The organism is Microbacterium sp. ISL-59 (assembly GCF_018613945.1).
Taxonomy (GTDB): Bacteria; Actinomycetota; Actinomycetes; order Actinomycetales; family Microbacteriaceae; genus Microbacterium; species Microbacterium oxydans_B.
In genome coordinates, this window is sequence record NZ_JAGGPG010000004.1 from 516,454 (window position 1) to 557,647 (window position 41,194).

The following is a 41,194-nucleotide window of genomic DNA, read 5'->3' on the forward strand; positions in this document are numbered from 1 at the left end:
ACCTTCTCGACGAGAAGCAGCTGCGTGCAGAGCTGAGCACCGCAGGGTTGCGCGTGCGCGATGCCTTGCCGGTCCGTCTCGCAGACGGGTCGCAGAGCCTGTCCATGCTCGAGTGCGTCCGATGACGAGCGAGCTTCCGACGACGGTGTTCCCGGCTTCGGCTCGACCGGAGCTCGGGGTGCGCGTCTCCGTCGATGCGCCGGCAGACGCGGAGGGCGCCTGGATCATCGCGCGTGACCGAGTGCCCAAGGCCCGGATCTCCGAGTCGGTTGCCACCGTCGCACGGCACTTCACCGGGGTGCGGACGGTGTCGCAGATCGCTCAGGAGCTCGGCGAACCGTGGACGTCTGACGATGTCGGGGGAGTTGCGCGTCGCCTCGCCGACGCCGGTCTCCTGCGCACAGACGCGCAGCGGGGAGAGGGCGACCGTCAGCTCGACCGAGGTTCCCGTTGGCGGTTCCAGCCCCCGCTCACCGTGCAGTTCAGCATCGGAGACCCGGCCCGTCTCTTCGCCGCGCTCCGCCCGATCACCCGAGTCGCCGTCGAGGCTCCCGGCGCGGTCGTGTTCCTGGCCATCGTGCTCGCAGGGTTCGTCGTCGGTCTCCTCAGCACCGACGACATCGTCGGGGTTCTCGATCATCCCGTGCCGCTGCCCGTCGTGATCGGGCTGAGCGTGGCGATCGTCCTCACCACGGTCGTGCACGAGCTCGGGCACGGTGCCGTCCTCAGCCATTTCGGCGGGTCGCCCCGGCGCATCGGAGCCATGCTGTTCTACCTCGCCCCCGCCTTCTTCTGCGACGTCACCGACGGCTGGCGGTTGGGACGGCGCGGACGGCGTGTGGCCGTCGCGCTCGCCGGGCCCGCGGTGCACCTGCTCTGCGCAGCGGCGAGCATCGTCCTCGCGCGCTTCTTCACAGATCCGATGCTGCACGCCGCGCTCGTGTTGTACGGGCTCTCGTGCCTCATGATCACCGTGCTCAACCTGCTGCCCTTCGTGCAGCTCGACGGCTATCTGGCGCTGATGTCGGCGCTGGACCATCCGCATCTGCGGCGCCACGCCATGAACGCGGCGGGGGAGACACTCGCCGCGATGCTGTTCGGGACCATGAAGGCTGACCGGACGGCTGTCGGCGGGTCAGGTTCGACGCGGCGAGGCTGGCTGGTCGCGTACGGCGTCACCTGTCGGCTCTTCCCGGTCGTGCTGGTCGGACTGGTGCTCTATCGCTCCTCGTCGATGGTCGCCGGCCTCGGGGTCGTGCCCGCCATCGCCTATCTGCTCACCGTGGCACTCGTGATCGCCGTGGCCGCCGCCGCGCTCATCCGGGGTGTCCGTGCGGTCCACGACCGTCGGCCGGATGCGGGGCGTGCAGCCGTCTCCCTCGGTGCGATCATCGCGGTGGCAGGAGCGATCCTGTTCCTCGTCCCGATCCAGCCCGCTCATCAGGTCGGGTTCGCGGCCGATGGCGAGGGCGTCCGTCTGGTGGCGAGTACCTCAGCGGAACTGCCGGCGGTGGGCACGGCGGTGACGCTGGAGAGCAACGGCATCGTCCTGCGCCATCCACTGGGCAGCGCGACCGTCGGCAGCGGATCCGCCGAGCATGACGACGGGGTCGACCTCGCCGCACTCGTGCCCGTGAGCGCCTCCGGCCTGACCACGCCCGCCTGGACGAGGGGCCTGACAGAAGTCGAAACGGCGGAGACCTTGCCCCCGTACGGGAGGGCGACGTTCTCTGACTCGCGTGCGACGAACATCGCCGTCTGGCTCTGGCAAGCCTTCCTGGCCCGACCGGTGGCCGCGCTCGGATCGGAGCACCGATGAATGCCGGTATCCCGCCGAGCGCACCGGAGAATGATGTGCGCCGGATGCTGCGCCAGGCACTGGCGCGCATGGCGACCGAGCTGGAGGTACGGGCGATCGGTGAACCCGTCCACGGTTGGCATGACCGTTCGATCGGCTCGGCGGTGCACCGCGGAGGCGATGTGCTCTGGCTCCGCATCGTGTGGGCGCGCGCCGAGTGGGCTCGAGGACCGTGGTGGACGGGGAACCAGGATGCCGGAGCGATCCACATCGGCGTCAAACCCCTGTTCCTGGATGTGCGAGAGCAGACCGAAGGAGCGCTCCTGCTTCGGGCGGAGCTGATGACTGCGGTGCCGGGCACCCCTGCTGCGGCGACGCCGGAACTGCGCGACGGCCCGGCTGTGGATGCGGGGTGGTGGTCTGATCTGGAGCAGGCACTGGCCGGAGTCGCCGCCACTCCGACGACGCGCATGTCCCTCGACCCCGTCGGCATCCGCCGACGCATCGCCGTCTTCTTCGGCTGTGAGATCGACACCGACCCGGGGCGTTGGGTGTCGTGTCACGGCGATCTCCACTGGAACAACATCCACACGACCCCGCTCGCGATCGTGGACTGGGAAGCGTGGGGCCTGGCGCCGCGGGGATACGACGCCGCTTTCCTCCTGGCCCATTCGCTCGGAGTGCCCGCTGTCGCCGACGAGATCGCGCGACGGTTCCGCGACGACCTCGAGACCGACGACGGCGTCGTCGCCCAGCTGTACGCGCTCACCAAGCTCCTCACCCGCGCCGACGGAGGCGCGCATCCCGAGCTGATCGCCCCCATCCACCGCCACGCGGATCGACTGATCGGTCGTGTCCCCGTCTCCCGTCCTCTCACGCAAGGAGTGAACCCATGACCGCAGTCGTGACCTTCGACGGCTTCACCAAGTCCTACGGCGGCGATACCGTCGTGCAAAACCTGACCTTCACGGTGGAGGCCGGATCCGTGGTCGGACTGCTCGGCCCGAATGGGGCCGGGAAGAGCACCGCGATGCGGGGGCTGGTCGGACTGCTCCATCCCACAGCGGGGTCGGCGCGAGTGTTCGGGGAGCCCTTCGCGGCGCTCCCCAATCCCGCCAGGCGAGTCGGTGTGCACATGGACGGGCTGGGCTTCGAGACGGGGATCACCGCCGCGCGGCACCTCGACATCTACCGGCTCGCTCTGGGCGCGCCGCGTTCGAGGGTCGACGAGGTGCTGGAGCAGGTCGACCTCACGGCGCACGCCGGCAAGCGGGTGAAGAAGTACTCGACCGGGATGCTCCAGCGACTGGGACTCGCGACTGCCCTGCTCGGCGATCCCGAGCTGCTGGTGCTCGACGAGCCGGCGAACGGCCTCGACCCCGGCGGGATCCGCTGGCTCCGTGGATTCCTCCGGAACTTCGCGGCGCGTGGAGGCAGCGTCCTCGTCTCCAGCCATCAGTTGGCCGAACTCGAGCAGAGCGTCGACGAGGTCGTCGTGATGCGTCGCACCGTGCTGTTCCGGGGGCCACTGGACTCGTTGACCCGCGGAGGGGATTCCTCGCTCGAGGAGGGGTACTTCGATCTGATCGACACCGCCGCAGGGGGTCGTCGCAATGCCTGACGTGCTCAGAAGCGAACTGCTCCGCAGCATCAGCGGCCTCGCGATGCTCGGCGTCGGCTCCTTCGTGATCCTCATCCCGGTCCTCCTGCTGACCATGGGGCCGTCGCTCGACGGAGTGCGTGCACTCGACGACGGCATGGCGACCAGGATGGTCTTCGGACTCATCGCCTCGATCGGGATCACCGCGATGTACCTCGGGAGCTACTCCGTCTCGCGGGAGTTCTACTACCGTTCGATGTCACGCACGATCGTGATCGGCTCGCTGCGTCGTGTCTTCCTCGCGAAGCTCCTGTCGAGCGTGGCCACGAGCATCGTCTTCTGCGTGGTCGGTACGGCGATCTGGGCCGGTGTCACGAGCCTCGCGCTCGCCGCATACGGTCGACACCTGCAGCTCGACAGCGCGTTCTGGGGCATCGTGGGCGGTTCGATCTTCGTGGCAGCCACCGGGGCCGTGATCGGTGGGTCGCTGGGGTGGATCTTCCGGAACTACTACGTCGTCTCCGCCGTGGTGCTGCTGCTGCCGACGATGATCGAGCTGCCGCTGCTGTTCACCGTGCCGGCGGTCGAGAGGTTCCTCCCGGTCGGGGCGTTCGCGGGAGCGACGGGCGCCCCGATCGACGGTCTCCTGCCCACGGGCGCGAGCTGCGCCGTGCTGCTCGGGTGGGCAGCTGTCGTGACCGCACTCGCCGTGGTGGTCGTGCGAAGGCGCGCGCGATGACGTCGGCGCCGGCCGTGCCGCCGGTCGGTCGCGGTCCGATCGTCCGCACGATCGCTGCGGAGCTCCGACGGGTGCGAGGCGACCCTCTGCCGTGGGCGTTCCTGCCCGCGATGCTCTTCCTCATCGTCTCCCTGCTCGCATCGCTTCCTGCCGAGCTGGGCATCGCGCCCGCGCCCGCCATCGCCGAGGTCGCCGTGGGACTGAGCGCGTCCGTGTTCAGCAGTCTCATCCTCGTCGTCGCCGTGCTCGGCGCGCTCGGAGTGACGCTCGCCGACAAGGCGGGTGTGCTGGCCAGGGCGCAGCTCTACGGCGGCCCCGTCGCCGTCTTCGGCGTCCGAGCCGCGACGACTCTGCTCACGAGCCTGCTGCTCGGCGGGGTCGGCGCCGTCGCTCTCGAGACCGCCTTCCTGGTCGCATCGGGCCAAGAGCTGCTCCCTCCCGCGACGGCCGGGCGGACTCTGGCGGCGATCGGGGCTGCGGGGCTGTGGGGATACCTCGTCGGTGTGCTGATCCGCAGCCCGATCCTCGTGCTGTTCGTCGTCCCGGCGACGCTCGTGCCCGCCGCCCTTCTCGCCGACATCGCACCCTCCCTGGCCGACGTGCTGCCCCTGCAGACGCTCCTGTCGTCAGCCGGTCTCGCGCACGAGGGGCTCGGTGGCGCGGCGTCTGCGGCGATCGCGTGCGCGTGGCTCCTCGTGCTCGGCGCCGCCGCCGTGCTCGTCGTGCGTCGCAGGGACCGGCTCTGAGCGGGTTCCGCCCACCACCCGCACCCGACGTAGGATTCCTGGGTGGCAACCCCCAAGATCGTCCTCTTCTACGCGTTCACGCCCCTCACCGATCCCGACGCCGTGCGCGTCTGGCAGCGCGACATCGGCGAGGCGCTCGGGCTGCGCGGACGACTGCTCATCTCGAAGGACGGGATCAACGGCACGCTCGGTGGTGACATCACGGCCCTGAAGAAATGGCTCCGTTCCTTTCGCTCGTATGCGCCGTTCGCCGACGCCGACATCAAATGGAGCGAGGGGACGGGGCTCGATGCCGAGGGCCGCAGCCTCGACTTCCCCAAGCTCAGCGTCAAGGTGCGTGACGAGATCGTGTCGTTCGGAGCCCCGGGGGAGCTGCGGGTCGACGAGCACGGCGTCGTCGGTGGTGGCACGCGGCTGAGCCCCGAAGAACTTCACGGCCTGATCGAGGAACGTGGCGACGACGTGGTGTTCTTCGACGGCCGGAACGCCCTCGAGGCGCAGATCGGGCGGTTCCGCGGCGCGGTCGTGCCCGACACCGAGACGACCCGGGATTTCGTGCAGCTCCTCGACTCCGGCGCCTACGACGACCTGAAGGGCAAGCCCGTCGTGACCTACTGCACCGGCGGGATCCGTTGCGAGGTGCTGTCGAGCCTGATGACGGCGCGCGGCTTCGGCGAGGTCTACCAGCTCGAGGGCGGTATCGTCCGCTACGGCGAGAAGTACGGCGATGATGGCCTCTGGGACGGCTCGCTGTACGTGTTCGACGGCCGTGGCTCCGTCGATTTCTCCGACCACGCGCGGGTCATCGGCGAGTGCGTCGGCTGCGGGACGCCCACCAAGCGCACCGCCAACTGCCCCGATCTCTCCTGCCGCTCGCAGTTCGTGGTGTGCGAGGCGTGCGTCGCCGTGCCCTGCACGGCTCACGCCGCCTGAACGCGGGTTCGACCGACCCGAGCCGAGCGTCCCGGAGTCCTGCCGTCAGACCGCCGCTCCCGGCTCGGCGGCTCGCGGAGCGTACAGGGACCGCGGCAGCAGTGCGGCGCGCACCCGCGTCGGTCGGTCGACACTGCCGCGCAACTGTCCCAGGACCTGGCTCAGCGGCTCGGAGAGATCTGCCGATGCCTCGCCGGACCGGGCGTAGTTGGACCGCTCGACGGCATCCGTGAGTCGACGCATCGCCTCCGGGTCCACCTGGCTCTCCCGCACCAGTCCCGCCGCACGCACGCGCGGGGTCTCGGCATCGGACACCTCCAACTGCAGGTCGATCAGCGTGTCGCGGAGCTCGGCCCAGGCCGCCGCGGGGTCCCCGCTTCGCGCCCGGTTCATACGGCCGCGGCGCTCGACGACGCGGATGAGCGCCGGCAACAGGAGCAGCACGACGACTCCGAATGCGGTGAGCGCGACCGGCATCGGGTCGAGGGTGCGCCGTGCGCCGCCGTCCGCGGAGTCGCCGCCGTCGGGGTCACGGTCCACTTCCGGAGCCGAGGTCTCCTCGCTCTGCGGGGCCGTGGTGGGGACGGGGACGGCGGGGTCTCCGGGTCCACCGCCCTGCGTCACTCCTGCACGGAAGGCGGTCGGTACGCCCAGCGAGGCCGTCGGCTCGAAGGGAACCCAGCCGACTCCGGGGAAGAGCACTTCCGGCCAGGAGTGCAGCTGGTCGCTGGTCACGGAGAAGACCGATTCCGTGCCGCGCTTCTCGTCGGTGAGCGAGCCGGGCAGGTACCCGACGACGATGCGCACCTGCATCCCCAGGCTCTCGGCCATCAGCGCGAAGGCACCGGCGAAGTGCACGCAGTACCCCTGACGTTCTTCGAGGAACTGCGCCACGGCCTCGGCTCCGGTGCCGTCGAAGCCTTCCTGCACCGGTGTCTCGAGGGAGTACGCGAACTGCGAGCGGAACCAGTTCTGCAGCGCCACGAGGCGGTCGTAGTCGGTGCTCGCGGCCGCGGTCACGTCGGTGGCCAGCTCGGCGATGATGCCCGGCAGCTCCACAGGCTCCGCCTCGGGATCGACGACGGGGGGTGCGGCGTCGATCGCGCGGATCTGCTCGAGCGTCGGGATGAGTCGTGACGAGGTGACGGTGTAGTCGTTGCCGACGGCATCGGCGCTGCGGGAGAAGAGCGTGCGATTGTCGGGGGAGACCCGCCACGATCCGCTGAGTCCCTGCACGTCGGTGGCCGGATACGGCACCGGAAGCCACGAGCTGGACATCCGCAGCACCCGGATGGAGGTGTTCTCCTCCTCCGTCGCGATGCCCTCACCCCACTCCGGGGCGCCGAAGCCGTCGTCCTGCGACTGCAGGTCGCCTCGGTCGGGCTGCCAGACGCGTCCGTCGAATCGGGACAGCGTCGTCAGCCGCAGGTAGGGGGCGGTCTCGCCGTCCGCCGCCACGGTCAGCACCTCGACCGGGTTCGGTTGGCGCAGGTCGTCACCGAGGCGCAGCGATGCGTCGACCGTGACGCCGACGCCGGTGCCGGCCATGCTCGTCGCGACGGGCAGCGCGGGGGCGATGGCCACGGTCGTGACCAGCGCGGCGGCCCCGAGCGCGACGGCGAGCGAGGTCGACGATCGGCGAGGCGATTCCGGATGCCGTCGCGCGGTGTAACGGAAGAGGAGCAGGGCCATCACGCCGTAGAGCACGAACCAGATCACGTTCGTCTCACCCAGGGTGACGATCATCGGCACCGCGCCGATGGCGCCGGTCAGCAGCGCGGCCAGCACGGCCGACCGGTGTGCCACGAGCTGATCGAGGAGGATCGCGACGACCGCGAAGCCGGCGCCCATCGAGGCGGCGAGCCCGGGCGAGGCATCGAGCGGCGCGGAACCGAAGGCGACCTCCTCGAAGGCCGCGGCCCCGAGGGCTCCGAACACCGCGAGGGTGGTCGTCGTCGGGACCACCCCGAAGAGCGCGGTGTCACCCGCGACCAGCAGCGTCACGGCGCCGATGGCCACGACGATCTGGGCGAGGAGGGTGCCGGTGTCCCGGAGCCATGCCGCCCGTCGGCGCAGCAGGTGCCGCAGCAGCATGCCCGTCCCGGCCACGACGATGACCACGACGAGGACCGTGCCCGACCAGGTGCCCGGAGAGATGACCGACGTGTACGGCCACGTCGCCACCAGCGTCGCCGCAGCCGCCATCGCACCGGGGCCGACGACGCCGGACGTCTCCTCACGGTCGCGATGCCACCGTGGCGCGGTCGGCGCGGGGGCGGCCGCGGTCGGGGGTGACTGCTCAGCGCGGAACATCGCCGACCCCGATCCGCGCCGAGACGGCATCCTCCCAGGCCTCGGCGATATCCTCGCCGATCTCCACGACCGTCCAGCCGTGCGGGGCGGAGGCTTCGGCGGCACCGGGCAGCAGCTCGGTGCTGAACAGCATCGGGGCGGTGGCTCCCGCCGGACGCAGCAGGGCGGCGTCCTCCTCATCGAGGCGCCCGGTGATGAAGACCAGCGGGCCGGGAGGCGTGCCGCCGATGAGCGACGCCAGATCCCGACTCTCGCCGCGGGGGGTCACCATCGCCAGCGCCACGAGCAGGCCGTCGCGGTCGTCTTCGTGCCCGCGCAGGGCACCGAGCAGAGTTCCCGCGCCGTCGATCACGTCGACGCTGTAGCCCTCGGACGCCAGATGGATGGCGGCGGATGCGCACAGGGAAACGGCGGTCTCGAAGGCCGGATCGGCGTGGACGCCCGGCGCATCCCAGTGGCGGCTGCTGCGGTCGAGCACGACGACCGCGTCAGGGCTCGACTCCTCCTCTTCCTGACGCACCATGAGCTGCCCACGGTGTGCGGTCGCCCGCCAGTGGATGCGACGCATCGAGTCGCCGGGGATGTAGCCCCGCGGCGACAGGTTGTCGCTGCCCTGCCCCAGCCTCGTCGATGAGGTGTGGGCGGTTCCGCCGGCAGCTCCGACCCGCACGGCGAGCGGGGCGAGGGCGAAGACCTCGGGAACGACGGTGACGCTGCGGGTGTCGCCGAACGACTGCTCGCGCTGCGCCAACCCGAACGGATCCACGGTGCGCAGCATGAGCGGGCCGAGGGGCCAGACGCCGCGTCGGACGCCCGTGATCAGGTAGCTGAGCTGCCCGGTCTCGGGCGGGTACTCGCCGCCGGAGTCTCCGGTGACGGCATCGGGCAGCACGTCGTGCCACAGCCCTCGCGGCACGCGGAGGGCGCGCAACGTGAAGCGCACCGTGACCCGCGAGGTCTCCGACACGGTCAGCAGGTCGGTGGAGATCCGACGGGTGACCGTCCCGGAGCGGCGGGGGAGGCGCACGGCGAGGAGCGAGAAGAGGGTGAGGGCGGCGAGCAGCACCCCGATGTAGAGCAGGATGCGGGCGCCGAGGACGTTGGCGGCGATCATGCAGCCCAGCGCGGCGATGAGCGCACCGGCGCCGCGGCTGGTGAGGGATCGGCGTCGTCGCATGAGGGTCTCGGTCAGGAACGGGTCGCGACGGGAACGCGCACCCGCTCGACGATCTGGGTGAGCGCGGCTTCGACGGGCTGGGCGCCGGCACGGTGGGCGCCGCGTGCGGGAAGCAGCCGGTGCGCCAGCACGGGGATCAGCAGCGCGGTGATGTCGTCGGGGATGACGTAGTCGCGTCCGTCGAGGGCGGCCCACACCTTCGCCGCCCTGATCAGCTGCAGCGTGGCCCGGGGGCTCGCGCCGAGGTGGAGGTTCGGGTCGGAGCGGGTCGACTGCGCGAGGGCGACCGTGTACTCCTCCAGCGCGGGGGCCACGTGCACGGAGCGCGCCCACGCGATGAGCTGCGAGATGGACGCCGCATCGGCGACGGGCGTCACCGCGGCGAGCGGGCTCACCACGTCGCGCTGACGGAGCATGAGCGCTTCGGCTGCGGCATCCGGGTATCCCATCGAGATACGCATCATGAAGCGGTCGCGCTGCGCCTCGGGCAGGGCGTACGTGCCCTCCATCTCGAGCGGGTTCTGGGTCGCGACGACCAGGAACGGCTTCGGGAGCATGTGCGTGGCGCCGTCGACCGTGACCTGTCCCTCCTCCATCGCCTCGAGCAGCGCGGACTGCGTCTTCGGGGAGGAGCGGTTGATCTCGTCGGCGATCACGATGTGGGCGAAGACCGCGCCGCGCTTGAACTCGAACTCCCGATCGACCGGGTTGTAGACCGAGACGCCGGTGACGTCGCCGGGAAGCAGGTCCGGGGTGAACTGGATGCGTCGCACCGTCGCATCGACACTCGCGGCGAGTGCCCGGGCGAGCATGGTCTTGCCGACGCCGGGCACGTCTTCGATGAGCAGGTGCCCCTCGGCGAGAAGGCAGACGAGAGCGCTGCGCACGGCATCGGGCTTGCCGTCGATGACCTGGCCGATGGAGCCGAGGATCGCGGAGGTCTGCGCGGCGAACCGCTCGGCGTCGATCGTCACCGGGACCAGGGGGGCGTTCTCGGGCATGCGTTCCCTCTCACATCGGCGCTGCGGTGCGCGTTACTCGATCGTAACCCTGTGGAGGGGGTAACGCTCTGGCAGGTTCCCCTGAGCTCTCCGCCATCCGCGGTGACGGTTCGAACCACCCGGCGCATCGGGTTAGGATGGTTGACGGCTCTCCGCGTGGCGGCATCCAGGCCAATTCCCCCAGGGCGGAAACGCAGCAAGGGTAACCGGGCTCTGCTGGGTGCGCGGAGGGTCACTTTCTTTTTCTGCGGGTGATCCGCCGGATGCTCAGTCGTCTCCTGGCTGCACCTGCGACAATCATCCGGTGACCGTCACTCAGCCACCGAAGGCGCAGCATCCGCTCGGCCGTTTCGCCTCGCCGGTGCTCCTGCTCGTCGCGATGTGGGTCGTGCAGTTCGCCGATGCGATCCTGCCGGGATCGTTCACCGGTTTCGGACTGCGTTCGTGGGATGCGTCCGGTCTCGGTGGCATCGTGCTGGGTCCGCTCCTGCATGCGAACTGGCAGCATCTCATCGGCAACTCGGTGCCGTTCCTCGTGCTCGGCTGCCTCGTCGCGGTCGAAGGCACCCGCCGATTCTGGGCCGTCACGGCGATCGTCGCGGTCGTCGGCGGCATCGGCACGTGGCTCTTCAATGCTCCCGGCACGCTGACGGTCGGCGCCTCCGGGCTCGTGTTCGGCTACTTCGGCTACGTCGTGATGCGGGTGTTCGCGCCGGGCCGCGTCGCCCACCGGATCCTCTACGCCGTCATCGCGCTGATCGTGCTCGCCCTGTACGGCGCCACGATGCTGGCGGGAGTGCTCGGCGTCGCCGACGGGATCTCCTGGCAGGGGCACCTCTTCGGCGCGATCGGCGGCGGACTCGCCGCGCTCATCGGCCGTCGTCCGCGAACAGAGCGCGGAACCCTCGCGGCATGAGTCCCCGACGCGCGGCGTCGCCGGCGAAGCGCAGGCGGGCGACGACGAAGCCGAGATCGAAGCGGAAGAGCACGGCGCGGCGGCGCAAGCCCGGCACGCGACGGCAGGCGGCGATCCGGCTCCGCCGCCGGAAGATCCTGCAGCGGGTGCTCGTGTCGACCACGGCCGTCCTGGTGCTCGGCGGGCTGCTGGCCCTCATCCCGCTCGGGCTCGCGCGCGACCCCGCGCCGATCTGCATCGACGAGCCGCAGACGTTCCCGGCGGCGGGCATCGAGGGGTGGAGCGGGGAGCAGCTCGAGAACGCGGCGACCATCGTGAAGACGGCGGCCGGGCTCGGCTTCCCGCGTGAGGGGCAGATCCTCGGGGTGATGACGGCGATGGGCGAGAGCAGCCTCCGCAACATCGACTACGGCGACTGGGAGACCAGCGGGTTCACGAACCCCGACGGCTCTCGCACGACGAGCATCGGACTGTTCCAGCAGCAGGACTGGTGGGGGAGTGCCGAGCAGCGGATGGATCCGGCGACCGCCACGACCCTGTTCTTCGACCGCCTCGGCCGGCTTCCCGACTGGCAGAGCATGCAGCCGTCGCACGCGATCCACCGGGTGCAGATCAACATGGATCGCGACTACTACTCCCGATTCCAGGCGGATGCCACGGCGGTCGTCGATGCGCTGTCGGGGCACTGCGAGTGACGCCGGCGCAATAGTTCCGGTGGCATGCCCGGTGGGTTCACGGATGCCGCGCCTAAGCTGAAGCTGTGGCGCAGAGCATCTACATCACCTCGGCCGAAGGCCATACCGGAAAGTCGACGATCGCCCTCGGGGCGCTCGACGCGTTGATGCGCGTCTCGCCGCGGGTGGGGGTGTTCCGCCCGATCGCGCGGTCCGTCACCGAACGCGACGACATCCTCGAGCTGATGCTCGCGCACGACGGTGTGCAGCTCGACTACGAGGACTGCATCGGCGTCACCTACGACGACGTGCGCAGCGACCCGGAAGCGGCGCTGTCGACGATCGTCGCGCGGTTCAAGGCGGTCGAGGCGCAGTGCGACTCCGTCGTGATCATCGGCAGCGACTACACGGATGTCGCCAGCCCCGCAGAGCTGGGCTTCAACGCGCGGATCGCCGCCAACCTGGGGGCGCCGGTCATGCTCGTGCTCAGCGGCCGGGATCAGCAGCGCCAGGCGGAGCAGCTCGGCACGACGACCGCTCGCGCGGCGGCGGCCGTCGGGCAGATCGCAGAACTGGCGCTGTCGGAGCTCGCGGCGGAGCGCGCCGAGCTGTTCGCGGTCGCCGTGAACCGCGCAGACCCCGACGGCCTCGAAGTCATCATCGACGCCGTGCGCGGTGTGCTCCGCGACGAGCGCACACCGGTGTGGGCGATCCCCGAGGACCGCGCGCTGGTCGCGCCCTCGATCCGCGGCATCCTCGCCGCCGTCGACGGCACCCTGCTCAAGGGCGACGACGACCGACTGGCGGCAGAGGCACTGACGATCGTGGTCGCGGGGATGTCGATGGTCAACGTGCTACCGCGGCTCACCGAAGAGGCGGTCGTGGTGATCCCCGCCGACCGCACCGAGGTCCTCCTCGCGGCGCTGCTGGCCGATTCTTCCGGCACGTTCCCGCGCATCGCCGGCATCATCCTGAACGGCCCGTTCCCGTTGCCGGAGCCGATCCTCCAGCTGCTCGACGGATTCGCCTCGACGGTTCCGATCATCACCACCGACCTCGGCACGTACGACACCGCGGTGCGGGTGATGGGCGCCCGTGGCCGGATCTCGGCTGATTCCCGAAGCCGGTACGACCGTGCGCTCGGCCTGTTCCAGGCGCATGTCGACATCGCCGAGCTGACCGAGAAGCTCGGGCTCGCGGAGTCGCGCGTCGTGACGCCGTTGATGTTCCAGTACGGGCTCATCGAACGTGCCAGGGCCGACCGACGCCGCATCGTGCTGCCCGAAGGGGAAGACGACCGCATCCTGCGCGCCGCCGCCACGCTGCTGGCCAGGGAGGTCGCCGACCTCACGATCCTCGGAGACGAGGCCGCGGTGCGGGCGCGTGCCGTCGAGCTGGGCGTCGACATCGCGGCGGCCCAGGTGCTCAGCCCCACCGACCCCGAACTGGTCGAGCGCTTCGCCACGGAATACGCGCGACTGCGCGCTCACAAGGGCATCACGCTCGCCCAGGCGGCCGACACCGTGACCGACGTGTCGTACTTCGGCACGATGATGGTGCACCTCGGCCTCGCCGACGGCATGGTCTCCGGCGCCGCGCACACGACGGCGCACACGATCCGTCCGTCGTTCGAGATCATCAAGACGAAGCCCGGCGTGAACGTCGTCTCCAGCGTGTTCCTGATGGCGCTCGCCGACCGTGTGCTCGTCTACGGCGACTGCGCCGTGATCCCCGACCCGACGAGTGAGCAGCTCGCCGACATCGCGATCTCGTCGGCGACGACCGCCCGCCAGTTCGGGATCGACCCGCGCGTCGCGATGCTGTCGTACTCGACCGGAGAGTCCGGCACCGGCGCCGACGTCGACAAGGTGCGCGCGGCGACCGCCCTCGTGCGCGAGCGCGCGCCGGAGCTGCCGGTGGAGGGCCCCATCCAGTACGACGCAGCGGCGGATGCGGCGGTCGCCAAGGCCAAGCTCCCGGACTCTGCTGTTGCCGGGCGGGCGACGGTGTTCGTGTTCCCCGACCTCAACACCGGTAACAACACCTACAAGGCGGTGCAGCGCTCGGCCGGCGCCGTCGCCATCGGACCGGTGCTGCAGGGACTCAACAAGCCCATCAACGACCTGTCCCGCGGCGCGCTGGTCGACGACATCGTCAACACCGTCGCGATCACCGCGATCCAGGCACAGGGAGAGCAGGCGTGAGCGCGATCCTGGTCATCAACAGCGGCTCGTCGTCGCTGAAGTACAGCCTGATCGACATCGAGCAGGAGAACCTGCTCGCGAGCGGGCTCATCGAGCGCATCGGCCAGGACGCCAGCCCGGTCGCGCACACCGTGCGTCCCGAGACCGACGGCGGCGCCGTGCCGACGATGCTCGACGCGACGTATCGCGACGAGCGCCCGATCGCCGATCACGCCGCCGCCTTCGAGATCATGCGCGAGCAGTTCGCCGCGCATGGGCCGTCGCTCGAGAAGCATCGCCCGGTCGCCGTCGGGCACCGCGTGGTCCACGGCGGCGCCCGCTTCTACGCGCCGACGCTGATCGACGCCGATGTGGAGCGGCAGATCGACGAGCTCGCGGTGCTCGCACCGCTGCACAACCCCGCGAACCTGGCCGGCATCCGCGCCGCCCGTGCCGTGTTCGATCAGGTTCCGCACGTCGCCGTCTTCGACACGGCCTTCCACCAGACGCTCCCGCCCGCCGCATACACCTACGCGATCGACGCCGCGCTCGCCGCGGAGCATCGGGTGCGCCGCTACGGCTTCCACGGCACGAGTCATCAGTACGTGAGCGAGGCGGCGGCGACGTTCCTCGGTCGCGACCTCGGCAGCCTCCGACAGCTCGTGTTCCACCTCGGCAACGGAGCGTCGGTGACGGCGATCGACGGCGGTCGCTCGGTCGAGACCTCGATGGGGCTCACCCCGCTCGAGGGCCTGGTCATGGGCACCCGCTCCGGCGACCTCGACCCCGCCGCGCTCGTGCACCTGTCGCGGCGTGCCGGCCTCTCGATCGACGACCTCGACTCGCTGCTCAATACCCGCAGCGGGCTCGCGGGGCTCGCCGGGCGCAGCGACATGCGCGACATCCTCGCCGGCGTGGAGGAGGGAGAGGATGCGGCGATGCTGGCGTTCGACGTGTACGTGCACCGCCTGCGCGCCTACGCCGGTGCGTACATCGCGCAACTCGGGGGAGTGGACGTCATCTCCTTCACCGCCGGCGTCGGCGAGAACGCGGCGGCGGTGCGGGCGGCGGCGACGGCGACTCTCGGATTCGCGGGTGTGGAGATCGATGCCGCCCGGAACGAGGCGAGGGAGCGCGGCATCCGTCGCATCTCCACGAACGCGTCGCCGGTGACGGTGCTCGTGGTGCCGACCGATGAAGAGCTGCAGATCGCCCGGCAGACGGCCGAACTGCTCTGATCCGCCCGCCGGGGTTACCTCCTGGCGCGCCGCAGCATTACGCTTGCACAGTGGCACGGAGCGGTGCCGGCCCGACGATCGCCCTTCTCCTGGAGGCTCTGTGCCAGAAGCACTGCCCGACCTGTTCCACGCCGAAGGCGTACTGTTCGACCTCGACGGCGTGCTCACTCCGACCGCCGAGGTGCACATGCGGGCCTGGAAGGTCGTGTTCGACGACGTGTTCGCCCGCTGGGGCCTCACCCCGCCCTACACCGACGCCGACTACTACGACTACGTCGACGGCAAGAAGCGCTACGACGGAGTGTCGAGTCTGCTGCGCAGCCGCAACGTCGAGGTGCCCTGGGGAGACGTCGACGACGACCCCTCGGCCGAGACCATCTGCGGGATCGGCAATCGCAAGAACGCCGCCTTCGCGGAGTCGCTGCGCGGGCAGGGGATCGCACCGTACCCGGGCTCGCTCGCACTCGTCGAGGCTCTGCACGCCGCCGGCATCCCGCTCGGCGTGGTGTCGAGCTCCAAGAACGCCGAGGAGGTGCTGGGCGCCGCCGGCATCCGCTCCTTCTTCCGGATCGTGGTCGACGGCGTCGTGGCCGAGCGTGACGGTCTCGCGTCGAAGCCGGCCGCCGACATGTTCGCCGCGGGCGCGGTGGCGCTCGGCGTCGACCCGGCCCGCTCCGTCGCCGTGGAGGATGCCACCTCCGGTGCCGCTTCCGCCGCCGCAGCCGGCTATGCGGATGTGATCGGCGTCGACCGCGGCGCCGGAGCCGACGCGCTCCGTGCCGCCGGCGCGACGGTCGTCGTCGACGACCTGGCCGTGTTCGTCCCCGCTACCCGCACCGACATCCCGGAGACCGCATGATCGACCGCGACCGCTTCCCCGTCGACCCGTGGCGTCTGATCGACACGCACTACTCGGAGGAGGGCGTCGGCGAGACGCTGTTCTCCGTCGGCAACGGCTACCTGGGGCTGCGCGGCAACCACATCGAGGGTCGCGGCGCGCAGGAGCACGGCACGTTCATCAACGGGCTTCACGAGACCTGGCCCATCCGGCACGCCGAGCAGGCCTACGGCTTCGCAGAGGTCGGGCAGACGATCGTCAACGCTCCCGACGCCAAGGTCATGCGCGTCTACGTCGACGACGAGCCGATCTCGCTCGACGACGCCGACGTGCGCGAGTACCGCCGCACGCTCGACCTGCGCACCGGGGTGCTGGAGCGCCACGTGGTCTGGGAGACTCCGTCGGGCAAGCGGGTGCGCATGCGCGACGAGCGCATCGTGAGCTTCGAGGAACGGCACCTCGCGGTGCTGCGGCTCGAGGTCGTCGTCGAGAACGCCGACGCCCCGGTCACCATCAGCTGCCAGCTGCTGAACCGTCAGGACGGCGCGGGCGTCTACGCCGGCACGCCGATCGGCACGAAGGCCGCCGCGTTCGATCCTCGCAAGGCCGAGAAGATCGCCGACCGCGTGCTGGAGCCCGCCGAGCACTGGCAGGACGGGATGCGCTCCGCGCTGTCGTACCGCGTCGCCGATTCGGGGATGACGGTCGCCGTCGTCGCCGACCACGTGGTCGAGACCGAGAACGAGTACAACGCCCGCACGCTCGTCGAGCCCGACATCGCGAAGAACGTGTTCCGCGTGCAGGCCAAAGCCGGCGTCCCCATCACGGTCACCAAGCTCGTCAGCTACCACACCTCGCGGGGGGTGCCGCCGCGTGAGCTCGTCGATCGCTGCCGTCGTTCGCTCGACCGGGCAGCGGATGAGGGCGTCGAGACGGTCTTCCAGCGTCAGCGGGCGTGGCTCGATGCGTTCTGGGAGCGCAGTGACGTGCAGATCGGCGGACGCGACGACCTGCAGCAGGCCACGCGCTGGTGCCTCTTCCAGCTGGCCCAAGCCTCCGCCCGCGCAGACGGCGCCGGCGTCCCCGCCAAGGGCGTCTCCGGTTCGGGCTACAGCGGACACTACTTCTGGGACACCGAGATCTACGTGCTCCCGTTCCTCACCTACACGTCGCCGCGGTGGGCGTACAACGCACTGCGGGCACGGGCGCGGATGCTCCCGGCTGCGCGTCGCCGGGCAGCCCAGCTCAACGAGGCGGGGGCGCTCTTCCCCTGGCGCACCATCAACGGCGAAGAGGCCTCCGCCTACTATGCCGCCGGCACCGCGCAGTACCACATCAACGCCGACATCAGCTTCGCGCTCGGCAAGTACGTGCGTGCGACCGGCGACGAGGAGTTCCTCCGGCGTGAGGGAGCGGACATCGCGATCGAGACCGCACGCCTGTGGGCGACCCTCGGCTTCTGGCGCGCCTCGCGGCTGGTGGAGGAGACGGATGCCGGCGACGGGATCGAGACCTTCCACATCCACGGCGTCACGGGGCCGGACGAGTACACGACGGTCGTCAACGACAACCTGTACACGAACGTCATGGCCCGCTACAACCTCCGCTACGCGGCGAAGATCGTGCGCGAGATCCAGGAGAACCACCCCGAGGACTATGTGAAGCTCGTCGACCGGACGGGGCTCGGTGTCGGCGAGGCCGAGGCGTGGGACCGCGCGGCGGAGGCGATGTACATCCCGTACAGTGAGGGCCTCGGCATCCATCCGCAGGACTCGCTGTTCCTCGAGCGCGAGGTCTGGGATCTCGCCAACACGCCCGCCGAGCAGCGACCGCTGCTGCTGCACTTCCACCCGTTGGTCATCTACCGGTTCCAGGTGCTGAAGCAGGCGGATGTCGTGCTGGCGCTGTTCCTGCAGGGAAACCACTTCTCGCCCGAGGAGAAGAAGGCCGACTTCGACTACTACGACCCGCTGACCACGGGCGACTCGACGCTCTCGGCGGTCGTGCAGTCGATCCTCGCCGCTGAGGTGGGGTACCAGGACCTCGCGCAGAACTACTTCGAGCAGTCGCTGTTCGTCGACCTGCACGACCTGCACCACAACGCGTCCGACGGCGTTCACGTGGCGTCGGCCGGTGGGGTGTGGACGGCACTGGTGTGCGGTTTCGGGGGCATGCGCGACTACGCCGGCGACCTGAGCTTCGACCCGCGGCTTCCCGCCGACTGGCCGTCGCTGTCGTTCCCGCTGCAGTGGCAGGGATCCGCGCTGCACGTGACGGTCACCAAGGACGAGCTGCGCGTGCAGGTGCGCAGCGGCCCCCCGGTGCCGTTCAGCGTGCGGGACACCGCCTATTTCGCGACGGTCGAGGACGAGGTCGTCGTGCCGCTGGCGGATCAGGGTCCGCGGATCCCGGGGCGTCCGACGCTTCGGCAGTTCGCCGATGCCCGCCGCGACGACGGCACCCGGATGTCGGCGTCCGTCCCCGTCATCACCACGGCCATCCCGGTGATCGAGTCGACCGATTGATGCGTGGGGGTGCCGGGGAGTCGCCGACCAGCCGAAGGTCGGTGGCACGCCGTAGGCTGTTGAGGTGACCACAGCCCTCTACCGCCGCTACCGACCCGAGACGTTCGGCGAGATGATCGGGCAGTCCCAGGTGACCGATCCGCTCATGACGGCGCTGCGCGGCGATCGGGTCGGCCACGCGTACCTGTTCTCCGGCCCTCGCGGCTGCGGCAAGACCACCTCGGCGCGCATCCTGGCGCGCTGCCTGAACTGCGCCGAAGGTCCGACCGACGTGCCCTGCGGTGTCTGCCCGAGCTGCGTCGAGCTGTCGCGCGCCGGCGGCGGATCGCTCGACGTCGTCGAGATCGACGCGGCCAGCCACAACGGCGTCGACGACGCTCGCGACCTGCGCGAGCGGGCGACGTTCGCGCCCAGCCGCGACCGGTACAAGATCTTCATCCTCGACGAGGCGCACATGGTCACCCCGCAGGGGTTCAACGCGCTGCTCAAGCTCGTCGAAGAGCCGCCGGAGCACGTCAAGTTCATCTTCGCGACGACCGAGCCCGAGAAGGTCCTCGGCACGATCCGCTCCCGCACGCACCACTACCCGTTCCGTCTCGTGCCGCCCGCGGCCATGCTCGAGTACGTCGAGAAGCTCTGCGCCGAAGAGGGCGTGATCGTCGAGCAGGGCGTGCTCGCGCTCGTCGTGCGCGCCGGCGGCGGTTCCCCGCGAGACACGCTCTCGCTGCTCGACCAGCTCATCGCCGGATCCGACGCACCCGCCGGCTCCGAGACCGTGACGGTCGGCTACGCGCGTGCCGTCTCTCTGCTCGGGTACACGCACGGTGCCCTCCTCGACGAGATCGTCGACGCACTCGCCGCCGGCGATGCCGCTGCCGCGTTCCCCGCGATCGACCGTGTCGTGCAGACCGGTCAAGACCCGCGGCGCTTCGTCGACGACCTGCTCGAACGACTGCGCGACCTGATCGTCATCGCGGCCGTCGGTGCCGGCGCTTCGGCCGTCCTGCGCGGGATCGCCGAAGACGACCTGCAGCGCATGCGCGGCCAGGCCGAGACCTTCGGCGCCGCGCGTCTCTCGCGTACCGCCGACGTGGTGAGCGCGGCCCTCGACGACATGTCGGGGGCGACGTCGCCACGCCTGCATCTCGAGCTCATGGTGGCGCGGGTCCTCGCCAGTGCGGCGGATGCTGCCGCTGCGGCGCCGGCGGCTCCCCCTGCCGAGCGCGCCCCGGCGCCCACGCGGCCCGCTGCGGCCTCGGCGCCTGTTTCGGCGCCTGCCGCCTCGGCGCCCGCGGTCCCGACGCCCACTCCTGCTTCCCAGGCGTCGGACACGCCGCCTGCGGATTCGGAGGTTGCCGCCGCAGCGCCGGCAGCGCCTGCGCCTGCGCCTGCGCCGGAAGCGCCGAGTTCAGCCGATGCCGCAACGCCCGCTCCGGAGGCGACCGAGCCGGCCGCCGCCGAACCCGCCGCTCCTCGAGGACCGGTCACGTTCGACAGCATCCGCGCGTCCTGGCCCGCCGTCCTCACCCGGCTCGAGGGCATCAGTCGCACGTCCTGGCTGCTGGCCACGGCCGTGCAGCCGCTCGCCTACGTCACCGACACCGAGGTGCTGACGCTGGGCTTCACGAGCCAGCACGACGTCGCGAAGTTCAAGGGCACGACTCCGGGTTCGGGTCCGTCCGATCACCTGCGGTCCGCGATCGAGCACGAGCTCGGGGTGCGGGTGAAGTACCTTCCCGCGCCGATGCCCGCCGGGCGTGCTCCGCGCCAGTCTGCGGCATCCGGTCCCTCGGCGCCCGCCGACTCTGCTCCCGCATCGGAGCCTGCGTCAGCGGGGTCTTCCCGCTCGCAGGTCCGTGGCGCGTCGGCATCCGCGGTGACCGAATGGGCGGTCGCACCGATCCCCACCGCGCACGAAGAGCCGGCGAGCGCCCCGCCCGTCCCGTCTTCGCCGCTCCCCGTCGACGAAGAGCCCGAAGAGGTCGAGGCTGCGGCATCCGCCCCCGTCCCGCCGTCCGACGGTGCGGTCGATCGCGATGAGCCTCCGCTTCCGGGCGACGACGAGGCTCCTGCCTTCGATGATGAGCCGCCCTACGATCCTTCGTACGAGCCGCCGGTCTCGCAGCAGTCTGCGCCACGGCAGGCGCCCCCTCAGCAGCCTGCCCCTCAGCAGCCTGCCCCGCTGCAGGCCGCCCCTCCGCAGCAGCGCGCGGCGGCAGCCCCACCGGTCGTCATCGAGCGCGCCCCCTCGGTCGGGGGAGTGCAGCGCTACGGTGAGGCCGTGATCCGCCAGGTGCTCGGCGCGACGTTCCTGCGCGAAGAGCCCTACGAGCCCCCGACGAGGTTCAACTGATGTATGACGGCATCGTTCAGGAGTTGATCGACGAGTTCGGTCGCCTGCCCGGCATCGGCCCGAAGTCCGCCCAGCGGATCACATTCCACATCCTGCAGACACCGACGTTCGACGTCGCGCGTCTCGCCGAACTCCTCGGCGAGATCCGCACCCGAGTGCGGTTCTGCGAGATCTGCGGCAACGTCGCCGAGCAGGAGCGGTGCGCCATCTGCCGCGACCCGCGCCGCAGCCAGACACTGATCTGCGTGGTCGAAGACGCCAAAGACGTCGCGGCCATCGAGCGCACGCGCGAGTTCCGCGGCCTCTACCATGTGCTCGGCGGGGCCATCAGCCCCATCGCCGGTGTCGGGCCCGACGACCTCCGCATCACGCAGCTCATGACGCGTCTCGCCGACGGCACGGTGCAGGAGGTCATCCTCGCCACCAACCCCAACCTCGAGGGGGAGGCGACAGCGAGTTACCTGAGTCGGCTGCTCACGACGATGCAGATCACGGTGTCCCGGCTCGCTTCCGGTCTCCCCGTCGGCGGCGACCTCGAATACGCCGACGAGGTCACCCTCGGCCGCGCCTTCGAGGGCCGGCGCATCCTGTGACCCCGAACGCGGGTTTCTCGCGTCGCGGCTGGCTCCTCTTCGGGGCCATGGCTCTGCTGTGGGGCGTGCCGTACCTGTTCATCAGCGTCGCGGTCGAGTCGTTCTCGCCGCCCGCGATCGTCGCCGGGCGCACTCTCATCGCCGCACTGCTGCTCCTGCCGTTCGCCCTCCGCAGCGGAGCGCTCCGGGCGGCACTGAAGCACTGGCCGTGGGTGCTGGCGTTCGGAGCGGTCGAGATGGCCGGCCCCTTCCTGCTGCTCGGGCACGCCGAGATGACGCTGCCCTCCGGCATGACCGGCCTGCTGGTGGCGACCGTTCCGCTCTTCGCCGCGCTGATCGCGCTCGGCGGAGGCGACCGTGGGGTGCTGCGACCTGCGCGCGGCATCGGGCTGCTGGTCGGCTTCCTCGGCGTCGCGGTCGTGGTCGCCGGTCCCGGTCTCTTCGGCGGCGAGGTCAGTCTGCTGGCGGCCGGCGAGGTCCTGCTGGTGGCGGTGCTCTACGCGATCGCCCCGTTCATCGTGGCGCGCAAGCTCAACGATGTGCCGTCCTTGGGCACCATCACCCTGTCGCTGCTGATGATCGGCATCTTCTACCTTCCGATCGGTCTGCTCACGCAGCACGAGGTTCCCACACTGCCCTCGATCGCCGCGCTCCTCGCGCTGGCCGTGATCTGCACTGCGGTGGCGTTCCTCGCGTTCTTCGCCCTCATCCGCGAGGTGGGACCGGTGCGCGCCCCGCTGTTCACCTACGTGAATCCGGTGGTCGCGATCATCCTCGGGGCGATCGTCCTCGCCGAGCCGCTGACGCCCGGGCTGCTGCTCGGCTTCCCGCTGATCATCGTCGGCTGCTGGTTCGCCGCCACCGGTGGCCGTCTGCGTCCGGTCTCTCCGCAGGCGCTCCCTCCCGCCCTCTGACCCCCGCGCGCCCCGTGACACATGCGCAACGTGGCATACGCGCCGATCGTAGAATGAGCGTGGGCGGATCCGCCCGACATCCCAGGGAGTGATCGTGGCCCTCATCGTGCAGAAGTACGGCGGCTCGTCCGTCGCCGACGCAGAGAGCATCAAGCGCGTCGCCAAGCGCATCGTCGACACCCGTCGTGCCGGACACGACGTGGTCGTGGCGGTCAGCGCCATGGGCGACACCACCGACGAGCTGCTCGAGCTCGCCAACGAGGTCGCCCCCATCCCCGCACCGCGCGAACTCGACATGCTCCTCTCCAGCGGAGAGCGCATCTCGATGGCGCTGCTGGCCATGGCGATCCACTCGATGGGCTTCGAGGCGCGCTCCTTCACGGGCAGCCAGGCCGGCATGATCACCGACTCGCAGCACGGCGCCGCTCGTATCGTCGACGTCACGCCGGTGCGTCTGCGCGAAGCGCTCGACGAGGGCGCGATCGTCATCGTCGCCGGCTTCCAAGGGTTCAACCGCGACACCCGTGACATCACCACGCTCGGTCGCGGCGGCTCGGACACCACGGCCGTCGCCCTCGCCGCTGCTCTCGACGCCGACGTATGCGAGATCTACAGCGACGTGGACGGCATCTTCACAGCCGACCCGCGCGTGATCCCGAAGGCGCAGAAGCTCGATCACGTCTCGAGCGAAGAGATGCTCGAGCTCGCCGCCAACGGTGCCAAGGTGCTCTACATCCGCGCCGTCGAGTACGCACGCCGTCACGGCGTCCTCATTCACGCTCGGTCGACCTTCTCGTCGGCCGAGGGCACGTACGTTCTGGGCGAGGGCATGAAGAACCCTCGCGAAGCCGAGGGAGCAGTCATGGAAGAACCGATCGTCGCCGGGGTCGCCACCGACTTCAGCCAGGCCAAGATCACGGTCGCGGGCGTGCCCGACGTCCCGGGCAAGGCCGCCGAGATCTTCAAGATCGTCGCCAAGTCCGGCGCGAACGTCGACATGATCGTGCAGAACGTGTCGGCCACGGGGCGCACCGACATCTCCTTCACGGTTCCCAAGGCGGATGCGGCGGCAGCGCTCAAGGCGCTGGCGGGGGATCAGGCCGAGGTCGGCTTCCAGAACCTCATCCATGACGACCAGATCGGCAAGCTCTCGGTCGTGGGTGCGGGCATGCGCACGCACTCCGGCGTCTCCGCGACCCTGTTCGAGGCGCTCTCGGCCGGCGGCATCAACATCGAGATGATCTCGACGTCCGAGATCCGCATCTCGGTGGTCCTGCGCGACACCGACCTGACCGAGGCCGCGCGCACCGTGCACACGGCCTACGGGCTCGACGGGGACGCCGACGCCACTGTCCACGCCGGCACCGGACGCTGATCTCTGCCATCCGCCTTCGCTTTCCTGCCGACCGCGCGGGCGGGTGGAGCGCAGCATCCGCATCGCCCCGGACCGCGGTAGACTCACCGAAACCCTGACACCGGCGCCAGGCGCAGCATCCGCATCCCGACGCCGCGCCCGAAGCCTCGTACGCCGCACCGCACGACGCCAAGGAACATCATGACCCGCATCTCCGAATCAGGACTCTCCATCGCCATCGTCGGCGCCACCGGCCAGGTGGGCACCGTGATGCGCGAGATTCTCGCCGAGCGGTCGTTCCCGATCCGCGACCTGCGCCTGTTCTCCTCCGCACGTTCCGCCGGCACCGCGATCGAATTCGGTGGCGCGACCGTCATCGTCGAAGACGTCGAGACGGCGGATGCCGCGGGCATCGACATCGCCCTGTTCTCGGCCGGGGCCACGGCGAGCCGTGCCTACGCTCCGCGTTTCGCCGCTGCCGGTGCCGTGGTCGTCGACAACTCCAGCGCCTGGCGCATGGACCCCGAGGTTCCGCTCGTCGTCAGCGAAGTGAACCCGCACGCGATCGACGAGCGCCCCAAGGGCATCATCGCGAACCCGAACTGCACCACGATGGCCGCGATGCCGGTGCTGAAGGCGCTGGACGCCGAGGCGGGCCTCGAGCGTCTGATCGTGTCGACCTACCAGGCGGTCTCCGGTTCCGGTCTCGCCGGTGCGCAGGAGCTGCTCGGCCAGGTCGAGGGCGTGCTCGCTCAGGGCGACACCCTGCGCCTGGTGCACGACGGCTCGGCGGTCGACTTCCCCGAGCCCGAGAAGTACGTCGCGCCGATCGCGTTCGATGTGATCCCGTTCGCCGGCAACCTCGTCGACGACGGAGACAACGAGACCGACGAAGAGAAGAAGCTCCGCAACGAGAGCCGCAAGATCCTCGAACTCCCCGGCCTCCGCGTGGCGGGCACCTGCGTGCGCGTCCCGGTCTTCACCGGTCACTCGCTGTCGATCAACGTCGAGTTCGCCCGCGACATCACGCCCGAGCGTGCCCGCGAGGTCCTGAGCGCGGCTCCCGGCGTCGTACTCGATGAGGTTCCGACCCCGCTGCAGGCGGCGGGCAAGGACCCGAGCTTCGTCGGACGCATCCGTGCCGACCAGTCGGCAGCTGAGGGCAAGGGGCTCGTCCTCTTCATCAGCAACGACAACCTGCGAAAGGGTGCCGCGCTGAACGCCGTGCAGATCGCCGAGGTCCTCGCGGAGCGCCTGGTCATAGCCTGACGGTATCCCCGCCATGTGGAACCGGTCTGGCAAGGTCGGTCGTATGGTCTGCGACGGCGTGCCCGCGAACTAGACTGGTTCGGTGACAGAAAACGTCGATGTCGTCCTGATCGGCGGTGGCATCATGAGCGCCACCCTGGGTACTCTCCTGCATGAGCTGCAGCCGGAGTGGAAGATCGTCGCCTTCGAGCGACTCTCCGATGTGGCTCAGGAGAGCTCGAACCCGTGGAACAACGCCGGCACGGGGCACGCCGCCCTGTGCGAGCTGAACTACATGCCGCAGCAGGGCGACGCTCCGCTCGACCCCGCCAAGGCCGTGTCGATCAACGAGCAGTTCCAGCAGAGCCGGCAGTTCTGGTCGTCGCTGGTCGAGAAGGGCGTGCTCGACGCGCCGTCGACCTTCATCAACGCGACTCCGCACATGACCTTCGTCCGCGGCGAGAAGGATGTCGCGTACCTCAAGGCCCGCTACGAGGTGCTCAAGGAGCAGCCGCTGTTCGCCGGCATCGAGTACAGCGAAGACTCCCGTGTCATCAACCAGTGGGCGCCGCTGCTCATGCAGCAGCGCCGCAAGGGTGAGCCGTTCGCCGCGACGCGCGTGCCGGCCGGCACCGACGTCGACTTCGGAGCCCTGACGCACCAGCTCTTCGACCACCTGACCGAATCGGGTGTCACGCTGCGCACGAATCACGAGGTGCGCAGCCTCAAGAAGCAGAAGGACGGCGGCTGGCTGGTCAAGTACCGCACGACCATCGGTCGCACCCCGAACGAGGTCAAGGCACGCTTCGTGTTCGTCGGTGCGGGCGGCTGGGCACTCAAGCTGCTGCAGAATTCCGGCATTCCCGAGATCAAGGGCTACGGAGTCTTCCCGATCGGCGGCCAGTTCCTCAAGACCACGAACCCGAAGGTCGTCGCCCAGCACAAGGCGAAGGTCTACTCGCAGGCATCCGTCGGCGCTCCGCCGATGTCGGTTCCGCACCTCGACACCCGCGTCGTCGGTGGCGAGTCGTCGCTCATGTTCGGACCCTTCGCGACGTTCAGCCCCAAGTTCCTCAAGAACGGATCGATGCTCGACATCGTCTCGCAGGTGCGTCCGCACAACCTGCTGCCGATGCTGCAGGTCGCCGTGAAGAACCCCGACCTGATCACGTACCTGGTCGGCGAGCTGCTGAAGAACCACGCCAAGAAGGTCGACAGCCTTCGCACCTTCATGCCGACCGCCAAGGACGAGGACTGGACCCTCATCGACGCCGGTCAGCGCGCTCAGGTGATGAAGAAAGACCCGAAGAAGGGCGGCATCCTGCAGTTCGGCACGGAGGTCGTCTCGTCGGCAGACGGCTCGATCGCCGGGCTCCTCGGTGCCTCTCCGGGAGCTTCGACAGCGGTTCCGATCATGCTCCAGCTGCTCAAGGCCTGCTTCCCGGACGAGTATCCGCACTGGGAGCCCGAACTCCGTGCCCTGATCCCCACCTTCGGCGAGAAGCTGAACACGGATGCGGCGCTCGCGGAGCAGTACACCGAGGCGACCGCCGCCACCCTCGGCATCAACGTCTGAGTCCGGACCGTGGCGAAGCTCTACTTCCGCTACGGCGCGATGAACTCGGGCAAGTCGACCTCGCTGCTCCAGGCTGCCTACAACTACGAGGAGCGCGGCCAGCATGTGCTGCTCGCGAAGCCGGCGATCGACACCAAGGGCGCATCCGAGATCGAGAGTCGGCTCGGCGTCACCCGTCAGGTCGACTTCCTGATCGGCCCCGACGACGACGCCCGAGTGCTCTTCGCCGAGCACCGCGCGCGGATGCAGCATTCATCGGACGACGAGTTGCTCCCCGCGGGGCCGACCGACGTCGCGTGCCTCCTCATCGACGAGGCGCAGTTCCTCACACCGGCGCAGGTCGACGATCTCTTCCGCATCGCGGTGGAGGACGGGATCCCGGTCATGGCGTACGGCATCCGCAACGACTTCCTCACGCATGCGTTTCCCGGTTCCGCGCGACTGCTCGCGATCGCGCACTCGCTGGAGGAGCTCAAGACGATCTGTCGGTGCGGGCGGAAGGCCGTGTTCAACGGCCGCGTCGTCGGCGGGCGCTTCGTGTTCGACGGCGACCAGGTCGCGATCGACGAGGGCGCTATCGGGTCGGCCTCGCCGGAGCTGACGACGTACGAGTCCCTGTGCGGCACCTGCTACCTCGAGGAGTCCGGCGGCCGCCTGGGCTGATCCCCGCGTGCCCCCACCCCGCAGTGCGCGCAGCGGGGTGATCGAGCGCGCCTGTTTGCGTGGTCAGACCACACGCGCTAATCTGTGGTCAGACCACAGGAGGATCGATGAGCGACCAACCGGCGCGCGCCTGGCAGCTCGTGCTCGAGCACATCGAGCGCGACCTGCTCGACGGTCGACTCGGCCCCGGTGATCGGCTGCCCTCGGAGCGCGATCTCGCGACCGAGCTGGGCGTCGGCAGGTCCAGTGTGCGCGAGGCGTTCCGCGTGCTCGAGGTGATGGGACTCATCCGCACCGCGACCGGTTCCGGCCCCCAGTCCGGTGCCATCGTCATCGCCACCCCGACCGGCGGCATGTCGGCGCTGCTGCGGCTGCAGGTGGCGGCTCAGGGGTTTCCGCTGGATGATGTCGTGCGCACCCGCCTCGTCCTCGAAGACGCGGTCGTCACGGCGATGGCCGCATCCCCCGATCGCGACACCGTGCGCGCTCACGAGCTCCTCGCCGCGATGGATGCCGTCGGCCTCTCCGCCGGGGAGTTCCTCGCCCTCGACGCCCAGTTGCACCTCTCGCTCGCGGAAGCCAGCGGGAACACGGTCATCGCCGCGATGATGGCGGGCCTGCGTTCCTCGATCGAGTCGTACGTGCAGGCAGGAGTCGCCGCGATCCCGGACTGGGAGTCGATGGCGACCAGGCTCCGCGCCGAGCACCACGCACTCGTCGCCGCGATCGATGCCGCAGATGTCGAGACTGCGCGAACGCTCGTCCGCACGCACATCACCGGTTACTACACGTCCGCGGGGCTCACCCGCGACATCCACCCTCAGAACTGAGAGGCACATCATGGTGCAGCGCCAGCTCCCGAATCCCGTCGAACTCCTCGACCTCATGAAGTTCAAGAAGCCCGAGCTCGACGGCCGCAAGCGTCGCCTCGACGCCGCGCTGACCATCGACGACCTGCGTCTGATCGCCAAGCGGCGCACTCCCAAGGCTGCGTTCGACTACACCGACGGTGCGGCCGAGGGCGAGCTCTCGCTCACCCGAGCACGCCAGGCTTTCCAAGACGTCGAGTTCCACCCCGGCATCCTGCGTCCGGCACCCGATGTCGACACGAGCACCGAGATCCTCGGAGGCCCGTCGGCCCTGCCGTTCGGCATCGCGCCCACCGGGTTCACGCGTCTGATGCAGACCGAAGGGGAGGTCGCTGGAGCCGGTGCCGCGGCCGCCGCCGGCATCCCGTTCACGCTTTCCACACTCGGCACGACGTCGATCGAGGGCGTGAAGGCCGCGAATCCGCACGGCCGCAACTGGTTCCAGCTGTACGTGATGCGCGATCGCGAGATCTCCTACGAGCTCACCCGCCGCGCGGCCGCCGCCGGCTTCGACACGCTGCAGTTCACGGTCGACACCCCCGTCGCCGGTGCTCGTCTGCGCGACAAGCGCAACGGCTTCAGCATCCCTCCGCAGCTGACGCTCGGCACGATCATCAACGCGATCCCGCGTCCGTGGTGGTGGTTCGACTTCCTCACCACCCCCAAGCTCGAGTTCGCGTCGCTGAGCACCACCGGCGGCACGGTCGGCGAGCTGCTGGATGCGGCGATGGATCCGACGATCAGCTACGACGACCTCGCCGTCATCCGTGACATCTGGCCCGGCAAGATCGTGATCAAGGGCGTGCAGAACGTCGAGGACTCCGTGCGCCTGCGGGATGCGGGCGTCGACGGCATCGTCCTGTCGAACCACGGTGGGCGCCAGCTCGATCGCGCGCCCATCCCGTTCCACCTGCTGCCCGAGGTGCGGCGGGCTGTCGGCGACGACTTCACCGTCATGATCGACACCGGCATCATGAACGGCGCCGACATCGTCGCGGCGGTCGCGCTCGGAGCCGACTTCACGCTCATCGGTCGCGCGTACCTCTACGGGCTCATGGCCGGTGGACGCCAGGGTGTCGACCGCACGATCGCCATCCTGCGCAGCGAGATCGAGCGCACGATGCGGCTGCTGGGCGTCTCGTCGCTGGCCGAGCTCGAGCCGGGCCACGTCACCCAGCTCACCCGTCTGGTGCCGGTCGCCCGCGCGAACGCCGAGGCGCGCACGCGCTGATCGCGTCCACCCCGCGGTGGCTCCGCCGTCTCAGGACTGCGGAGCCACCGCGCGAGCGCGCGGCGGCCAGGGGATGAGCATCGAGGTCGCACGCCGGTACTCGGCGTAGGCCGGGTACTTGGATGCGGTGATCGACTCCGTGAAGATGGTCGACCCGATGAACAGCACGGTCAGCAAGGCGGGGCCGATGATGGTCGGGTTGAGCGCGCCGCCGACGAAGCCCGCACCGCCGGCGACCGCTGCCGTCGCTCCGATGGCATAGAAGGCCCACCACTGCGCCTGCTCGAAGAAGAAGTTCGGGTGGCGGCTGAAGCGGAACAGCCCCGTCGTCAGGAATCCCGGGGCGAGCGTGCCGCCTGCCTGCTTCTTGCGCTGGTGGAAGTGCCACTGCTGCTGATCGGCCACGGTCTCGCCGACGAGGAACGCGAGGAACGCAGCGACGAACAGCGCGTCCCACCCGGTGAGGGCTGCGGGATGCTCCGCCGCGACCAGGGCGGGCAGCGTGATGAGCACGAGCAGCGTCATCTGGTATCCGATGATGAACAGCACGTTGAAGACCTGGAACTGCCACGGACGCATGCGTCCGCGCAGGATCGCCCACCGGTAGTCCTCCACGCCCGTGTAGCCGCCCTTGCGCGCGAAGTTGAAGGTCAAGCGTGCGCCCCAGGCGGTCGCCAGCACCCCCATGAGCACGATACGTGCGGAGCCGTCGCCGTTCGCGAAGGCGCCGGCCACGAAGATCCACACGTAGACGACGGGAACGATCGACCATGCCCGATCGACCCACGAGGTGTCGCGTGTGATCAGGGAGAGGATCCAGCACACGGCGCTGGCGGCCGCGGCGGTGATGATGACGATCAGCAGGGCATCCATGACGCCATGTTAGGACCAGGGCGCGACAGAGCGTCGCAGGACGCCTCCGAGGTCAGAGCGTCAGCAGGAGACCGTCGAGCTTTTCCGCCGTGTCTTCCCAGCCGTCGACAGCCACGGAGGGCACGCCGATGGCGAGGACCGGGTAGTCGTTCCCGCCCTCGTCGAGGCGGTCGCCGTAGAACAGCATCTCGGTGAGAGGGATGCCGGTGTGCTCGGCGAGCTGCCGCATCCCGAAGGCCTTGTCGATGCCGGCCTGCGTGATGTCGATGGACGTCGATCCGCCGGAGCGCACCTCGAGTCCGGGAAGGCGAGCGGCGACGGCGGCGCGCAGAGCCGCACGCTTGGTGCCCGCGGGATCCCAGTCGTGCTTCGCCTCGCGCGGCGCGCGCTGACCCAGCGCAGAGAACGTGATCTGAGAGCCACGGTCCTCGAGGATCTCTCCCCAGGGCTCGGCCTCCCACAGTCCCAGGCGTTCGGCCTCTTCGCGGAGCGCTGTCAACGCGGCCTGCTTGTCCTCGTCGCTGAGGTCGTGCGCGTACACGGGGGCGAAATCGGAGCCGTCGTACCGGAGGTAGCGGGTGCCGCAGGTCGGCAGCAGGTGCAGGCGGGCGAGGTCGGCGGCATCCGCATCGCCGAGGCGTGCGAGCACTTGACTGCGGAACTGCGCCTCGTTGCCGCCGGAGATGATGGCGACGTCGACGGAGCGCAGCAGGCTGCGCAGCAGCGCCGCGATTCGCGGGTCGATCAGGCCCTTGGAAGGGGCGAGCGTGTCATCGAGATCGAAGGCGACGAGTGTGGGCGCGGTCATGATGTCTCCAGCCTAGAAGGTGGCCGCTGGGAGGGTCGTGAAGCGAGCAGCAGGGTGCAGAGGACGGCGAACACGACGCCGACGAACGCGCCGGTCGAGTTGGCCACGATGTCGGTGACGGTGGCGGCGCGATGGGGGAGGGCCACACGCTGCGCGGTCTCGATCCCGAGCGACAGGAGCGGCCCGACCAGCAGAGCGAGAGGCCACACCCGACGGGGGAGCAGGACGAAGGCGAGGATGCCGACGGGCACGAACACCAGGATGTTCGCGATGATCTCGAGCCGGGTGAAGTCGAGAGATTCCCATCCGAGGCGGTGCGCCGTGCCGAGGACCAGGTCGAGCAGGTTGGGCATCGCCCGTTCGATCCGCGACGGTGTCAGGGTCAGAGCGGCAAGGCCCAGGAGGAACGGGATGCCGAGCGCGAGGGCCCACAGGCGGGTGAACCGGCGCGGTGGTGGAAGGAGCGACTCCATGCGTCCCCTTCCCCTTCGTGCACGTGCCCGATACAGAGAAGGCCGCCCCGGCGGGGGCGGCCTTCTCTTGTCACTGGTCGGGGTGACAGGATTTGAACCTGCGACCTCTTCGTCCCGAACGAAGCGCGCTACCAAGCTGCGCCACACCCCGTTTGCAACCCTCCGAGTCTACAGGGAAATGCTCCGTGCGCCGAATCGAGCCGGCGATCAGTCCCGCGCGGTGAGCGTGAGCAGCGTGGCCTCGGGGCGGCAGGCGAAGCGGACCGGCGCGTAGATCGAGTGTCCGCAACCGGCGCTGACGTTGAGCGGCACCGTGCGGCCGTCGTGCGACCACGTGCTCAGTCCCTTGGCCTGCTTGAGGGGGATGTCGCAGTTGGCCACGAGGGCGCCGTAACCGGGGAGGCAGACCTGGCCGCCGTGGGTGTGACCGCCGAGGATCGCGTCGGCGCCCAGGTCGATGAATACGTTGAGCACGCGCTGGTACGGCGCGTGGGTGACGCCCAGCATCGGTGTGCCGGCGTCGCGCTGACCGAGCGCGCCGATGGCGTCCGGCAGCACATCGAGGCGGTCCCAGTCGCGGTGGGCGTCGTTCACGCCGAAGAGGTCGACCGGAGTGCCGGCGAGGGTGAGCCGCGCCGCGGCGTTGTTGAGGTCGGTCCACCCGAGCTCGTCGGTGAAGTACCGGTCCATCGCCGCGGTGTCGAGGTGCTCCGGCTCGGGCTGCTTCTTGGACGGACCGAGGAAGTAGCGCAAAGGATTGCGCGGAGACGGCGCGGTCATATCGTTCGACCCGTGCACGAACACTCCAGGGATGCCCGCGAGCGGATCGAACGCCCGTCGGATGCCTTCCAGACCGTTCGCGTGCCCGAGATTGTCGCCGGTGTTGACGACGAGATCGGGCTTCAGCTCGGCGAGCGACGCCAGCCAGTCCTGCTTGCGGTGCTGCCAGGGTGCCATGTGCGCGTCCGAGACGTGCAGGATGCGCAAGGGGGCCGAACCGGGCGGGAGCGCGGATGCCGTCGCCTCGCGCACCGTGAACAGGTAGCGCTCGATGCCGATGCCCCAGACGGCTGCGGCGGCACCGACGGCCCCCACCGCGCCGAGCGCGATGAGGGCCGGGTGCGCGGCACCGCGAGTGGTCACTTGCACGTCACGGTGACAGCGGTGGACTTGCTGGTCGCCGTGCCGGGTGCCGGGTCCGTGGAGGACACCACCGCCGTCGGCGGGGTGCACGAGTTGTCGAAGTCGAACGACGTGAAGCCCGCAGACTGTAGAGCGGCAGATGCCTGCGCTGGCGACATGCCGACGAGGTTGGCCGGAACCGTGGTGCCCTGGCCGTTGCTGGGCGAGATCGTTATGGTCGACCCGCCCGCCGTCTGCCCGGAGGGATCCTGCGCTACAACGATGTTGGTCGGCTTGTCGCTGTCGACAGCGGCACCGACGGACACGCCGAAGCCGTTGCTCTTGAGGGTCGATTCCGCTTCCTCCAGCGTCATGCCGACGACGTTCGGGACGTCGACCACCACCCGACGGATCAGCTTGTCGTCCGGACGGGGGAAGGCGCCTCCCTCGTACACCTCGTTGGCGGCGGCCTGCGCGGCCTTGGCCAGCGGATAGCGCATGTTGTTGAGCTGGTAGTTCCCGGCCCACTTCTGGTAGATGTCCGACTGCCCCTTCCAGCGGCCCGCCCAGACCGCCGTGGTGACCTTGGTGCTGGACTCGATCATCATGGTCGACCAGCGGTCGTGCGTCCCGGTCTTGCCGATCAGCGGCGTGCCGTCGAACGGGTTGGCGTTCTGACCGGTGCCGCCCGAGTCCATCACTCCCTTGAGCGCGTACGCGGCCGTCGCCGCGACCTCAGGGGCGAGCACGCCGTCGGTGCACGAGGCGGCCGGAAGCTCGCGGTCCTTGCCGTCGGGGCCGACCACGCGGTCGATCGCGCGCGGGGTGCAGTACTTGCCGCCGCTCGCGACTGTGGCATAGGCGTTCGCCATGGCGATGGGGGAGATGTTCTTCGGGCCGAGCACGTCGTACGGCACGTTCTCTTCGGTGACCTTCTTGCCGCTGGCGAGCGTGACACCCATCCGGTCGGCGACCTTATTGATGTCGCAGATGTCGAGTTTGGATGCCATCGCGAAGTAGCCGCTGTTCAGCGACTGCCGCGTGAAGTCCATCACGCTCCCGGTCCTGCCGCCACCGCCGCCGAAGTTGCCGATCTCCTTGGTGTTCGTGCTCTGCGGGCTCTCGCAGACGGGGATCTTCAAGTTCGTCTGCACGCGACCGTTGAGCACCTCGTTGACGGAGTGCCCCTTCTCGAGCCAGTCGATCAGCGTGAAGAGCTTGTACACCGAGCCGACCTGGAAGCCGCCGGAGTTGCCGTGCTTCTGGTCGCCGGCGAAGACGAGCGAGGTCTTGCCGAGATCATCGGTGGTGGTCTCGTCGAACCGCGTGTTCTGCGTGATCGACAGGATGCGACCGGTGCCGACCTCGATCGAGACGCCCGCAGCGCCGAAGTAGTCGTTGTCGTAGTTGGCCGGAACGATCTCGCTCATCGTCTGTGCCGCCGGGTTCTGAATGCGGTAGTCCAGCGAGGTGTAGATCTTCAGGCCGCCGCGACGGAGCAGGTCGGCGCGCTCCTGAGGAGTCTTGCCGAAGGCTTCGTCGTCGAGCACGATCGATCGCACGTACTGGCAGAAGTACGCGTTGAGACCGGCCGCCGCACAGCCCTGCGTGGGCTGCGTCAGCGTCGGTGTGATCTCGGACGCATCCGCCTCGTCATACTGCGCCTGGGTGATCTTGCCGTCGGCGAGCATGCGGCCCAGCACGTAGTGGCGACGGTCCTTCGTGAGCGAGTAGCCGCTCTCGGCGGTGTTCAGCGCCTCGCCGTCCTGGTTCGTCGTGGTGCCCTGCGGCATGTCGATGCGGTACGTGTTGGGGTTCTGCACGATGCCGGCCAAGGTCGCTGCCTGCGCGACCGTGAGGTTCGCGGCGCTCGTGCTGAAGTAGTACTTCGATGCGGCCTCAATGCCGTACACGGTGCCGCCGAAGTTCGCGATGTTCAGGTATCCGAGCAGGATGTCGTTCTTCGAGAAGTCCTTCTCGACCTGGATCGCGTAGCGCATCTCCTGCAGCTTGCGTTCGATGCCCTCGTTGCCGCTGGCGTTGGTCGCGTCATCGAAGCACTTGCGGAGGTCGTCGGTGTACGTCTCGGAGTTCCGGTCGACGTCCTGCTCGCACTCCTGGATCAGCACGTTCTTCACGTACTGCTGGCTGATCGTGGAAGCACCGCGGCTGGAGGTGCCTCGGACGTTGTCGATGAGGGCCTTCACGGTCGCGCCGAGGTTGACGCCGCCGTGGCTGTAGAAGCTCTTGTCCTCACTGGAGAGGATGGCGTCGTACAGCGTGGGAGACACCTGCTCGTACGTGACCGGGATGCGGTTCTGCTCGTAGAACGAGGCGAGCGCGACCGGCTTGCCGTTGTCTGTGGCGTAGATGGTCGACTGCTCCATCGGCGTACCCGGGTTGAGGTTCTCGGGCAGCTGGTCGAAGAGAGTGAGTGCCTGGCTGCCGGCGAGACCGGTCATGGTGAGGACGGGCGTGACACTGGCAGCGACCAGGAGGCCGGCGACGGCGCTCAAGCCGACGAGCCCGACGAGACCGCCGAGCACGCCTCTCACCGTGCGATTCTTTTGGGGCATACGCTTGATCGTAGGGGAGTTCCCTGAATACCACCTTTGACGAGCCGGCCCGCAATCACGGTGTCGCGCCCCGATCGACAGGAGTGCCATGACCACGTGGGAGTACCTCACCACGCCGCTGCTGATCCACAACACGGCAGCCATCCTCAACAACTGGGGCAAGCAGGGCTGGGAGCTCGTGCAGGTCGTGCAGGGTCCCGAAGGCGGTCTCGTCGCCTACCTGAAGCGTCCGGTGAACGCGGATGCCTCCGCCAATGCCGGCCTCGCCGCCGCGGAGCAGGCCGCCCGTCAGTTCGAGGGAGGCCAGGCATGAGCGTCTCTGCTCGCCTGGCCGAACTCGGCATCGATCTGCCCGCGGTCGCCGCTCCCGTCGCGGCCTACGTCCCGGCGGTCGTGCACAGCGGTCTCGTCTACACCTCGGGCCAGCTCCCGTTCGTCTCCGGTGCGCTCCCCGCCGTCGGCAAGGTCGACGCCGAGGTCTCGGCGGAAGACGCGAAGGCGTACGCGCGCACCTGTGCGCTGAACGCCCTCGCTGCGGCGGCGGATGCCGCGGGCGGCGTCGACCGCATCGGCGGAGTGCTCCGCGTGGGTGGCTTCGTCGCCTCCGCCGCAGACTTCACGGGTCAGCCCGGCGTCATCAACGGCGCCAGCGAGGTCCTCGGCGAGATCTTCGGCGAGGCAGGGCGTCACGCTCGTGCGGCCGTTGGGGTCGCGGAGCTTCCGCTCGGCAGCCCGGTCGAGGTCGAGGTGACCTTCATCCTCGCCTGAGCATCCGACCGTCCGGCGCATCCGTGCCGTAAACGAAGAACGCGCCTCCCCGGATCGGGAAGGCGCGTTCTTCGTCTGCGGGGGAGTCCTACTTGACCTGCGCCGAGATGATGCTCATCACCGCGGTGTCGGCCAGCGTCGTCGTGTCCCCGACCTCGCGGCCTTCGGCGACGTCGCGCAGCAGGCGCCGCATGATCTTGCCGGAGCGGGTCTTCGGCAGCTCGCCCACGATGTACACGTCGCGCGGGCGGGCGATCGCCCCGATCTGCGCTCCGACCCACAGGCGCAGCAGCTGGGCGAGGCCCGCGGGCTCGTGCTCGGCGAGGTAGCTCTCCTTGATGATGACGAAGGCCACGACCGCCTGTCCGGTCGTCTCGTCCGACGCGCCGACCACGGCGGCCTCGGCGGTCGCTTCGTGCGCGACCAGCGACGACTCGATCTCCGCCGTGGAGAGACGGTGCCCCGAGACGTTCATGACGTCGTCGACGCGGCCGAGCAGCCACAGGTCGCCATCCTCGTCGAGGCGGGCCCCGTCGCCCGCGAAGTAGTAGCCCTGGTCCTCGAACTTCTCCCAGTACGTCTCGCGGTAGCGCTCCGGGTCGCCCCAGATGCCGCGCAGCATGCTCGGCCAGGGATCGGTGATCACGAGCAGCCCGCCGTTGCCGTTGCCGACCTCGACGCCCTGCTCATCGACGACATCGATCGAGATCCCCGGGAGCGGAACCTGCGCGGATCCGGGCTTGGTCTCGGTCACACCGGGGAGGGCCGAGACCATGATCGCTCCGGTCTCGGTCTGCCACCACGTGTCGACGATCGGCGTCTTGCCGGCGCCGATGACCTCGCGGTACCACATCCAGGCCTCGGGGTTGATGGGCTCACCCACCGAACCGAGCAGGCGCAGCGACGACAGGTCGAACTTCTGCGGCACGCTGCGGCCGATCTTCATGAACGAGCGGATCGCCGTCGGCGCGGTGTAGAAGATCGAGACCTTGTACTTCTCGATGATCTCCCACCAGCGCCCGGGGTGCGGAGCATCCGGTGTGCCTTCGTAGAGCACCTGGGTGGCGCCGTTCGCGAGCGGACCGTAGGTGACGTAGCTGTGTCCGGTGATCCACCCGATGTCGGCCGTGCACCAGAAGACGTCGGTCTCCGGGTGCAGGTCGAACACGTACTTGTGCGAGTACGCGACCTGGGTGAGGTAGCCACCCGAGGTGTGCAGGATGCCCTTGGGTTTCCCGGTGGTTCCCGAGGTGTAGAGGATGAACAGCGGGTTCTCCGCGGGGAAGGCCTGGGCCGTGTGCTCGGCGGACGCCGCCGGAACCACATCGTGCCACCACAGGTCGCGCCCCTCGACCCAGTCCACCTCGTTCTCTCCACGACGGACCACCAGGACGTGTTCGACGGTCTGCTGCTCGCCCTCGCCGCGGTCGGTCAGCGCCTGATCCACGGCGGGCTTCAGGGCGGAGACGCGGCCCTTGCGGTAGCCGCCGTCAGCGGTGATGACGAGCTTCGCTCCCGCGTCGTCGATGCGTGAGCGGAGGCTGTCGGCGCTGAATCCGCCGAACACCACGGAGTGGATCGCACCGACGCGGGCGACGGCGAGCATCGAGGCGATCGCCTCCGGGATCATGGGCAGGTAGATCGCGACGCGGTCGCCCTGCCCGATGCCGAGTCCTTCGAGGACGTTGGCGACCCGCTTGACCTCTGCGGTCAGCTCGGCGTAGGTGATGCGCCGGGAATCCCCGGGCTCACCCTCCCAGTGCAGCGCGACCCGGTCGCCGTTCCCCGCTTCGACGTGACGGTCGAGGCAGTTGTACGCCACGTTCAGCTCGCCGTCGTCGAACCACTTGGCGAATGGCGGGTTCGTCCAGTCGAGAACCTGCGTGAACGGCTTGTGCCAGTGCACCAGCTCGCGGGACTGCTCGCCCCAGAACGCCTCGCGATCGGCCGCGGCGCGTTCGTAGAGTTCGGGCGATGAGATGGTCTGGGCGACGAATTCCTCCGACGGTGCGAACCGCCGGGTCTCGTCGAGAAGGTGGTCGATCTGGCTGCTCATCGGCAGGCGCTCCTTTGCGGCATTCGGGTCGTTCGAGCAGGGCCGTGGGGGTGGACGGCCCGGTCAGGGCGAATCTATCCGCGCGGCCACGCATCGCATACTGCCGAAAGTCGGTAGTCGTACGGGTTTTGTCAGGACGGTTGCCTTGCGTACACTCGACGACAGCCGAAATCTCATTCCGGCCTTGGCGTGCCCGTTTCCCCCAATCGGGTATCGCCGTGGGCGGCATCTCATTCCCCCCGTGAGATGCCGCCCATTCCGTTGGGAGCGCTCCCGGTTTCGGCGGCGGGGCCTGTCCGTCTCCTGCACCGGCCGGCGACCGTGGGGCTTGTGCACAGCGCCTGAGCCTCGGTGGCGTATCCGATCACCCGGGCCGTTCGTGCCGCCTACCTTCGCGGTATGCCCGATTCCTTCGTCATCCAGCCCCGCGGCGCGGCACCTGTCAGCGGTGCGACGGATGCCGCTGGCGAGCCGCTGCGCCTTGACCCCGCCTTCGGTCCGCTCCTCGCGCACGTCGACGACGCTGTGACCGATGTCTTCGTCAACGGCCCGGCGGGTCTGTTCGTCGACCGGGGCAGCGGTGCCGATCCGGTGAGCGGATGGCGGGCATCGGAGCGGGAGGTCCGCGACCTCGCCGTCGCCCTCGTCGGCCTGGGCGGGCGCCATCTCGACGACCAGGCTCCGTGCGTCGACGTCCGTCTCGATTCCGGCATCCGGGTGCATGCCGTCCTCGCTCCGATCGCGACGACGGGCACCGCACTCTCCATTCGCATCCCTCGAGTGCGGGCGGCCGACCTCGAGGCGCTTGCCGCGCTCGGATCCTTCGGCGCACGCCAGCAGGCCTGGCTCCTCGGCCTGGTGGCCGAGCGGGCCAACATCCTCATCACCGGTGGCACCGGAACGGGCAAGACGACGCTCCTGTCCGCGTTGCTTTCCGAGGTCCCGGCGACCGAGCGCATCGTCACGATCGAAGATGTCGCAGAGCTCCGTCCGCGCCACCCGCATCACGTCGCACTCGAGGCGCGTCAGGCGAATGTCGAGGGAGCGGGAGGGATCACGCTCGCTCGGTTGGTGCGCGAGTCGCTGCGGATGCGGCCGGACCGTCTGGTGGTGGGCGAATGCCGCGGGGAAGAGGTCCGAGAGCTGCTCACCGCGCTCAACACAGGACACGACGGCGGCGCCGGCACGATGCACGCCAGCGGGCTCCGCGACGTGCCGGCCCGGCTCGAGGCCCTCGGCGCGCTGGCGGGAATGGACGCGGTCGCCCTCGCGCGGCAGGCGGTGAGCGCGTTCACCGTGGTGCTGCATCTCGACCGCGCGCCCGGGGGCATCCGTCGGATCCGCCAGGCCGGCCGGCTCGTGATGATGGGCGACCGGCTGGACATCGAGGAGGTGACGCCGTGGTGATCCGGCGTCGTCCTGCGCCCCCTGCGAGTGGGGCGGGGCGAGCGATGCCGCGACCTCGGTGCAGACCCTGGCCGTCCTGCTGCAGGCGGGAGCGGTGCCGGTCGTCGCCTGGCGGCACCTCGCCGACATCGGTGATCCGCACGCGCTGGCCGTGACCGAACGGGTCGAAGGAGGCGTTCCCCTCCTCGACGCCATCGAGGCAGAGGGCGGGGCCTGGGTAGACCTCGCGGCCGCGTGGGAGATCGCCACCACCGTCGGCGCACCGCTTGCGGAGGTGCTCAGGATCATCGCCGAATCTCTGCGCGACGCCGCGTCCGCCGCCGACGACGTGCGCATCGCACTCGCAGAGCCCGCGGGAACGGCGCGTCTGCTGCTGTGGATGCCGCTCGCCGGACTCCTTCTCGGCTTCGCGCTCGGCTTCGACACCATCGGCGTCATCGTCGGCAATCCGCTCGGTGCCGCCTGCGTGGTCGCGGGTCTGCTGCTCGTGCTCGCGGCGCGACTGTGGACGCGGCGGCTGCTTCGTCGCGCCGCGCCTGCGCCGGGCACGCCGGGCATGCGGGCGGAACTCGTGGCCGTCGCACTCTCCGGGGGCGCTTCGATCGACCGCGCACTCCGCCTCGTCGCCGAGAGCTCGGCCGGCGGAGGGACCGAAGAGAGCATCCGGTCTGTGCTGGAGCTGTCCCGTGCAGCCGGCGTGCCCGCTGCGGAGCTCCTTCGAGCCTCCGCAGCGCAGGATCGGCATGTCGCGCGCGTGAACGGCCGCTTGCGCGCGGCGAAGCTCTCGACGCGACTGCTCATCCCCCTCGGCGTGTGCACCCTGCCCGCATTCCTCCTGCTCGGCGTGGCGCCGATGCTGCTCAGCGTCCTGGCCTCGACACCGCTGCCCCTGTGAGCGAGTGCCCAGCAACCTGCGGAGACCGACCAACCGATGCGAAGGCATCACAGAGAAAGAGGTACACCATGATCCAGATCCCCCGACTCGACCGGCGCCGTGCGGCTGCGCTGTTCGGCGATGACACCGGCGCGGCCACCGCCGAATACGCGATCACCACGATGGCTGCCGTGGCGTTCGCAGGGCTCCTGGTCGTCATCATGCGATCTGACGAGGTTCGCGGCATCCTGACGGATCTCGTCCGGCGAGCCCTCACCGTGTCGTGATGCGCGTCCGCAGGAGCGGCGCCGGTCGCGCCGGGGTGGGGGAGCGAGGCTCCGTCGCCGCAGAACTCGCTCTCGGGCTGCCCGCCGTGGTGCTGGCGCTCCTGCTCGGTGCCGGCGCGCTCGGCGCAGCGTCACGTCAGGTGGCGCTGCAGGACGCCTCGGCGGATGCGGCCCGTCTCCTCGGCCGCGGCGAGGGGGCGGACGCCGCGCAGCGCGTGGTGGGCGCGGCCGTCCCCGGCGCAGGGATCTCGTCTTCGCACTCGGGTGACCTCGTGTGCGTCACGGCAACGTTCGAGGCCTCGATCGGCTCGCTGGTGCGGCTGCCGCTGCGGGCGTCGAGCTGCGCGCTCGACGGAGGCCGCTGATGGCGGGCACGGCGGTTGCGGCGGGGGTCCTGGTGGTCGCGGCCGCGCTGTCGCTCGGGCTCGCCGCGGTCGGCGGAGCGTCGGTGACGGCACAGCGCGCGGC

General features: G+C 69.7%; 37 protein-coding genes, 1 tRNA gene and 1 other RNA gene (1 of these 39 cut by a window edge). 29 read left to right on the forward strand and 10 right to left on the reverse strand.

Going from position 1 to position 41,194, the window contains the following annotated elements; genetic code table 11:
• The 7 genes in view from mpaM to J7E45_RS16180 are tightly spaced (at most 42 nt apart) and all read left to right on the forward strand, a layout consistent with a single transcriptional unit that may run on beyond the window.
• Window positions 1–125 carry the 3' end of a daptide-type RiPP biosynthesis methyltransferase gene (gene mpaM, locus J7E45_RS16150; RefSeq protein WP_215070601.1) on the forward strand. The gene continues 664 nt to the left of window position 1, outside the view, so only the last 125 of its 789 coding nucleotides appear in the window; its start codon lies beyond the left edge, outside the window; its stop codon occupies window positions 123–125.
• Window positions 122–1,819, forward strand: coding sequence for a daptide biosynthesis intramembrane metalloprotease (gene mpaP / locus J7E45_RS16155; protein WP_215070603.1), 1,698 nt, complete (start codon window positions 122–124; stop codon window positions 1,817–1,819). Before mpaM ends, mpaP begins: the two co-directional genes overlap by 4 nt.
• Window positions 1,816–2,694, forward strand: a complete 879-nt coding sequence (locus tag J7E45_RS16160; RefSeq protein ID WP_215070605.1) for a phosphotransferase — start codon at window positions 1,816–1,818, stop codon at window positions 2,692–2,694. The genes mpaP and J7E45_RS16160 overlap by 4 nt, the downstream gene beginning before the upstream one ends.
• A complete protein-coding gene (locus J7E45_RS16165; protein WP_215070607.1) occupies window positions 2,691–3,419 on the forward strand; it encodes an ABC transporter ATP-binding protein in 729 nt (242 codons plus the stop codon). Before J7E45_RS16160 ends, J7E45_RS16165 begins: the two co-directional genes overlap by 4 nt.
• 1 nt (window position 3,420) lies before the next feature.
• A complete protein-coding gene (locus tag J7E45_RS16170) occupies window positions 3,421–4,137 on the forward strand; it encodes a hypothetical protein (RefSeq protein ID WP_215070609.1) in 717 nt (238 codons plus the stop codon).
• Complete coding sequence (locus J7E45_RS16175; protein ID WP_215070611.1) at window positions 4,134–4,883, forward strand: hypothetical protein; 750 nt, start codon at window positions 4,134–4,136, stop codon at window positions 4,881–4,883. Before J7E45_RS16170 ends, J7E45_RS16175 begins: the two co-directional genes overlap by 4 nt.
• A 42-nt stretch (window positions 4,884–4,925) precedes the next feature.
• Window positions 4,926–5,816 (forward strand): rhodanese-related sulfurtransferase, encoded by an 891-nt coding sequence (locus J7E45_RS16180; RefSeq protein WP_215070613.1) that lies wholly within the window; start codon window positions 4,926–4,928, stop codon window positions 5,814–5,816.
• Between the two features lie 45 nt (window positions 5,817–5,861).
• Here the strand turns inward: J7E45_RS16180 and J7E45_RS16185 are convergent, their stop codons facing one another.
• The 3 genes from J7E45_RS16185 to J7E45_RS16195 are packed head-to-tail and all read right to left on the reverse strand — an operon-like array spanning window position 5,862 to window position 10,307.
• The gene (locus J7E45_RS16185) at window positions 5,862–8,129 is read right to left on the reverse strand and encodes a DUF3488 and transglutaminase-like domain-containing protein (RefSeq protein ID WP_215070615.1); all 2,268 of its coding nucleotides are present in this window, start codon (window positions 8,127–8,129) and stop codon (window positions 5,862–5,864) included.
• Window positions 8,116–9,306: a DUF58 domain-containing protein gene (locus J7E45_RS16190; RefSeq protein WP_215070617.1), complete on the reverse strand. Its 1,191-nt coding sequence runs from the start codon at window positions 9,304–9,306 to the stop codon at window positions 8,116–8,118. The genes J7E45_RS16185 and J7E45_RS16190 overlap by 14 nt, the downstream gene beginning before the upstream one ends.
• An 11-nt stretch (window positions 9,307–9,317) precedes the next feature.
• Window positions 9,318–10,307 (reverse strand): MoxR family ATPase, encoded by a 990-nt coding sequence (locus tag J7E45_RS16195; protein ID WP_029261029.1) that lies wholly within the window; start codon window positions 10,305–10,307, stop codon window positions 9,318–9,320.
• A 143-nt stretch (window positions 10,308–10,450) separates the two neighbouring features.
• On the opposite strand from J7E45_RS16195, the gene ffs reads away from it, so the two are divergent.
• The 16 genes from ffs (at window position 10,451) to J7E45_RS16275 (ending at window position 29,482) form a co-directional block, all read left to right on the forward strand.
• Window positions 10,451–10,547: signal recognition particle sRNA small type (ffs, locus tag J7E45_RS16200), an RNA gene on the forward strand.
• 64 nt (window positions 10,548–10,611) lie between these two features.
• Entirely contained in the window at window positions 10,612–11,223 is a 612-nt protein-coding gene (locus J7E45_RS16205) for a rhomboid family intramembrane serine protease (protein WP_215070619.1), read from the forward strand.
• Complete coding sequence (locus J7E45_RS16210) at window positions 11,220–11,918, forward strand: hypothetical protein (RefSeq protein ID WP_215070621.1); 699 nt, start codon at window positions 11,220–11,222, stop codon at window positions 11,916–11,918. The genes J7E45_RS16205 and J7E45_RS16210 overlap by 4 nt, the downstream gene beginning before the upstream one ends.
• Window positions 11,919–11,983: 65 nt before the next feature.
• Entirely contained in the window at window positions 11,984–14,101 is a 2,118-nt protein-coding gene (pta, locus tag J7E45_RS16215) for a phosphate acetyltransferase (RefSeq protein WP_215070623.1), read from the forward strand.
• Window positions 14,098–15,318, forward strand: coding sequence for an acetate/propionate family kinase (locus J7E45_RS16220; RefSeq protein ID WP_215070625.1), 1,221 nt, complete (start codon window positions 14,098–14,100; stop codon window positions 15,316–15,318). Before pta ends, J7E45_RS16220 begins: the two co-directional genes overlap by 4 nt.
• A 100-nt stretch (window positions 15,319–15,418) precedes the next feature.
• A complete protein-coding gene (locus tag J7E45_RS16225; protein ID WP_215070627.1) occupies window positions 15,419–16,177 on the forward strand; it encodes an HAD family phosphatase in 759 nt (252 codons plus the stop codon).
• Entirely contained in the window at window positions 16,174–18,681 is a 2,508-nt protein-coding gene (locus J7E45_RS16230; protein WP_091028781.1) for a glycoside hydrolase family 65 protein, read from the forward strand. The genes J7E45_RS16225 and J7E45_RS16230 overlap by 4 nt, the downstream gene beginning before the upstream one ends.
• A gap of 64 nt (window positions 18,682–18,745) precedes the next feature.
• Entirely contained in the window at window positions 18,746–21,034 is a 2,289-nt protein-coding gene (locus J7E45_RS16235; RefSeq protein WP_215070628.1) for a DNA polymerase III subunit gamma and tau, read from the forward strand.
• Window positions 21,034–21,627 carry a recombination mediator RecR gene (gene recR / locus J7E45_RS16240; protein WP_091028788.1) on the forward strand — a complete coding sequence of 198 codons (594 nt, stop codon included), beginning with the start codon at window positions 21,034–21,036 and terminating at the stop codon, window positions 21,625–21,627. Before J7E45_RS16235 ends, recR begins: the two co-directional genes overlap by 1 nt.
• Window positions 21,624–22,541, forward strand: a complete 918-nt coding sequence (locus J7E45_RS18225; RefSeq protein ID WP_215070630.1) for a DMT family transporter — start codon at window positions 21,624–21,626, stop codon at window positions 22,539–22,541. Before recR ends, J7E45_RS18225 begins: the two co-directional genes overlap by 4 nt.
• A 94-nt stretch (window positions 22,542–22,635) precedes the next feature.
• Window positions 22,636–23,916: an aspartate kinase gene (locus J7E45_RS16250; RefSeq protein ID WP_091029204.1), complete on the forward strand. Its 1,281-nt coding sequence runs from the start codon at window positions 22,636–22,638 to the stop codon at window positions 23,914–23,916.
• A 180-nt stretch (window positions 23,917–24,096) separates the two neighbouring features.
• Window positions 24,097–25,164, forward strand: coding sequence for an aspartate-semialdehyde dehydrogenase (locus J7E45_RS16255; RefSeq protein WP_091028795.1), 1,068 nt, complete (start codon window positions 24,097–24,099; stop codon window positions 25,162–25,164).
• Between the two features lie 82 nt (window positions 25,165–25,246).
• Window positions 25,247–26,719, forward strand: coding sequence for a malate:quinone oxidoreductase (locus tag J7E45_RS16260; protein ID WP_167635224.1), 1,473 nt, complete (start codon window positions 25,247–25,249; stop codon window positions 26,717–26,719).
• Window positions 26,720–26,728: 9 nt separating this feature from the next.
• On the forward strand, window positions 26,729–27,382 hold the full coding sequence (locus J7E45_RS16265; RefSeq protein WP_091028802.1) for a thymidine kinase: 654 nt from the start codon (window positions 26,729–26,731) through the stop codon (window positions 27,380–27,382).
• A gap of 107 nt (window positions 27,383–27,489) precedes the next feature.
• The gene (locus J7E45_RS16270) at window positions 27,490–28,212 is read left to right on the forward strand and encodes a FadR/GntR family transcriptional regulator (RefSeq protein ID WP_215070632.1); all 723 of its coding nucleotides are present in this window, start codon (window positions 27,490–27,492) and stop codon (window positions 28,210–28,212) included.
• A gap of 10 nt (window positions 28,213–28,222) precedes the next feature.
• Entirely contained in the window at window positions 28,223–29,482 is a 1,260-nt protein-coding gene (locus J7E45_RS16275; RefSeq protein WP_091028809.1) for an alpha-hydroxy acid oxidase, read from the forward strand.
• A gap of 30 nt (window positions 29,483–29,512) precedes the next feature.
• Here the strand turns inward: J7E45_RS16275 and J7E45_RS16280 are convergent, their stop codons facing one another.
• The 6 genes from J7E45_RS16280 to J7E45_RS16305 form a co-directional block, all read right to left on the reverse strand.
• On the reverse strand, window positions 29,513–30,355 hold the full coding sequence (locus J7E45_RS16280) for a DUF1295 domain-containing protein (RefSeq protein ID WP_215070634.1): 843 nt from the start codon (window positions 30,353–30,355) through the stop codon (window positions 29,513–29,515).
• A gap of 52 nt (window positions 30,356–30,407) precedes the next feature.
• Window positions 30,408–31,163 (reverse strand): HAD-IIB family hydrolase, encoded by a 756-nt coding sequence (locus tag J7E45_RS16285; RefSeq protein ID WP_029261046.1) that lies wholly within the window; start codon window positions 31,161–31,163, stop codon window positions 30,408–30,410.
• On the reverse strand, window positions 31,160–31,636 hold the full coding sequence (locus J7E45_RS16290) for a VanZ family protein (protein WP_215070636.1): 477 nt from the start codon (window positions 31,634–31,636) through the stop codon (window positions 31,160–31,162). The genes J7E45_RS16285 and J7E45_RS16290 overlap by 4 nt, the downstream gene beginning before the upstream one ends.
• A 74-nt stretch (window positions 31,637–31,710) precedes the next feature.
• A tRNA-Pro gene (locus J7E45_RS16295) sits at window positions 31,711–31,787 on the reverse strand.
• Window positions 31,788–31,843: 56 nt separating this feature from the next.
• Window positions 31,844–32,779, reverse strand: a complete 936-nt coding sequence (locus tag J7E45_RS16300) for a metallophosphoesterase (protein WP_215070638.1) — start codon at window positions 32,777–32,779, stop codon at window positions 31,844–31,846.
• Window positions 32,776–35,334 (reverse strand): transglycosylase domain-containing protein, encoded by a 2,559-nt coding sequence (locus tag J7E45_RS16305; RefSeq protein ID WP_251054336.1) that lies wholly within the window; start codon window positions 35,332–35,334, stop codon window positions 32,776–32,778. Before J7E45_RS16305 ends, J7E45_RS16300 begins: the two co-directional genes overlap by 4 nt.
• 88 nt (window positions 35,335–35,422) lie before the next feature.
• Here J7E45_RS16305 and J7E45_RS16310 point away from each other — a divergent pair, with 88 nt between their 5' ends.
• Together J7E45_RS16310 and J7E45_RS16315 are read left to right on the forward strand one after the other, a co-directional pair.
• On the forward strand, window positions 35,423–35,647 hold the full coding sequence (locus J7E45_RS16310; protein WP_029261050.1) for a hypothetical protein: 225 nt from the start codon (window positions 35,423–35,425) through the stop codon (window positions 35,645–35,647).
• On the forward strand, window positions 35,644–36,102 hold the full coding sequence (locus J7E45_RS16315) for a RidA family protein (protein ID WP_091028829.1): 459 nt from the start codon (window positions 35,644–35,646) through the stop codon (window positions 36,100–36,102). Before J7E45_RS16310 ends, J7E45_RS16315 begins: the two co-directional genes overlap by 4 nt.
• An 88-nt stretch (window positions 36,103–36,190) precedes the next feature.
• Here J7E45_RS16315 and acs read toward each other — a convergent pair whose 3' ends face one another.
• Window positions 36,191–38,158 (reverse strand): acetate--CoA ligase, encoded by a 1,968-nt coding sequence (acs, locus tag J7E45_RS16320; protein WP_215070640.1) that lies wholly within the window; start codon window positions 38,156–38,158, stop codon window positions 36,191–36,193.
• A gap of 399 nt (window positions 38,159–38,557) precedes the next feature.
• Between acs and J7E45_RS16325 the strand changes: the two genes are divergently transcribed.
• The 4 genes from J7E45_RS16325 to J7E45_RS16340 all read left to right on the forward strand — a co-directional run bounded on the left by J7E45_RS16325 (window position 38,558) and on the right by J7E45_RS16340 (window position 41,091).
• Complete coding sequence (locus J7E45_RS16325) at window positions 38,558–39,565, forward strand: TadA family conjugal transfer-associated ATPase (RefSeq protein WP_167635232.1); 1,008 nt, start codon at window positions 38,558–38,560, stop codon at window positions 39,563–39,565.
• A 58-nt stretch (window positions 39,566–39,623) separates the two neighbouring features.
• Entirely contained in the window at window positions 39,624–40,460 is an 837-nt protein-coding gene (locus J7E45_RS16330) for a type II secretion system F family protein (protein WP_215070642.1), read from the forward strand.
• A 68-nt stretch (window positions 40,461–40,528) separates the two neighbouring features.
• A complete protein-coding gene (locus J7E45_RS16335) occupies window positions 40,529–40,726 on the forward strand; it encodes a DUF4244 domain-containing protein (RefSeq protein WP_091028836.1) in 198 nt (65 codons plus the stop codon).
• Window positions 40,726–41,091, forward strand: coding sequence for a TadE family type IV pilus minor pilin (locus tag J7E45_RS16340; protein WP_215070644.1), 366 nt, complete (start codon window positions 40,726–40,728; stop codon window positions 41,089–41,091). The genes J7E45_RS16335 and J7E45_RS16340 overlap by 1 nt, the downstream gene beginning before the upstream one ends.
• The last annotated feature ends 103 nt before the right edge of the window (window positions 41,092–41,194 follow it).

Excerpts from the sequence above, each read along its gene's own strand:
- J7E45_RS16185 (WP_215070615.1), bottom strand. The coding sequence starts at position 8,129 with ATGTTCCGCGCTGAGCAGTCACCCCCGACCGCGGCCGCCCCCGCGCCG.
- J7E45_RS16175 (WP_215070611.1), top strand. The coding sequence starts at position 4,134 with ATGACGTCGGCGCCGGCCGTGCCGCCGGTCGGTCGCGGTCCGATCGTC.
- J7E45_RS16340 (WP_215070644.1), top strand. The coding sequence starts at position 40,726 with ATGCGCGTCCGCAGGAGCGGCGCCGGTCGCGCCGGGGTGGGGGAGCGA.
- J7E45_RS16160 (WP_215070605.1), top strand. The coding sequence starts at position 1,816 with ATGAATGCCGGTATCCCGCCGAGCGCACCGGAGAATGATGTGCGCCGG.
- J7E45_RS16305 (WP_251054336.1), bottom strand. The coding sequence starts at position 35,334 with ATGCCCCAAAAGAATCGCACGGTGAGAGGCGTGCTCGGCGGTCTCGTC.
- J7E45_RS16230 (WP_091028781.1), top strand. The coding sequence starts at position 16,174 with ATGATCGACCGCGACCGCTTCCCCGTCGACCCGTGGCGTCTGATCGAC.
- J7E45_RS16210 (WP_215070621.1), top strand. The coding sequence starts at position 11,220 with ATGAGTCCCCGACGCGCGGCGTCGCCGGCGAAGCGCAGGCGGGCGACG.
- J7E45_RS16290 (WP_215070636.1), bottom strand. The coding sequence starts at position 31,636 with ATGGAGTCGCTCCTTCCACCACCGCGCCGGTTCACCCGCCTGTGGGCC.
- J7E45_RS16315 (WP_091028829.1), top strand. The coding sequence starts at position 35,644 with ATGAGCGTCTCTGCTCGCCTGGCCGAACTCGGCATCGATCTGCCCGCG.
- J7E45_RS16280 (WP_215070634.1), bottom strand. The coding sequence starts at position 30,355 with ATGGATGCCCTGCTGATCGTCATCATCACCGCCGCGGCCGCCAGCGCC.
- acs (WP_215070640.1), bottom strand. The coding sequence starts at position 38,158 with ATGAGCAGCCAGATCGACCACCTTCTCGACGAGACCCGGCGGTTCGCA.
- J7E45_RS16325 (WP_167635232.1), top strand. The coding sequence starts at position 38,558 with ATGCCCGATTCCTTCGTCATCCAGCCCCGCGGCGCGGCACCTGTCAGC.
- J7E45_RS16165 (WP_215070607.1), top strand. The coding sequence starts at position 2,691 with ATGACCGCAGTCGTGACCTTCGACGGCTTCACCAAGTCCTACGGCGGC.
- recR (WP_091028788.1), top strand. The coding sequence starts at position 21,034 with ATGTATGACGGCATCGTTCAGGAGTTGATCGACGAGTTCGGTCGCCTG.
- J7E45_RS16275 (WP_091028809.1), top strand. The coding sequence starts at position 28,223 with ATGGTGCAGCGCCAGCTCCCGAATCCCGTCGAACTCCTCGACCTCATG.
- J7E45_RS16190 (WP_215070617.1), bottom strand. The coding sequence starts at position 9,306 with ATGCGACGACGCCGATCCCTCACCAGCCGCGGCGCCGGTGCGCTCATC.
- mpaP (WP_215070603.1), top strand. The coding sequence starts at position 122 with ATGACGAGCGAGCTTCCGACGACGGTGTTCCCGGCTTCGGCTCGACCG.
- J7E45_RS16255 (WP_091028795.1), top strand. The coding sequence starts at position 24,097 with ATGACCCGCATCTCCGAATCAGGACTCTCCATCGCCATCGTCGGCGCC.
- J7E45_RS16270 (WP_215070632.1), top strand. The coding sequence starts at position 27,490 with ATGAGCGACCAACCGGCGCGCGCCTGGCAGCTCGTGCTCGAGCACATC.
- J7E45_RS16335 (WP_091028836.1), top strand. The coding sequence starts at position 40,529 with ATGATCCAGATCCCCCGACTCGACCGGCGCCGTGCGGCTGCGCTGTTC.
- J7E45_RS16195 (WP_029261029.1), bottom strand. The coding sequence starts at position 10,307 with ATGCCCGAGAACGCCCCCCTGGTCCCGGTGACGATCGACGCCGAGCGG.
- J7E45_RS16285 (WP_029261046.1), bottom strand. The coding sequence starts at position 31,163 with ATGACCGCGCCCACACTCGTCGCCTTCGATCTCGATGACACGCTCGCC.
- J7E45_RS16310 (WP_029261050.1), top strand. The coding sequence starts at position 35,423 with ATGACCACGTGGGAGTACCTCACCACGCCGCTGCTGATCCACAACACG.